General features: G+C 47.7%; 51 protein-coding genes and 1 pseudogene (1 of these 52 running past the window's edge). 30 read left to right on the top strand and 22 right to left on the bottom strand.

Features of this window, described 5'->3' with window-relative positions:
* Positions 1–76, top strand: partial view of a DNA-3-methyladenine glycosylase I gene (locus GMA8713_RS10785; protein ID WP_062709163.1) — the 3' end only. It extends 491 nt beyond the left edge of the window; the window shows 76 of its 567 coding nt (coding positions 492–567); its start codon lies off the left edge, out of view; its stop codon occupies positions 74–76.
* A gap of 50 nt (positions 77–126) precedes the next feature.
* On the opposite strand, the gene GMA8713_RS10780 is transcribed toward GMA8713_RS10785, so the two are convergent.
* On the bottom strand, positions 127–1,038 hold the full coding sequence (locus tag GMA8713_RS10780; RefSeq protein ID WP_062709160.1) for a DMT family transporter: 912 nt from the start codon (positions 1,036–1,038) through the stop codon (positions 127–129).
* A gap of 511 nt (positions 1,039–1,549) precedes the next feature.
* Here GMA8713_RS10780 and GMA8713_RS10775 point away from each other — a divergent pair.
* The gene (locus tag GMA8713_RS10775; RefSeq protein ID WP_062709157.1) at positions 1,550–4,294 is read left to right on the top strand and encodes an SMI1/KNR4 family protein; all 2,745 of its coding nucleotides are present in this window, start codon (positions 1,550–1,552) and stop codon (positions 4,292–4,294) included.
* Between the two features lie 107 nt (positions 4,295–4,401).
* On the opposite strand, the gene GMA8713_RS10770 is transcribed toward GMA8713_RS10775, so the two are convergent.
* The 3 genes from GMA8713_RS10770 to GMA8713_RS10760 form a co-directional block, all read right to left on the bottom strand.
* Positions 4,402–5,301: a patatin-like phospholipase family protein gene (locus tag GMA8713_RS10770; RefSeq protein WP_062709153.1), complete on the bottom strand. Its 900-nt coding sequence runs from the start codon at positions 5,299–5,301 to the stop codon at positions 4,402–4,404.
* Positions 5,302–5,490: 189 nt separating this feature from the next.
* Positions 5,491–5,961, bottom strand: a complete 471-nt coding sequence (locus GMA8713_RS10765) for a DM13 domain-containing protein (RefSeq protein ID WP_062709253.1) — start codon at positions 5,959–5,961, stop codon at positions 5,491–5,493.
* A gap of 162 nt (positions 5,962–6,123) precedes the next feature.
* Positions 6,124–6,336: a hypothetical protein gene (locus GMA8713_RS10760; protein WP_062709150.1), complete on the bottom strand. Its 213-nt coding sequence runs from the start codon at positions 6,334–6,336 to the stop codon at positions 6,124–6,126.
* Between the two features lie 230 nt (positions 6,337–6,566).
* Between GMA8713_RS10760 and GMA8713_RS10755 the strand changes: the two genes are divergently transcribed.
* The 3 genes from GMA8713_RS10755 to GMA8713_RS10745 are packed head-to-tail and all read left to right on the top strand — an operon-like array spanning position 6,567 to position 10,945.
* On the top strand, positions 6,567–8,510 hold the full coding sequence (locus GMA8713_RS10755; RefSeq protein ID WP_062709147.1) for a bifunctional 5-dehydro-2-deoxygluconokinase/5-dehydro-2-deoxyphosphogluconate aldolase: 1,944 nt from the start codon (positions 6,567–6,569) through the stop codon (positions 8,508–8,510).
* A gap of 10 nt (positions 8,511–8,520) precedes the next feature.
* The gene (gene iolE, locus GMA8713_RS10750) at positions 8,521–9,411 is read left to right on the top strand and encodes a myo-inosose-2 dehydratase (protein WP_062709143.1); all 891 of its coding nucleotides are present in this window, start codon (positions 8,521–8,523) and stop codon (positions 9,409–9,411) included.
* Between the two features lie 22 nt (positions 9,412–9,433).
* Positions 9,434–10,945 (top strand): CoA-acylating methylmalonate-semialdehyde dehydrogenase, encoded by a 1,512-nt coding sequence (locus GMA8713_RS10745; protein WP_062709141.1) that lies wholly within the window; start codon positions 9,434–9,436, stop codon positions 10,943–10,945.
* A 66-nt stretch (positions 10,946–11,011) separates the two neighbouring features.
* Here the strand turns inward: GMA8713_RS10745 and GMA8713_RS10740 are convergent, their stop codons facing one another.
* The 9 genes from GMA8713_RS10740 to miaE all read right to left on the bottom strand — a co-directional run bounded on the left by GMA8713_RS10740 (position 11,012) and on the right by miaE (position 20,878).
* Entirely contained in the window at positions 11,012–12,640 is a 1,629-nt protein-coding gene (locus GMA8713_RS10740) for an acyl-CoA synthetase (RefSeq protein WP_062709138.1), read from the bottom strand.
* 9 nt (positions 12,641–12,649) lie between these two features.
* A complete protein-coding gene (locus GMA8713_RS10735; RefSeq protein WP_062709136.1) occupies positions 12,650–13,444 on the bottom strand; it encodes an enoyl-CoA hydratase in 795 nt (264 codons plus the stop codon).
* Between the two features lie 148 nt (positions 13,445–13,592).
* Complete coding sequence (locus GMA8713_RS10730) at positions 13,593–14,231, bottom strand: response regulator transcription factor (protein ID WP_002540135.1); 639 nt, start codon at positions 14,229–14,231, stop codon at positions 13,593–13,595.
* The gene (locus GMA8713_RS10725) at positions 14,224–15,600 is read right to left on the bottom strand and encodes a cache domain-containing protein (protein WP_062709133.1); all 1,377 of its coding nucleotides are present in this window, start codon (positions 15,598–15,600) and stop codon (positions 14,224–14,226) included. Before GMA8713_RS10725 ends, GMA8713_RS10730 begins: the two co-directional genes overlap by 8 nt.
* A 338-nt stretch (positions 15,601–15,938) precedes the next feature.
* Positions 15,939–17,231, bottom strand: coding sequence for a TRAP transporter large permease (locus tag GMA8713_RS10720; protein ID WP_062709130.1), 1,293 nt, complete (start codon positions 17,229–17,231; stop codon positions 15,939–15,941).
* 4 nt (positions 17,232–17,235) lie between these two features.
* Positions 17,236–17,757, bottom strand: a complete 522-nt coding sequence (locus GMA8713_RS10715; RefSeq protein WP_062709127.1) for a TRAP transporter small permease subunit — start codon at positions 17,755–17,757, stop codon at positions 17,236–17,238.
* 63 nt (positions 17,758–17,820) lie between these two features.
* Positions 17,821–18,903, bottom strand: coding sequence for a TRAP transporter substrate-binding protein (locus tag GMA8713_RS10710; protein WP_002540130.1), 1,083 nt, complete (start codon positions 18,901–18,903; stop codon positions 17,821–17,823).
* Between the two features lie 342 nt (positions 18,904–19,245).
* A complete protein-coding gene (locus GMA8713_RS10705; protein ID WP_062709123.1) occupies positions 19,246–19,986 on the bottom strand; it encodes a sporulation protein in 741 nt (246 codons plus the stop codon).
* Positions 19,987–20,098: 112 nt separating this feature from the next.
* Positions 20,099–20,878 (bottom strand): tRNA isopentenyl-2-thiomethyl-A-37 hydroxylase MiaE, encoded by a 780-nt coding sequence (gene miaE, locus GMA8713_RS10700; protein ID WP_002540127.1) that lies wholly within the window; start codon positions 20,876–20,878, stop codon positions 20,099–20,101.
* 233 nt (positions 20,879–21,111) lie between these two features.
* Between miaE and GMA8713_RS10695 the strand changes: the two genes are divergently transcribed.
* From GMA8713_RS10695 to GMA8713_RS10685, 3 genes are all read left to right on the top strand, one after another.
* Entirely contained in the window at positions 21,112–21,807 is a 696-nt protein-coding gene (locus GMA8713_RS10695) for a pirin family protein (RefSeq protein WP_062709119.1), read from the top strand.
* Positions 21,808–21,939: 132 nt separating this feature from the next.
* Complete coding sequence (locus GMA8713_RS10690; RefSeq protein WP_002540125.1) at positions 21,940–22,260, top strand: antibiotic biosynthesis monooxygenase family protein; 321 nt, start codon at positions 21,940–21,942, stop codon at positions 22,258–22,260.
* A 9-nt stretch (positions 22,261–22,269) separates the two neighbouring features.
* Positions 22,270–22,959: a helix-turn-helix transcriptional regulator gene (locus tag GMA8713_RS10685; protein WP_002540124.1), complete on the top strand. Its 690-nt coding sequence runs from the start codon at positions 22,270–22,272 to the stop codon at positions 22,957–22,959.
* Positions 22,960–23,004: 45 nt separating this feature from the next.
* Here GMA8713_RS10685 and GMA8713_RS10680 read toward each other — a convergent pair whose 3' ends face one another.
* The gene (locus GMA8713_RS10680) at positions 23,005–24,561 is read right to left on the bottom strand and encodes a SulP family inorganic anion transporter (protein WP_062709114.1); all 1,557 of its coding nucleotides are present in this window, start codon (positions 24,559–24,561) and stop codon (positions 23,005–23,007) included.
* A 538-nt stretch (positions 24,562–25,099) separates the two neighbouring features.
* Positions 25,100–28,138: a ribonuclease E gene (rne, locus tag GMA8713_RS10675; protein ID WP_062709111.1), complete on the bottom strand. Its 3,039-nt coding sequence runs from the start codon at positions 28,136–28,138 to the stop codon at positions 25,100–25,102.
* Between the two features lie 522 nt (positions 28,139–28,660).
* Between rne and rluC the strand changes: the two genes are divergently transcribed.
* Positions 28,661–29,617: a 23S rRNA pseudouridine(955/2504/2580) synthase RluC gene (rluC, locus tag GMA8713_RS10670; protein ID WP_062709108.1), complete on the top strand. Its 957-nt coding sequence runs from the start codon at positions 28,661–28,663 to the stop codon at positions 29,615–29,617.
* Positions 29,607–30,248 carry an HAD family hydrolase gene (locus GMA8713_RS10665; protein WP_084387704.1) on the top strand — a complete coding sequence of 214 codons (642 nt, stop codon included), beginning with the start codon at positions 29,607–29,609 and terminating at the stop codon, positions 30,246–30,248. The genes rluC and GMA8713_RS10665 overlap by 11 nt, the downstream gene beginning before the upstream one ends.
* A 56-nt stretch (positions 30,249–30,304) precedes the next feature.
* Here the strand turns inward: GMA8713_RS10665 and GMA8713_RS10660 are convergent, their stop codons facing one another.
* Positions 30,305–30,889: a Maf family protein gene (locus GMA8713_RS10660; protein ID WP_062709105.1), complete on the bottom strand. Its 585-nt coding sequence runs from the start codon at positions 30,887–30,889 to the stop codon at positions 30,305–30,307.
* Between the two features lie 246 nt (positions 30,890–31,135).
* Between GMA8713_RS10660 and yceD the strand changes: the two genes are divergently transcribed.
* From yceD to GMA8713_RS10590, 14 genes are all read left to right on the top strand, one after another.
* Entirely contained in the window at positions 31,136–31,666 is a 531-nt protein-coding gene (yceD, locus tag GMA8713_RS10655; protein ID WP_002541719.1) for a 23S rRNA accumulation protein YceD, read from the top strand.
* 5 nt (positions 31,667–31,671) lie between these two features.
* Complete coding sequence (gene rpmF / locus GMA8713_RS10650) at positions 31,672–31,842, top strand: 50S ribosomal protein L32 (RefSeq protein ID WP_002541721.1); 171 nt, start codon at positions 31,672–31,674, stop codon at positions 31,840–31,842.
* Between the two features lie 9 nt (positions 31,843–31,851).
* On the top strand, positions 31,852–32,877 hold the full coding sequence (plsX, locus tag GMA8713_RS10645) for a phosphate acyltransferase PlsX (RefSeq protein WP_084387703.1): 1,026 nt from the start codon (positions 31,852–31,854) through the stop codon (positions 32,875–32,877).
* A 5-nt stretch (positions 32,878–32,882) separates the two neighbouring features.
* The gene (locus GMA8713_RS10640; RefSeq protein WP_062709102.1) at positions 32,883–33,848 is read left to right on the top strand and encodes a beta-ketoacyl-ACP synthase III; all 966 of its coding nucleotides are present in this window, start codon (positions 32,883–32,885) and stop codon (positions 33,846–33,848) included.
* A 13-nt stretch (positions 33,849–33,861) separates the two neighbouring features.
* Positions 33,862–34,785: an ACP S-malonyltransferase gene (fabD, locus tag GMA8713_RS10635; RefSeq protein WP_062709099.1), complete on the top strand. Its 924-nt coding sequence runs from the start codon at positions 33,862–33,864 to the stop codon at positions 34,783–34,785.
* A gap of 60 nt (positions 34,786–34,845) precedes the next feature.
* The gene (fabG, locus tag GMA8713_RS10630) at positions 34,846–35,580 is read left to right on the top strand and encodes a 3-oxoacyl-ACP reductase FabG (RefSeq protein WP_062709096.1); all 735 of its coding nucleotides are present in this window, start codon (positions 34,846–34,848) and stop codon (positions 35,578–35,580) included.
* 157 nt (positions 35,581–35,737) lie between these two features.
* Complete coding sequence (acpP, locus tag GMA8713_RS10625; protein ID WP_007467184.1) at positions 35,738–35,974, top strand: acyl carrier protein; 237 nt, start codon at positions 35,738–35,740, stop codon at positions 35,972–35,974.
* Positions 35,975–36,072: 98 nt separating this feature from the next.
* Positions 36,073–37,311: a beta-ketoacyl-ACP synthase II gene (fabF, locus tag GMA8713_RS10620; protein ID WP_062709093.1), complete on the top strand. Its 1,239-nt coding sequence runs from the start codon at positions 36,073–36,075 to the stop codon at positions 37,309–37,311.
* Between the two features lie 105 nt (positions 37,312–37,416).
* Complete coding sequence (gene pabC / locus GMA8713_RS10615; RefSeq protein WP_062709091.1) at positions 37,417–38,226, top strand: aminodeoxychorismate lyase; 810 nt, start codon at positions 37,417–37,419, stop codon at positions 38,224–38,226.
* Complete coding sequence (mltG, locus tag GMA8713_RS10610) at positions 38,223–39,236, top strand: endolytic transglycosylase MltG (protein WP_062709088.1); 1,014 nt, start codon at positions 38,223–38,225, stop codon at positions 39,234–39,236. The genes pabC and mltG overlap by 4 nt, the downstream gene beginning before the upstream one ends.
* Complete coding sequence (tmk, locus tag GMA8713_RS10605; RefSeq protein ID WP_062709085.1) at positions 39,233–39,868, top strand: dTMP kinase; 636 nt, start codon at positions 39,233–39,235, stop codon at positions 39,866–39,868. Before mltG ends, tmk begins: the two co-directional genes overlap by 4 nt.
* Complete coding sequence (gene holB / locus GMA8713_RS10600; RefSeq protein ID WP_062709082.1) at positions 39,858–40,826, top strand: DNA polymerase III subunit delta'; 969 nt, start codon at positions 39,858–39,860, stop codon at positions 40,824–40,826. Before tmk ends, holB begins: the two co-directional genes overlap by 11 nt.
* Positions 40,827–40,907: 81 nt before the next feature.
* Positions 40,908–41,681 (top strand): TatD family hydrolase, encoded by a 774-nt coding sequence (locus GMA8713_RS10595; RefSeq protein ID WP_062709079.1) that lies wholly within the window; start codon positions 40,908–40,910, stop codon positions 41,679–41,681.
* Between the two features lie 208 nt (positions 41,682–41,889).
* Positions 41,890–42,672: an IclR family transcriptional regulator gene (locus GMA8713_RS10590; RefSeq protein ID WP_062709077.1), complete on the top strand. Its 783-nt coding sequence runs from the start codon at positions 41,890–41,892 to the stop codon at positions 42,670–42,672.
* Positions 42,673–42,801: 129 nt separating this feature from the next.
* On the opposite strand, the gene GMA8713_RS10585 is transcribed toward GMA8713_RS10590, so the two are convergent.
* A complete protein-coding gene (locus GMA8713_RS10585; RefSeq protein ID WP_062709075.1) occupies positions 42,802–44,418 on the bottom strand; it encodes a GMC family oxidoreductase in 1,617 nt (538 codons plus the stop codon).
* A 435-nt stretch (positions 44,419–44,853) separates the two neighbouring features.
* Between GMA8713_RS10585 and GMA8713_RS10580 the strand changes: the two genes are divergently transcribed.
* Genes GMA8713_RS10580 through GMA8713_RS10570 form a run of 3 tightly spaced genes read left to right on the top strand, consistent with a single transcriptional unit; the run spans position 44,854 to position 47,930 of the window.
* On the top strand, positions 44,854–46,017 hold the full coding sequence (locus GMA8713_RS10580; protein ID WP_062709244.1) for a TRAP transporter substrate-binding protein: 1,164 nt from the start codon (positions 44,854–44,856) through the stop codon (positions 46,015–46,017).
* A 48-nt stretch (positions 46,018–46,065) separates the two neighbouring features.
* Complete coding sequence (locus GMA8713_RS10575) at positions 46,066–46,632, top strand: TRAP transporter small permease (protein ID WP_232314412.1); 567 nt, start codon at positions 46,066–46,068, stop codon at positions 46,630–46,632.
* Between the two features lie 8 nt (positions 46,633–46,640).
* Complete coding sequence (locus GMA8713_RS10570) at positions 46,641–47,930, top strand: TRAP transporter large permease (RefSeq protein ID WP_062709068.1); 1,290 nt, start codon at positions 46,641–46,643, stop codon at positions 47,928–47,930.
* Positions 47,931–48,253: 323 nt separating this feature from the next.
* Here the strand turns inward: GMA8713_RS10570 and GMA8713_RS10565 are convergent, their stop codons facing one another.
* Together GMA8713_RS10565 and GMA8713_RS10560 are read right to left on the bottom strand one after the other, a co-directional pair.
* On the bottom strand, positions 48,254–50,653 hold the full coding sequence (locus GMA8713_RS10565; RefSeq protein WP_084387702.1) for a M16 family metallopeptidase: 2,400 nt from the start codon (positions 50,651–50,653) through the stop codon (positions 48,254–48,256).
* Entirely contained in the window at positions 50,574–51,035 is a 462-nt protein-coding gene (locus tag GMA8713_RS10560; RefSeq protein WP_062709062.1) for a M16 family metallopeptidase, read from the bottom strand. The genes GMA8713_RS10565 and GMA8713_RS10560 overlap by 80 nt, the downstream gene beginning before the upstream one ends.
* Before the next feature lie 478 nt (positions 51,036–51,513).
* On the opposite strand from GMA8713_RS10560, the gene ptsG reads away from it, so the two are divergent.
* Positions 51,514–52,944, top strand: a complete 1,431-nt coding sequence (ptsG, locus tag GMA8713_RS10555) for a PTS glucose transporter subunit IIBC (protein WP_062709059.1) — start codon at positions 51,514–51,516, stop codon at positions 52,942–52,944.
* Positions 52,945–53,025: 81 nt separating this feature from the next.
* On the opposite strand, the gene GMA8713_RS10550 is transcribed toward ptsG, so the two are convergent.
* Both GMA8713_RS10550 and GMA8713_RS10545 read right to left on the bottom strand, forming a co-directional pair.
* The gene (locus tag GMA8713_RS10550) at positions 53,026–53,925 is read right to left on the bottom strand and encodes a LysO family transporter (RefSeq protein ID WP_062709055.1); all 900 of its coding nucleotides are present in this window, start codon (positions 53,923–53,925) and stop codon (positions 53,026–53,028) included.
* A 119-nt stretch (positions 53,926–54,044) separates the two neighbouring features.
* Entirely contained in the window at positions 54,045–54,965 is a 921-nt protein-coding gene (locus GMA8713_RS10545; protein ID WP_062709052.1) for an HDOD domain-containing protein, read from the bottom strand.
* Positions 54,966–55,420: 455 nt separating this feature from the next.
* Between GMA8713_RS10545 and GMA8713_RS10540 the strand changes: the two genes are divergently transcribed.
* Both GMA8713_RS10540 and dsdC read left to right on the top strand, forming a co-directional pair.
* Entirely contained in the window at positions 55,421–56,005 is a 585-nt protein-coding gene (locus tag GMA8713_RS10540) for a TfoX/Sxy family DNA transformation protein (protein WP_062709049.1), read from the top strand.
* A 409-nt stretch (positions 56,006–56,414) separates the two neighbouring features.
* Complete coding sequence (dsdC, locus tag GMA8713_RS10535; protein WP_269747446.1) at positions 56,415–57,377, top strand: DNA-binding transcriptional regulator DsdC; 963 nt, start codon at positions 56,415–56,417, stop codon at positions 57,375–57,377.
* 11 nt (positions 57,378–57,388) lie between these two features.
* Here the strand turns inward: dsdC and GMA8713_RS27690 are convergent.
* Positions 57,389–57,671, bottom strand: a pseudogene (locus GMA8713_RS27690) (IS630 family transposase); the annotation flags it as partial.

Below are 57,671 nucleotides of genomic sequence, written 5' to 3'. Positions count from 1 at the left end.
GTATATGCAAGCGACGGGCATGGTGAACGATCACCTGACCGGCTGCTTCCGCTATGGGGTTGATGTCGGCGAATAAGACCCGATAAAAACAAGTGAAAAGCTGGCATCTCCGCCAGCTTTTCTGTTTTAGCTCTTCTTGTTGATTCTCACCACGGCATAAACCACCAGAATCATCCCTAGGCCGTGCCAGATGGTGAAGGCTTCATCAAGCAGGGTAATAGCAAAAAGTGCGGTCACTGCTGGACCAATATTGCTGGTTAGACTCAGCACAGATGGGGTTAACCTTGCCATAGCCGCAGCGACAAAGTACGAAGGCAATACCGTACAGAAAAAACCCAGCACGACGCCCAGTGCAATAAGCTCATTCGACATATCACTAAATTGCGCGCCTTTTACTTGATACTGAGCCATGATCACCAATCCTGCACTGCCCATACCAATACTGGTGAAAAGTTGGGAACCCATCTGGCCAATCACTTTCTTACTCAACACCAAATAAACGGCAAAGGTCAAAGCCGCACCAATGGCCATCACACTACCAAGCCAAACCTGTGAACCAAATGAGCTGAAATCATGCAGCACAATCATGGCAACGCCGACATAACCAATAGCGATAGAAAGAAACGTCCCTTTGCGCGGTGCCTCTTTCATAAAGACCCAACTGATGATCACCACAAACGATGGAAACAGGAAGATCAACAAGCGTTCCAGTTGAGCTGAAATAAACTCCAGCGCCATGATGTCCAGCAGTGCTGCGAAGTAGTAGCCAAGGACACCGACGAGTGCTGCTTGCCAGCCAAACTGCCGCACTTTGCTGCGTTCACTGGCATTACGACATAGCCAGAGTAGGATGAGGAAGTAAATTGGAAGGGAAGACGCAGCGCGAAGACTCATGATTGCAGTGGCATCACCACCCATTGTGTACGCGAGCTTAATAAGCACAGGCTTGATAGAGAAAAGCACCGTACCGATTAAGGCGTAAATGATACCGGTTCGGTAGTCGGAGGAGTCTTGCGTACTGACAGACGCGTCATTCATTGTTCACTTCCTTGATATGGGTTCGTTGTTTTAGTCAAGGCTGTGAGAAGAAGACATCCGGCTGTTCTACTCACAGCCGGAAACGAGTCACTCTACCGACTGAAGGGCATAAGAAGAAGTAGCCAGAGTGGTAGAGACTGGAAAATCATAAGTGACTCTTTTTTGGTGATGAATATTTAAACTACAGAAATAGAGACGGGTGGGCAAGGGAATTTTGGGGGCATAAAGCTGGTAGGGGTACTTAGTTGTGTTTATTCCCAGTTTTCATTCTACGTCGTTCGCTACATAACAACGGTTCTCTGTTTGCCAGCATTCATTCCTTTTGTTGGTTGGTTTCGGTTTGACGATTGAATAGGAGGTACAAAACAGACTGAGTTTCCTTCTTACTTTTGAAACCTGTACTTCTCACGTTACTGTGTACTATCGCGATGGCATATCTTTCAAATTTTTTGTGAGGCTGAAATCCAACCATGTACAGGGAAGAAAGGGCAAGTAGCAAGGAGATGAAGTTGTGAAAGGCCTCTTTGGGAGATTGTTGCAGGCTCTGGCTAAAACTAGAGCCGGTTCTTACGTCAAAGAAATTGAAATAGCTCCTGAAAAAAAGATGGCTAGTATGGGCGAATTTACAGACAGCGAACGCGCTGAATTGGCCGCTCAAGGCGTGGTTTTCTATCGAAATAAAGCTATATTCAGAGCGCGTGAACCTATCACCGTAGCAGAAATAGACGCTGTTGAGTCTGCATGCGGCCAGCCAATTCCTCGAAGTGTTTTAAAACTCTGGCAACAATGCTTTGGTGGAGAACATGAATATAATCTCCTCGCTGATTTTTCCGGTTTTGTAGAGACTTTAGGGCTCAATAATATCTGCGCGCCCAAAGACAATGGATATAAAGATCTTTACGGTTGGATTGAAAATGAGTGGCAAAACAGTGATGGAGACTCTATTCCCTCACTGCCCGTAATGGCAGGACAAGACTATATTGAAAGACTTTTTGTTGACTTTAAAAACAATGAAACGGCTTCAGCTTTTCATTGCGGAATCGCTGGATGGGAATATCGGGTTCCTAACGCCGACTTCTTCGATTTTAAAGATGGGTTGAGCTCAGTCTTCGATCATCTCTTTTTATACCCTAGCTATTCTCCGGACGAGTCAAATAGATTGGTGTACGAAATACCTAGCACCTTGATTGAATACCGACGCAAAAATGGATGGACAGACAGTGATCCACCTGATGGTCTTGATGACGCAGTATTAAAAACTGAAAACCCTGAGATTATCGCGAAGTTTAAAATGCTACAAATCGCCAATATGCTTGATTGGAGAGGAGCTCTCGAGCAAGGCACGATAATAAAAGATTGGCGGTTGCCAATTCTTTCTATTGAGGCAGCAATACTTGCAGAAGATATTCACCTTTTGAATCAGCTTGAAGCAGCCGGGTGTGATTTATCTCGCCCATTACAGAGAAATATCCTGCCAGTTGAATTTGCGCTTTTGAACGATAAAGGCACGGTGTTCCAAGTGCTAAGGCAGAGATCATTCAGTTCTCCAAGGTTGGCACGTATTGCCCTTGCGAAGAAATCTGACGCAATCATCATCGAAGATATAATAAAAACTTCTCCAAGTTTTGACTACAAAACGTTACTTGAATTTTTGAGCATGCCAGTGACAGATATTACTCTGCTCAACCTCCTATTTGACAACCTCAACAAAGATTGGGCTGATAGTTCTGACTTGAGCATTCAGCAAATCGAACACCTTATTCAGGTGGCAGAGAGAAAGATAAAGTTGTATCAGTCGGATTACGACTCTGTCATGTCTTATAAGTCAGTGGGAGGACCAGGTAACCCGCAGCTAGAAAGGTTTATGGCAGGTCTCAAGGAGGTTATAACTTCCGCAAAGCCGAACTGGCAGGCCGATTTGAAAAACAAGCGTATTCGAGATCGCCCTACGAGCGGATACTTCGCGCTGCTTGAAGCGTTGGTTACGGACAATGTCGAAATCATCGAAGCACTCACTGCCCAAAGCGTTGACTGTCATAAGTACCGGTTCGTCTCAAGCTGGGCGCATAACACAACCCCTCTTCTTTATTGCGCGTTGAACGACAAGCCTAACGCCTTTAAAGCACTGCTCATAGGCTCACATGATCTTTTCGATGTGCTAAGTTCAATGATTTCATGCGGTTGCAATAAATACTACATCGAAACTTTAGTTAATCATTTATGCTCAGTCGGGAAAGAGATCCCCATAGATTCGGTTGTGCATGCGGCTAGCACAGGTAACCTCGATATCGTACAGTACCTTTTGACAGTATTCGGACAGTCGCGAGTTAATGATGAGTTGCTAGACCTCGCGGCGATATTCAATTTACACAGATATGCGTTGGCAAATGAAGAACAAAACCCAGAACTTTCCACCAGAATTACGGACTGGGTTACCAATTGGAAGGGGCGCCTCACCTACAACTCTTGCTTTGGCACTTCCGCACCAGCGTGGACAATGCTCTCTGGGGCAATTTGCTATGACGACAATATTGAATCACCTAGAGAAATTTGGCCACTTTGCTGGGCTAACCTATACTCCGGCCCATTACTTCTGGGTCTGTACGGTGAACTCGGTTTTGAGTACATCACTCGGACTCAAGGGTTCCGGTCTCAATTCAGCTTTGAAAACCCTCCAGAAGAAGCGGTGAAGTTTAGAGGTTTATTATCAGGGTTTCTTGTCCAAGAGCTTGATTTCCCAGATACCTCTTCATTTCTGAATTCGTTTCTTGAGGTGGTTATAAATTGCTATTGGGCGCATCAGAAATTGGCGCTGGCTAGACTCGATGATGCAGATAGAATTGCTATCGATTTGCAATTTTCACCAGAATTTCGCCGTACTCTTAATTCTCTTGCATCGACAAATTTCGATTATGCTCTGGAGCGTGAGCAACTGGCTGATCATACACTCACAGACTCTATGATTGACCTAGCGCATGCGCGCATGGCGTATCTGGCAAATCGACTAACACACAGAGAATACTTGCTGCTTTGCGCGCTCTGGCAACCTCTGGTCTATATACACTTCAATACATGGATAGATATCTATGAAAGCCTCAAGAAAAGCGATCTTGATACTAATTATGTGGATTCGATTTTAAAGGTCATCGAAACGCACTGTTTATCCAATCCACCTCTTAATCGAACAGAAGATGGTGAGGAAGCAGGTCTCTGGAGAGATATAGAATTCAAATTGCCGACGCGTATGCCAAAGTAACTTTTTATCCATGCGCCAGAAAGACTTCTCGAAACGAACGCCTAAGGTGATAATTGCGAATTCGCTTTTGTCTAAACCGATACAGGTTAGTTGCTAATGAATGTTGCTCAAACCACCAAATCCCGAACCTTTCTGGTCGACCCTTCTTCCAGCACTTGCTGCTTTAACACGTCTTTGTACATATTGAACATGTATGCCTGACCCGCTTGAATACCCATGCCATAGCCTTCATCTAATTTGGATTTTTTCATGGTAAAGCGACCAACAGGGAAGGTGTCTGGTGGCGCAATCACATTCACCACGCAATCCTTTGGCGGATTCTTAATAAACGCCAGCGAGGCATTATAACGCTCTGCACGTTTACGCATCGCATCCGCAACGTGAGGGTACTTCTTTAGCAGTTGATCCATTAGCTTTGGCATTTTCATTGGAGACATTTCATAGTCGCCAGGCTGCGAAAGGATAACGGTGATTTCCCGTGCGCCGCGTCGGTAGGCTTCCGCAACAGGAATGGAATCCGCTACGCCGCCATCGGTGTAACAGCCGCCAGAGAAACACGGCGTTGGGCGGTAGGCGATCGGTAAAGCTGTGGTCGCTTCAATCACCTTAGACATATTATCTGGGTTAACCCAGTAATAGTCTGCATCGCCAGTATCCACATTGGTGACGGCTGCCAGCAAAGGAATGTTGTTGAACAGAGTGTCTGTGTCGAGAGGGAAGCGGCGCAGAGATTCTTGCTCCAACCACTGAACATCAACCAGATTACCGCCGCGGACAAAACGCGTAGGGTTAAAGAAAGCACTGTCAGTCGCCAACCCAGTGATCACCTGATAGCTGCGGTTTGGCTGCTGGGCAAGATAACCCAATAAATTGGAAGCTCCTGCGGATACGCCAATGGCGAAATCAAAAGGATTATAATTAACCTCCAAAAAAGCATCCAACACACCGGCCGCGAAAATACCGCGCATTGCTCCACCTTCAACGACCAGTGCTTTCTTACCTGACATCTTTCTAATCTCTTGTGCTCCGTTGGTATTGGTGTCAGGTTAAGGTTTTTGAACTGCTATCTGAAATCGTTAATAACTATTTTATCGATAGCGGCTGCTTATTATCAGAGGTATAGCAAAAAGGAAAGGCTTTGGGATTATCAGAAGGGAATACAGGCGAAGCATTTTGTCTCGCCTAATACCGGTCAGTTATTCATAGCGTGCTGCAGTAATGAACTCGCCGAAAGATTCACACCAAACAATCACGGTATTGAACTGTGAAGGGTCAATATCACCGGGGACTTCTACCAAGAAGTTGTCGAAGGTTTTTACATCACCAACTTGCTGCATCTGCGGTTTCAGGCGGTTAAAATCGGCTTCTGTTTCGACAAATTCAGGGGAAAGATAGAGCTTGTAATCAGGGCCGGGTGCTAGTTCACCCATCAGTGAAATGGCTTCTGGGCTAATAGAGACTTTTCCTTCACCCCAGTGGAAAGTATCGCTGTCTTTCAGGTCTTTACGGAACTCTCCGGTATAACTCGCATTAGATGCAGTGGATTCGATCACTTCGACAGAAGGGCCTTCCGGTGCAACAAGAATGGGTAGTGCGTAAAGACCAGCAGCAAAACCGATAGCGATGGCAAAGCCATGAGTGAAAAGTAAAACGATCCCGTTTTTCATTGCATCCCCTGCGTGAGATTGATTCTTAACTACATTGTAACCTAACACGTTGCTTTCGCTGGTGAAGTGATAAAAAGCCCGTGTAGAGATCATCATGGGGGCTTTTTCAGGTTCTTCTCAATTGTGGAGCGAAGAATTAGTCATCTGTTTTCTCGGCAATTTTTACCACGAACTTGTGGAGTTCTTGCCCTCCAACTGACCTATAAAGGCGTCCGGCAAAGCAACCAAGCCGTCAGCAATTTGTTCTTTGTACTGTATTTTGCCTTCCATCAGCCACTTGCTCATTTCATCCGCGCAGTCTTCGCAATGGTGACAGTAATCACCAAAGATGATGAAGCCATGCATCCAGGTGCGTCTGCTCAGCAGGGTCGCCATCACCAGAGAAATAAGGTCTGGCCCCTCTGATAGTGCAGTCGTCTAGAGGGTGATCTTAAGGATGATCCAACCAGTGAAAAAACGCATGAAATGTTTGTTTCATTAGTTGCGATCTGGTCGTTTCGATCTTAGTATAAAATGAAACGTACATTTCATTGTGTGGTTTAATGAAGTGTATTTTTTAGGTTCAGCCACACTGAACAGGATGGGAAATCTGACAGGAGTCGGGAATGACGACGGTAGAAAAAACATTGGACGTGATTTGCCTTGGGCGTGTCGCCGTTGATTTGTATGGAGAGCAGGTCGGTTCGCGTCTTGAAGATATGCGAACCTTTGCCAAGTATCTGGGTGGCTCATCGGGCAATGTTGCTCACGGTACTGCAAGGCAGGGTCTTAAATCCGGTATGTTGGCTCGTGTGGGCGACGAGCACATGGGACGCTTTGTGACCGAAGAACTAGAACGGGTTGGCGTCGATACCAGCAACATCATCATCGACAAAGAAAGGCTGACAGCACTTGTGTTGCTAGGCATCAAAGATGAAGAAACCTTCCCGCTGATTTTCTACCGAGACAACTGTGCTGACAAAGCCATTACGCCCGAAGACATCAACGAAGATTACATTGCTTCGGCTAAGTGTTTGGCGATTACCGGCACACACCTTTCCAACCCTAGCTCCCGTGACGCCGTGATCACAGCGCTGAACTATGCCCGTAAGCATGGCGTTCGTACCGCATTGGATGTGGACTACCGACCTGTGCTTTGGGGGCTGACTTCGCTGGGAGATGGCGAAACCCGCTACATCGAATCGGACGAAGTGACACGCCAGCTTCAGGAAGTACTTGGCCTGTTTGACCTTATTGTTGGTACCGAAGAAGAGTTCCATATTGCTGGGGGAGCCGAAGACTCCGTCGAAGCACTCAAGTCTGTGCGAGCTTTCACTGATGCTGCCTTGGTGTGTAAACGAGGACCACTGGGCTGCAGCGTATTCACTGACGAAATTGGCAGTGTGCTTGATGATGGTATAACGGTGCAGGGCGTGCGTGTAGAAGTACTAAATGTACTTGGGGCGGGTGATGCCTTTATGTCTGGGCTGCTTCGCGGCTACCTGAATGATGAATCCTGGGAGCAGTGCTGCCGCTATGCTAACGCCTGCGGGGCGTTAGTGGTTTCACGCCATGGATGCTCTCCTGCGATGCCTACCAAAGAAGAGCTGGACTACTACCTTCAACACGAGCATGAGATCCCACGTCCGGATAAAGATGGCATGCTTAATCACCTCCATCGCGTAACTACCCGGGAGCTGGCTTGGAGTGATTTGTGTGTGCTGGCCTTCGACCATCGCTCCCAGTTTGTCGAAATGGCTCAGGAAGCAGGGGTAGATGTCGCACATATCCCTTATCTCAAAACTCTAATTTGGCAGGCCGCGCAGGAAGTCGCGCAGGAATCTGGCTTGAAAGGGAAAGCGGGTATCCTTTGCGATTCCACTTTCGGCATGGAAGTACTGAATGCCGCAACAGGGTTTGGTGACCATGTCGATGAACGTTGGTGGGTCGGTCGACCTATCGAACTGCCGGGCTCGCGCCCTCTGCGCCTCGAGCACGGGAACATCGGAACCCAACTCGCGAGTTGGCCAAAAGAACAAGTCGTTAAATGCCTTGTTTTCTACCACCCTGATGACACCAGAGGGTTGCAATTGGAGCAGGAAAACATGCTCCATGAAGTCTATAAAGCCTGTTGCGCTGCGGGTAACGAGCTGTTGGTGGAAGTGATTCTGCCAAGGGATTTCGAGGTGAGCTCTGCGACAGAAGCTGATTTTCTTTACTTGCGTGCGATGACCCGTTTCTACAACTTGGACATTAAACCGGATTGGTGGAAATTGCCCCCCCTGACTAAGCAAGGCTGGCGAGCAGTTGATGAACTGATTGAACAGCGTGACGCGCATTGTCGTGGTGTTGTGCTGTTGGGCTTGGATGCACCAGCCGAAGAGTTAAAGGAAGGATTTGCAGCCTCTTCAGTATCGAAAACCGTAAGGGGATTTGCAGTCGGCCGTACCATCTTTGGAGAGCCAAGCCGTCAATGGATGCGCGGCGAGTTGGATAACCAAGGGTTAGTTGCTGCCGTGAAGGCGAATTATCTCGGGTTGATTGAAACCTGGCGTCAACGCGGAGAGTAAGGAGACAATCATGGCTGTTGAATTAGGGATTAACCCACTGACCTGGACCAATGATGATTTGCCTTCTCTGGGGGCTGAAACGCCTTTAGAGATATGCCTTTCTGAGGGCAGACAGGCCGGCTTTACAGGGTTTGAGCTTGGAAACAAATTTCCACGTAACCCCGACGTGTTAGGGCCGATTCTGGCAAAACACGACCTGAAGCTGGTTTCCGGCTGGCATTCCGGTGAGCTGCTGAGCCGCAGTGTCGAGCAGGAAATTGAAACGATGCAACCGCACCTGAATCTACTGAAAACACTCGGGGCGAAAGTCATGGTGTTTGCAGAAGTGACGGGTTGTGTCCACGGGAAACAAAACATGCCCGTCGTAATACGCCCGGCTTTCCCCGAGAAACGCTGGCAGGAATACGGACAAAAGCTCACGGAATTGGCGAAGTTCACTCTATCCCAGGGTGTACAGATTGCCTATCACCACCATATGGGCACGGTTATAGAGAGCGAGGCGGATGTGGATCGTCTAATGGCGGAAACAGGACCAGAAGTAGGTTTGTTGCTCGATACGGGTCATCTGCATTTTGCAGGCGGCGATCCTCTTGCGGTAGCGAAACGTCACGCCGGCAGAATCAATCATGTGCACTGCAAAGATATTCGCCAATCAATGTTGGACGATGCCAAAAACCGTCGCCTGAGCTTTTTGGACGCTGTGTTGAATGGCGTGTTTACCGTACCGGGCGATGGTTGTATTGACTATGCGGCGGTGATGGATGTGCTGAAACAGGCAGATTACTCAGGTTGGCTGGTGGTGGAAGCAGAGCAGGACCCTTCGATTGCGCACCCACTGACATACGCAACACTTGGATATAACAATTTGGCGTCCTTTGCGCGAAATGCCGGATTGATGTGATTGAGACATGGAGACCCAAGACATGGAAACAGTTCATAACTTTATTAACGGACAAATCGCAGAAAGCAGTACTGAACGATTTGGCGCAGTATTCAACCCGGCGACTGGCGAGCAGACCCGTAAGGTGGTATTGAGCAAAGCAGAAGAAGTAGAGGCGGCCGTGGCTGCTGCGCATGCGGCTTTTCCTGCATGGAAGAAAACACCACCATTACGCCGTGCCCGTGTGATGTTCAAATTCAAAGCGCTGCTTGAAGCGAATCAGGACAAACTGGCTCGCCTTATCAGCAACGAACACGGTAAAGTCTACTCTGATGCCGTCGGCGAGTTGACCCGCGGATTGGAAGTCGTTGAATTTGCTTGCGGCATTCCTCATCTACAAAAAGGGGAGAGCTCGGCGAATGTGGGCTCTGGGGTTGATAGTCACTCCATCATGCAGCCGCTTGGCGTGTGTGCCGGGATAACCCCATTTAACTTCCCCGCGATGGTACCAATGTGGATGTTCCCGATTGCCCTTGCTACCGGTAATTCCTTTGTTCTGAAGCCTTCCGAGAAGGATCCATCACTGGGTTTGATGCTGGCGGAATTACTTAAAGAAGCCGGATTGCCAGACGGTGTTTTCAACGTGGTCAATGGTGACAAAGAAGCGGTAGATGTATTGCTGACAGACCCTCGCGTTCAAGCGGTGAGCTTTGTCGGTTCAACACCTATTGCGGAATACATCTACTCCACGGCATCCGCGCATGGAAAACGCTGTCAGGCGCTCGGCGGTGCGAAAAATCATTGTATTTTGATGCCTGACGCTGACCTTGAAATGGCAAGCGGTGCCATCATGGGGGCAGGCTTTGGTGCCGCGGGTGAGCGCTGCATGGCGCTGTCTGTTGTCGTCGCTGTAGGCGATGAAACCGCAGATAAGTTGTTAGCCTCACTGTCAGAAAGCATCAATAAAATGCGCGTTGGCCCGGGTATTGTTGACGGCCCGGAAAACGACATGGGACCAGTTATTTCCGCACAACATCGCGACAAAATTGTCGGCTACATTGACGCGGGTGTCGAGCAGGGTGCGAAATTGGTGGTTGATGGCCGTGGTTGTCAGGTGGAAGGGCATGACAATGGCTACTTTGTGGGTCCTACACTGTTTGATGACGTGACACCTGATATGACTATCTATCAGGATGAAATCTTTGGGCCAGTGCTGTCTTTGGTGCGTGTGCCGGATTATCAAACGGCATTAGAACTGATTAACCGCCATGAGTATGGCAATGGCTCTGCTATCTTCACCCGGGATGGTGAGACTGCCCGCCAGTTCAGTGAAGATGTGTTGGCAGGCATGGTAGGTGTCAATGTACCCATTCCTGTCCCAATGGCGTTCCACAGCTTTGGCGGCTGGAAACGTTCTATCTTCGGGCCACTGAATGTGCATGGTAACGATGGCGTTCGCTTCTACACCCGAATGAAAACGGTCACTACCCGCTGGCCAGCCAGTGTGCGACTCGAAACCCACGATAGTCACTTCACCATGCCAACCATGGGGTAAACAATGTAAACGGAAAAGGTCGCAATTTGCGGCTTTTTTATTGCTCACAGGTATAACCAGTGCACGTTATTTCTGCGCTTTCACCTGCTCTCGCAATTGGAACTTCTGGATTTTTCCCGTGGGTGTTCTCGGAATCGTGGTGAAGGCAAAATGCTTTGGAACTTTGAACGCAGCCATATGTTTACTGCACCAGGCTTTTAGTTCTAGCTCTGAAGCTTCCTGGCCTTCTCTACACTCAATAAATGCATAGGGGACTTCCCCCCATTTTTCATTAGGGCAGGCAACCACAGCAGCAACTGCAACGGCAGGATGTTTGTAGAGAACATCTTCAATTTCGATGGATGAGATGTTTTCTCCACCTGAGATAATGATGTCTTTGGAGCGGTCCTTAAGCTGAATGTAGCCATCTGGGTATTTCACCGCTAAGTCACCGGAGTGGAACCATCCCCCTGCAAATGCAGACTCAGTGGCGGTCAGGTTCTTGAAATATCCCTTCATCACCACATTGCCGCGGAACATGACTTCACCAATGGTCTTTCCGTCTGCAGGGACGGGCTCCATGGTCTCTGGATTCATCACATCCAAGGCCTCGAGCGGTAGATATCGAACCCCTTGCCGTGCTTTGAGTTTGGCTTGATCCTGAATCGGCAGGTCATCCCACTCATCATGCCATTCATTCACGACAGCAGGGCCATACACTTCTGCCAAACCATAGAGATGAGTGACTTCAAAACCTGCCTGCTGCATCTTCGCGAGTGTGCTCTCCGGGGGAGGCGCGGCAGCGGTGAAAAACGCCACTTTGTCAGAGAGTGGCTGGGTTTGGTCAGACAGAATAATATCCATGACGATCGGCGCGCCAGAAAGGTGAGTGACTTTATGCTCGGTTAGTGCATGCCAGATTGGCTCTGCGCGAACCTGTCTAAGACAAACGTGTGTGCCGCAGATGGCAGACATCGTCCAAGGGAAGCACCAGCCATTGCAGTGAAACATCGGAAGTGTCCAGAGATACGTCGAATACTTGGGCATCTCCGCAGTGAACACATTCCCTAGAGCCAGAAGGTAAGCGCCGCGGTGATGACACACCACACCCTTCGGGTTGCCCGTTGTACCGGACGTGTAGTTCATGGAAATGGCATCCCATTCATCTTCTGGCATCAACCAGCGAAAGGATTTGTCGCCCTGACTGATAAAGGTTTCGTAGTCCTGATAGGTTGAGTTGGGTGTTTCTTTAGTCTCCTCAATCCATACGGGGTCACAGTAAACAATGACGATTGGCGAACGCTCTGCCAGTTCGAGCGCATCCTCTGCAACGGGTAAAAACCCCTGATCAACGATCAGCACTTTGGCCTCTGCATGATCAAGTTGATAGGCGATGGTGGCAGCTTCTAAGCGGGTATTGATGGAATGTAAAACTGAGCCCGCCATAGGCACGCCATAATGGCATTCCAGCATGGCGGGCGTGTTGGCTAACATAGCAGAAACTGTGTCACCCCGACCAAGGCCGAGATTGGCCAGCTGCGACGCTAACTGACGGCTTCGGTCATAGAAGGTTTGATATGTAATTCTCAGGTCGCCATGAACAATGGCAAGCGAGTCTGGATAGTTTGATGCTGTGCGCTCGAGAAAGCCAAGGGGCGTCAGTGGTTGGTAGTTTGCAGGGTTACGGTCCAGTCCAATGTTATAAAGATTCGACATCGCTGAACCTCACTGATTTCGCCAGACAGGAGGACGTTTTTCAACGAAGGCGCTGATCCCTTCTTCACCGTCTTCCGTCAGCATATTGTTTACCATGACTTCGCTGGCGTAGGCATAAGCTTCTTTTAGATTCATTTCCTGCTGGCGGTAAAACGCTTCTTTTCCGATAGCCAGTGTCAGAGAGGATTTGGCTGCGATCTTATCCGCCACTTCCTGTGTCAGTGCTTTTAAAGAAGCGCTTTCAGTGACGCGATTAATCAGCCCCATTCGCTCTGCATCAGCGGCAGAAAGCATGTCCCCGGTGAGCAGCATTTCCATGGCATGCTTGCTCGAAACGTTTCTGGAAAGAGCAACCATCGGGGTAGAACAGAAAAGACCAATATTCACGCCCGGTGTGGCAAAACGAGACGTGTCAGAGGCATAGGCGAGGTCACAACTGGCCACCAACTGACAACCCGCTGCGGTGGCAATGCCGTCGATTTCTGCGATCACAGGTTTAGGGCAGTTCACAATGGCAGTCATCATCGCGGCACATTGGCTCATGAGAGAGGTGAAAAAGGCACGGCCTTTATCGTCACTATTTCGGGCAGCAGTTATCTCTTTGAGATCATGTCCAGCGCTGAATGCAGGGCCATTACCAGATAGAACAACCACTTTTACATCGGATGAAATAGAAGCGTCAGTGATGGCTTGGTGAAGCGCTCCAATCATAGCCTCAGAGAGAGCGTTGCGCCGCTGGGGGTTATTCAAGGTTAATCGCAATACGCCATTGCTACTGAGCTCTTTTTCTATCTGCGATGTCATTGGTGGTTCCTATCCTTGGCTATTAGCTAAAAGGTCAGTACAGAACACAACGTCAGGTGATGAAAGGTTAGAAGTAAGACTTGTCGGAAACTCAATATTGAAAGACGCATAACGTTGATAAGAGCCGACAACAAAGAGAGTTGGGTGACTAAGTAAGATTGTTCCTTAGTGCATAGTCGACCATTTCAGCGGTAGAGGAGACGTTCAGCTTATGCTTGATGTTCTGGCGATGGGTTTCCACGGTGCGCACGCTGATATCTAATTGCTGTGCGATTTTCTTGCTGCTCAAGCCCTTTGCAACAAGAGCAAGCACGGTTGTTTCGCGTTGGCTGAGTATGTTCTTTTTGTTCTCGGATTTTCGGGACTCTTTGACCATATCAAAAAGCGCCTTACTAGAGCTTTGGCAAAAGTAACTGGCGCCGTCATTAACGGTTTTAATCGCATTGATCATTTCTTCCAGCGAGACATCTTTGAGGATGTAGCCAGAAGCGCCGGACTCCATCACTTTCTGAATGTACTCACGGTTATCATGCATGGTCAAAATGAGTATTTTGGTCTCGGGGTGGTTTTGACTGAATAGTTTGGTGGTTTCGATACCGTTGAGCACTGGCATACTGATGTCCATCAATACCACGTCAGGTTTTAAAACTTTGGCTTTCTCAAGCGCCTCTACACCGTTTACCGCTGTACCTGCGACAGCAACGCCAGGTTCATTTTCGATGCGGGCAACAAACCCTTCCAGAACGGCACGGTGATCATCGACCAGCAATACACGAATGTCATCCATGATTTCTCTCCATGATTATGGTGCTGAGTTCCAACAGAATACTCACTTCCGTTCCCCGCTCTTTCTCTGCGCTGATTTCAAAGTCACCACCGATAAATTCGATGCGCTCCCGCATATTTCTTAACCCGATCCCCCGACCTTTGAGCGCTTCGGAAACGTTAAAGCCTTTGCCATCATCGCGAATGATTAACTGCAATCTTTCCCCCAACTTTGACAAGATTATGTCGACGTTTCTGCATTGGCTGTGCTTTTCAATATTCACCAAGGACTCCTGCACCACCCGGTACAAGGTGGTGGTGACTTCCGGAAGCAGTTTGTCATCAAAATCATCCAAATGGGTGTCGATTTGAATGTTCTGTGAAGTAGCAAAGTCTGATGCTAGCAATTCAAGCGCAGCATTAAGGCCAATATCGTCTAACGCGGAAGGGCGAAGGTTACGCGAAATGTTTCGTACCTCTTTAATCGCCTTTACCAGAGAGGATTCACCTTTCTGAAGGTGTTCTCCGGCAGTGGTACTTCCGTTCTGGCGTAGCTCTTTTGACAGCAACTCAATATGGCATTTTGCGGAGACCAGTAACTGGTTCACACAGTCATGTAGTTCACGGGAAATGTACTTTTTCTCGTCTTCTTGCAGCATCACATTGCGAAACGCCAACTCACGTAGCCTTTCATCAGCGATTCGGTGCTCGTGTAAATTAACTGCCAGCGCAATCACCACCATGATGAGCACACTGGAAACCAGAATAACCAATATGGCAATGTAGGTATGATTAATGCTGGTTTGAACATCCTGTTTGACCCCTTCGATCTGCTCGCCAATATCTTCAATGTAAAGCCCAGTACCTACCATCCATTTCCACTTGGGTAGCCATATGGCATAGCTCAGCTTTGGGACGACTTCATTGGTAGAGGGTTTATGCCATAAATATTGATGAAAGCCGTCTCCCGCCTTGGCTGAAGCAAGCAGATTCTGGATCAGGAAATTGCCATTAGAATCTTTTAGATTGATAAGATTCTGGCCTTCCAACTCTGGCATGATGGGGTGAGCGAGGTTAAAGCCCGCTTCGTCATAAACAAAGAAATAGCCATCATTGCCGTAGCGAAGCTGACGGAGTACTTCCAAGGCCTGGTGTTTAAGCTCGGACTCGTTTCTTGATGTGTCATCGTACAGATAATCGATGCTCTGGATAGCAAGGTGAACGTAGTCTTCCAGTGCTTGCTCTTTGGTCGTGAGCATACTCTCGCGGAAGGTGGAGATTTCCTTTACGCCGAGGGATTGGGACTGGTTAATGGTTATCCAGCCGATGACGTAGCTGATAACCACGAGAGGGATCACTGTCATCAAAATGATCTTCAATTTAAGTGACATGTCCCTCTCTCCTATAAAATGCAAAGGTCTTTGTAATATTAATCGCTTAACGCGTTTTTGCCGAAAATGGTCTTAGGGTCTATTGACCTTTGGTGGTTAAATTTTGTTCTAGCTATAAGCGTTTTAGGCGCGGCGAGGTGTGTGCCGCCTAGTCATTCTAAGCAAATACACCTCAACAAAGCATAAAACGCTTAGGGCAGAACCCTTCGGGCAGCGTTTGTGGAGAATTTCTGCTGCGTTATCAGCTTCTCATGTAGGCTAGCTACACATCGAAGCCTCTGCCTTGCATAAAATCCCCACAAACTGCTGCAAAAATCATCACCAAAGGTCAACAGACCCTAATTTCCGCCAAGGCCATAGAAAGCCGGGAAGATCAGAATACTGAGCAGCACCGCAACCTGAATGGCGATAAACGGCAAAACACCCCGGTAAATGTCTCCAGTGGTGATAGAGGGTGGGGCGACGCCTTTGAGGTAAAACAGACTGAAACCAAACGGCGGCGTTAAGAAAGAGGACTGTAAATTCATCGCAATCAGGATGGCGAACCAAACCATATCAATACCAATCAGTTGAGCGACTGGCGCTAATATCGGCACAATGATGAAGCAGATCTCCACAAAGTCGATAAAAAAGCCCAGCAGTAGCACAACGAGCATGGTCAGGATCAGAAAGCCCCATTTATCGCCCGGCAATGCTGTCAGCCATTCTTCAACCAGATAATCGCCACCTGTATAGGTAAATGCCATTGAGAAGGCGGTCGCGCCAACCAAAATACCAAACACCATCGCGGTAACTTTGACGGTTTCTACCGCACTTTCAAACATCAGGCGGACTGAAAACTGCCCGTAAACCAATGCCAATACGATAGCGCCAACACCACCTAAAACGGCAGATTCTGTAGGGGTTGCAATACCCGCGAAAATGGAACCCAACACCACAATGATGAGCGCGAGGGGCGGGATAATGGCTTTCAGTGCATCGATGATTTCTGCGGTTCTATCCTGATCGGGCAGGCGTGTCATTGCCCTGGCGGCTTGTGGATTAAGAAAGGCATAAATCAGGATGTAAGCGATATAGGCACCAACCAATATCAGCCCCGGTAAAACAGCAGCTTGAAACAGATCGCCCACGGGAATGCCGAGTACATCACCGAGTAAAATCAGGATGATGGAAGGAGGAATGATTTGTCCCAGCGTACCTGACGCGCAAATGGTGCCGCAGGCCAGTGACTTTGCATATTGATACTTCAGCATCACTGGCAGGGAAATCAGCCCCATTGCCACGACAGAGGCGCCCACAACACCAGTGGAGGCCGCCAGCAGACAGCCAACCAATACAGTTGAAATGGCCAATCCGCCTCTGACACCGCCAAACAGGCGAGCCATCGCTTCTAACAACTGCTCTGCCAATCGGGTCTTTTGTAACACCAGCCCCATGAATACAAATAAGGGCACAGCCATCAACACAGTGTTTTCCATCACACTCATAATGCGAAACGGCATGAAGGCAAACATCTCGACGCCTTCGGCCCAAATACCGAATATCAGCGCAATACCACCAAACGTGAATGCGACAGGAAAGCCAAGTAGCAGCGCAAAGAGAGCAACCACGAACATTACGATACCAATCATGGTGTTACTCCTTTATTTGGTCGTTGGACATCAAGCGTTGAATGGCATTTAAAGACTTTGATATGCCAATCAAAAACAGAAAAAGGAAAGAGACAGGGATCATCCCTTTGATGACCCACCGATGCGGTAAGCCACCGGGGTCGCCACTGCTTTCACCTAATTGGTAGGCTTCTTGGGTAAAGTCGAGACCAAAATAAAAAATCAGAAAGCTGAAAGGTAACAGCAAGATAAGGCAACCAAGCAAGTCGATGACCGCCTGAATTTTCTGTGGCCAGCGCTCGTAAAATACGTCAATACGGACATGTCCTCCCGTTTTCAGGGCGTAGGGGATACCCAGTAAAAACACAGCGGAAAACAGATGCCATTCAAGTTCTTGGGAACCAATTGATACTTGATTGAAGACGTACCTCATCACCACGTTGTAAAACACGTTGATTACGAGCAGCAGGAAAAGGGTACTGGCTATCCAGCCCAGTACATCAGCGATTCTATTTATGGATCGCTCAAGTAATAACAGCGTATACATGTTCACTCCATGAACAAAAAAGCGCCGGGTGGGATATCCCGGCGAAAAACAACTTCATGCCTTCTATTGGCCTTGAAGATAAGCTTCCTCAGAAATGGAGGTCCAACGGCGTATTTTGTCCAGGTAGGCCTGTTGGGAGTCGAGGATCTTTTTCGCTTGCGCATCTTTGTCGGCGTAGTTCGCCAGTAATTTGGTGTTGGCAGAGCGCAGGGCATTAATCACATCATCAGGAAACTGTTTAACCTGAATATCTGGATATTCGGCGGTCATTTCTTCCCACGCTTCTGCGCTGGCATGCGCGTTTTGGATATACATGTCGTAAGCCGCAGTGCGCATGGCTACGCGAAGGATTTCCTGCAGATCTTCAGGAAGGCGCTCCCAGGTGCGCTTGTTGACGAGAAATTGCAGTTCAGTCGCGGGCTCATGCCAGCCTGTGTAGTAGTAAGGAGCAATTTTGTGAAAGCCCATACGTAAATCCAGCCCTGGGCCTACCCATTCCAACGCATCAATAGTGCGTCTTTCCAGAGCGGTATAAAGCTCACCGGGGGCGATGTTTGTCGGGCTAGCACCTAACTCAGCCAATACTTCACCAGCAAAGCCGGGAATACGCATCTTAAGGCCTTCCAGGTCATCCACTGAGTTGATTTCTTTTTGGAACCAGCCACCCATTTGAACGCCGGTATTACCGCCGGGGAAGGAAAGAAGATTGTGTGGGGCATAGACTTCTTCCATCAGTGCCATGCCGTCTCCATGATAGAACCAACCATACTGTTCAGAAGCGACCATACCGAATGGCATGGTGGTGAAGAACAGCGTGTTTGGCACTTTGCCTTTCCAGTAATACGAGGCTGAGTGTCCCATGTCATATTGGCCTGACTTCACCATGTCGAAGACACCGAATGGAGATTTGTGCTTATTAGATGAGTCGATGCGGATCTTAAGACGTCCATTGGACATTTTCTCCGCCATGGCAGCCATATTCTTTGTAGCATCACCGAAAATGGGGAAGTTAGGTCCCCAGGTTTCGGCTAATGTCAGTCGGTAGGTTTTCTCCGCGGCAAAGGCAGAAAAACTGAGGACGGCAGAGAGGCAAATACATGCAAATGCTGCCAGTACTTTTTCAGTTTTTGAATGTAGAGGTTTCATGTCGCATTTCCTTATTGCTATAGAAATTCCAACGACACGATGAATAACAACTCGATAACAAAAAATTCGTATTACCGCGCAAGTACTCGTAAAAGCCGACAAGATCACTACCTAGTTACTTACTACGTACTTCTTCTTATGAGGTGCTCGTTAACTTATTGAATAAAAAGGAACGCAAGTTGAATGTTGTTCAAAGGGGGAGCAAAAAGTTTTACGTATTTCTGACCAAAGGATGATGCAAGAGATGTTGTTGCCAATTTGTGACCACGGTAAGGTTTGGCCGCAGGAAGGGAGAAAGAGAACCTGTTTGTCAGGTTCTCTTGGTTTGTTCAAAGTGACGTTTTAAACATTTAAAACGGATGCCAACGCTTGTGATACTTCACCTTCTGACGCATCACGGGAAATGGTGAACGAGCGATAGGTATCACCGCGGCCGAATGAACGGTCAATCTCGGCAAGGCAGTGGATAACCGAACCATCCAAGATGAAAGAAAGCTCGATTTCCTTCTTGTTGAACATGCCGCTGTTTTTGAATTCAAGCTCTTGATAACAGCCAGAAACAGAGGCAAAGCCATTGCCACGCAAATGTCCTTTCTCTACATCTGCCTTCACCAAGGCAAAGCCTTCACGTTCAATGGCGGAAAGCACACGTTGTACTGCAGGCAGTGGGCGAACTTCCAGATAATCTCGGTCAGTTGGGTCGATGGCGAAATCGATGTCCAGAACAGTCTCTACCCAGACATGGCTCTGGTTGAGTTTTGCATTAACCGACGTAATTGGCGTTTCGGCATGCAGCTTCAGTTCGAACGGCACTTCTTTTTCTTCACCCGGTTGAATGGTGAAAGGATCATTTGCCTGAATATGACCAAGGACAAAGACCTGATAACCCACACCAGAGTCAGACTCAACTTTGACTTCAGTGCAGAGTTTCAGTGTGATGGAGTCAATCTCTTGCTCGACATCTCCGCCCTTGATATGAACGGTTCCGCGCAGGGTTTCGCCTTGGTAAACAGATTCATTGTGAAGGATGGTATCGACTTTGGTTGCGCCAATACCTAAAGAAGCTTTAAGTTTCTTGAACATAGTAATCCTTGATTGTTCAGTGTCATTCCCTGTTTACCGAACATTGGCTGTCGGTGCAAGTCACAGACAGTATAAAGAAAAAGTCAGGGGAGAAGGCCCTGACTTTGTCGAGTTATGCGGCGAGTGACGGCACGCCACTGTGGAAACGGAACATATCATCTGGTGTTTGGATGAGTTCGGCTTCTTTCTCACCAATCGCTTTGACGCGGTCGGAAATATCTCCGCCGGCAATGGCTGCCGCCAGTTTCAAATAATCCTGATAGTGGCGTGCTTCTGACCGCAGCAGAGAGATATAAAACTTACGCAGTTCTTCATCCAAGTACGGTGCGACTTTGGCAAAGCGCTCACATGAGCGAGCTTCGATGTAAGCGCCAATAATCAGCTTGTCGATAAGCATCGCTGGCTCATGCGTACGGACAATTGACATCAATCCTCGTGCGTAGCGGCCGGCATTGAGCGGGCTGTATGGCATATCACGTTTTTCCATGATTTCGATGACCTGCTCGAAATGATGGAATTCTTCTTTAATCAGTCGAACCATTTTGTCGATTAAATCTGGGCCGTGTTCGAAACCTTCCTTGGGTTTTAGTGGAGCGCTCAGCCCATTCTTTTTAGCGTGGAAAATCCCATCACGCATGCCACGGTAAACGAAATCTTCATAGGGTTTTGCCCACTCCAAAAGTAGCTCGCCGCTGGACGCGTCAATGGCGTACTTGCGGATAAGCCACATTGCGGTTTGGCTGGCTTTTAATTCGCAGTTAGCGTGATCACGCAGAAGTATGGTTTCGTTTTCAGGCTTAATGGCTTCATCAATCCACGTCTGTGGCGTTTCGCAGTGCAGAAACCCGCGCACTGGCTCGAGCAAACTTTCTAATTCTGGGCTTAGCGACATCGATTTTCTTTGGTCTTTTTAGTGCTTTGAAGACGGCAATTATATACCCAAACGACCTGAATATGCTCGCATTGAGGGTCTACTTTCAGGCGAGTTGACTGGCGCCATGCCCTTTGTTGTTCCTTTTTGATGTTCGAAAAAGTTGAACATCAAACTCAAATCTCTCTGGTTTTATTCAAGATTGGGATTGCTTAACCTTTAAAGCAATAAGTTAAGCGCAAAAGGAGGTCGAAATGATTGATATCCGTAAATCTGAGAAACGTGGCCGTGCAAGCTTTGGTTGGCTGGACAGTCGCCACACCTTCTCTTTTGGTCATTATCATGACCCAGAGCAAATGGGTTTCTCGGCGCTTCGTGTGATTAACGATGATGTGGTGAAACCATCGGCTGGGTTTGATACTCACGGTCACCGTGATATGGAGATCATAAGTTATGTTCTGGACGGTGTGATTGAGCATAAAGACAGTGAAGGGAATATCAAGTCTCTGCCAGCGGGCGAATTTCAATTGATGTCTGCAGGGAAGGGGATTTACCACAGCGAGTATAATGGCTCTTCCGACAGTGACCTTCGCTTCCTGCAAATTTGGATTCAGCCTAATGAGAAGGGTGGAGCACCAGGTTATCAGCAGAAGGACTTTGGTAAAGCATTGGGCTTCACTGAAATAGCAACGCCTGATGGCCGCGATGGCACATTGCACATTAAACAAGATGCCCGATTACTACAGTTAATCTTGGAAAACGGTAGTTCGGAAACTTTCACCCCGGAAATGGGCAGCAATGTGTATTTGCATGTCGTAGCAGGTGAGTTGTCAGTGAATGACGATACTCTCACAGGTGGCGACGGTGCAAAAGTTAGCGGGCTCTCCCAACTCTTGCTGAAAAATAACGGCTCAGAAAGCGTCACTGCTTTGGTCTTCGATTTGACGTAATGTGTTTAAGCTCTTGAAATAGAAGGTCAGCCAAAAGCTGACCTTTTTTTGTTTCTGGGAAACGCTCCTGACACGATCTGTCAGTAGGTGTCAGTAATCTCTTCTCAACCCCACACGAAAGGAGATAACACCATGGATAACATTGTAGAAACCGTAAGATTCAAACTGAAAGACGGCGCGGATATGAAGGCATTTGTTGAGGCAGCAGAAGGCACTATTCCCTTTATTAAAGGATGTGAAGGCTATCTTTACCGTTCGCTGAGTCTTAATGAGCAGACACAAGAATGGACAGACATTGTTTACTGGGCGACACTCGCTGATGCTAAGGCAGCGTCAGACAACTTCATGAAGGATGAAGGTGCTCAGAAGATGGTGTCTTATATTGATGCTTCAACGCTAGTGATGGCCCACGAGCAAATTAAAATGAGTCCTTGTATGACTGAAACAGCTTAGGAAGAGTGAATGAGTAAATCGGAGCGCTTGTTTGAGCTTTTAACACTGCTGCGTAGTAAACGTTACGCGGTGACGGCCAAGTCGTTGTCGGAAGAGCTGAAGGTCAGTGAGCGCACGATTTACCGTGATATCCAATCCCTGCAATTGTCCGGTGTTCCCATTGAAGGCGAAGCAGGGATTGGTTACCTGTTAGGCAAAGGCTCTCACCTTCCACCGCTAATGTTTACTGAAGAAGAAATCGTCGCATTGGAACTTGGCATGCAAATGGTACGAGCATGGTCAGATAAGAGTTTGGCGGCTGCTTCTGAATCTGCCTCAAGAAAAATCCAGTCCATACTGCCAGAACACCTTAAAGCCCAGATTGACGCTTTGCCTCTTGCGGTGCCTGACTTTTACATTGAATCAGAATGCACCGTATGGCGAGAAAGCTTGCGCGCAGCGACGACAGAAAAACAAAAAGTCCGCATCAAATATAAAACTGGCGAAGGAATATACTCCGAGCGGATTGTTCACCCTCTAGGTCAGGTATTTTGGGGCAAAGTCTGGACGCTGGTGGCATGGTGTGAGCTACGGGATGATTATCGAAGCTTTCGCGTTGATCGTATTGAGCGTATGGAAGCCCTCAAAGAGCATTTTGAAGCCGGTGAGTTAAAGTCTTTCCAACATTATCTATCGCTCTGCGAAGAAGAGAATAGGTAATAAAAAAGCGGGCCATTCAGCCCGCTTCTTCATCATTGAAATTCATCACGCCAGAACGTCGGTTGCAACCTTGTAGCTTGGGTCTTCGATGTGGTTAATTTCAACCAGGCTGCCCGCTTTAGTCAGCAGCGCCAAACAGTCTTGTGACAGATGACGAAGGTGGAGCGTCTTACCCGCTTTGCTGTATCGCTCAGCCAGCGTTTCAATCGCTTCGATGGCTGAGTGGTCAGCCACACGGGATTTACCAAAATCGACAATCACGTCTTGTGGGTCGTTCTGAGCATCAAATAGTTCAAGGAAGTTAGCCACTGAGCCAAAGAACAATGGACCATTCACTTCGTAGACTTTTGAGCCTTCCTCGTTGATATGGCTTGATGCGTAAATGTGTTTAGCATGTTCCCATGCAAACATCAGCGCCGACACAATCACACCAACGATAACCGCAATCGCCAGGTCAGTCATAACGGTAACAACAGTCACCAGCACGATAACGAAAAAGTCGCGTTTTGGTACACGGCTGGCCAGCTTGAACGTTGCCCATTCAAATGTGCCGATAACCACCATGAACATCACACCAACCAGCGCTGCCAGTGGGATCATCTCAATCAGCGAAGAGGTGAACAGGATGAAACAGAGCAGGGCCAGTGCGGCAACGATGCCAGACAGACGGCCACGGCCACCAGAGTTAACGTTGATCATCGACTGACCAATCATCGCACAGCCGCCCATCGCACCGAATACGGAACAGGTTACGTTCGCGACACCCTGGCCTACACATTCGCGGTTACCGCGGCCGCGGGTGCCGGTCATCTCGTCAACGACGGTTAGGGTCAACAGAGATTCAATCAGACCAACAGCTGCCAGAATCAAAGAGTATGGCAGGATGATGTATAGCGTTTCCAGATTGAATGGAACAGTTGGGAAAGCGAAAGTCGGCAGTGAGCCAGCAAGCGTTGCGTTCTCGTCACCACTCATTGAGCGCAGGAAGTCGACAACAGTGCGGGTATCCAGATCCAGCAGGACAACCGCCGCTGTCACAGACACAATCGCAACCAGAGAAGAAGGTACTGCGGTGGTGATCTTGGGCAGGAAATGGATGATAGCCATGGTAATCGCCACCAAGCCAAGCATCAGATACAGTTGCTCGCCTTGCAGCCATTCCATTTCACCGTTCAGGCCAGGCACTTGGAATTGACCAAGTTGAGCAAGGAAGATGACGATAGCCAGACCGTTAACGAAACCAATCATTACCGGGTGTGGCACCATGCGGATAAATTTACCGAGCTTAAATACACCCGCCAGAATTTGAAGCGTACCCGCCAGCATGATTGCCGCAAAAAGATATTGAATACCGTGTTCTGCGACCAGGCTGACCATGACCACAGCCATTGCGCCAGTCGCACCAGAAATCATACCAGGGCGACCGCCAAGGATAGAAGTCAGTAGACCCATGATGAACGCAGCATACAGGCCAACCATTGGGTCAACGCCTGCAACGAAAGCAAACGCAACGGCTTCTGGTACCAGAGCGAGTGCAACAGTCAGACCCGACAGAATGTCGTTCTTGGCCGAGTGTTTAGGAAACTTGGGGAATTCAAACATCTTGTTCGGTTACTTCTCTAAAAGTGGGTTGTTGGCAATTCGACAAAGACGGCGATACTACCTAAAAGTGTGATTTTGTTCAATCTTGGTAACGTATTTGTGAAACTTAAAAGCAGGTTACGTCTAGGCAGAACAGCGGGTTATAACAAAAAAGACGTGCTGCAATTAGCCAAACTGATTAAACATCAAAGCGATGGCAGTTTGATGAATAAGACCTAGGGGCTGTTGACCTTTGGTGGTTGGATTTTGTTCTAGCCCTAAGCGTTTTAGGCGCGGCGAGGTGTGTGCCGCCTAGTCATTCTAAGCAAATACACCTCAACAAAGCATAAAACGCTTAGGGCAGAACCCTTCGGGCAGCGTTTGTGGGGAATTTCTGCTGCGTTATCGGCTTCTCATGTAGGCTAGCTACACATCGAAGCCTCTGCCTTGCATAAAACCCCCACAAACTGCTGCAAAAACCATCACCAAAGATCAACAGCCCCTAGTGGCACATAAAAAAAGAGCCATGCTAGGCATGGCTCTTTTTATACCGGACTTCTTATTGGAAGTTAGGCTTGGTCGCTGGCGCTGCGGCGCTGTTGGTTGCCGTTTGGCTACCTGCTTGGCGCGTTTCAGCTCGCTCACTGCGGAACTCAGCAATCGCCACTTCAATGGCTGACTCTGCACTTTCCGGTGCTGGTGCTTTTGTCATTGGAGACGTTGCACGACCTATGCGAATAGCAGGTTTAGCGGGTTTCTCTGCTTCTACAGCAGGGATTTCGCTAGATTCCATCACGCTCTTCACATTGGTTTCTTCAGCTTTTGGCGCTTCTACCTGTTCAGCTACAGCTTCGACAACTGGCTCTGCGGCAGGTGCTTCTACTTCTTCCGGTGCATTAACAGCAACTGGCAGTTCTTCGTTTAGGGCGTCAGCACCTTCGTATTTCGCTTTTTCTTCCAGCACAGTGGATGCTGAACGACGAACAATGACTTTACCCATTGCCATTTCAGGGAAGGCTACGCCACCAACAGCAACTGTCTTAGGTGCTGGAGCTTCGTCAGTAACAGGTGCTTCTGTTACTGCTTCTGCCACAACAGGGGCTTTCAGTGCAGCTTTCGAAGGCCATACTTTACCCATTGCCATTTCTGGAGAAGCAACACCAGACTTCAGAACGACCTTGTTGCGCTTTTCAACGATAGAAACAGCCGTTTCCATCATGTCCAGTTGGTCAAGGCCTTGCTCAGCGTTTGCTGATTCGTCTTCGCGGTTGCTACGACGACGGCGTTGGCCACTTGCACGCAGGTGACGAGGTGAACGGCGGTTACGACGCTTCTCTTCACGTTGCTCACCATTATCGTTCGTCTCGGCGGTCTGAGGTGCGTCAGTAGTGGTCGCTTCTGCTTTCGCTTCTTCCGCTACAGCTTTGCCCATTTCGTGAAGTGGGTTTACTGCGGCGATTTCAACTTCTTCAGTATCACCAACACGGACTTTCTTGTTCAGTTTACGGCGTTGACGGCGCTGTTTTACTTTCTCCGTCTTTTCCGCTTTCTCTTGCTTGTCAGCTTGAGACTCTTCTTTTACTGGCTTAGCCGCTTTCGCTTGCTGTTGACGTTGGTCAGCTTTTTCTGCCTTGTCAGTCTGCTTGCGGTTTTGCTTCTTAGCTTGTTTTTCCGGACGCTCATTTGAACGTTCGTTATTTTCAGCGCGCTCTTTGCCACGACGTGGTTTCTTATCTCCACGCTCGCTTCGTTCATTGCGCTCGCCATTCTTGCTGTTTTCGTCGCGCTGACCATTGCGCTCGCCACGACGGGTGCGATCTTGAGAACGCTTGTGGTCACGACGGTTACGAGACTCGCGTTTTGGTTCTTCTTTCTTCTCTTCTTCAGCCGGCGCACTTGCGAACAGGCCAGAGATGAAAGATACCAGACGAGAGATCAGGCCAGGTTTAGCTTCAACTGCTGCTTTTGCTGCTGGCTTGGCAACCGGTGCCGGAGAAGCAGGGGCAGCGAAACTTTGCAATGCTGGCTCTTCGCGTTTCTTAACAACGCGCTCAGCTGGTGCGTCGTCTTTGCCTTCAGTCTCACGCATTGCTTCCAGTTGTTCTGGAAGGCGGTAAGACAGTGAAGTCACTTCGTCACCACCGCGGATACGAACCACTTCAAAGTGTGGGGTTTCCATGTTGGCGTTAGGTACAACGATAACGCGGACGTTGTGATACTTCTCAACGTGCTGCACTGAGCGGCGTTTTTCGTTGAGCAGGTAAGAAGCAACCGGAACGGGTACTACAGCCATTACTTGGGCGGTGTTTTCCTTCAGCGCTTCTTCTTCGATCAGACGCAAGATAGACAGAGACAAAGATTCGTTATCACGAATCACACCAGTACCTGTACAGCGAGGACAGATGTGGTGGCTGGCTTCTGCCAGAGAAGGGCTCAGACGCTGACGAGACATTTCCAGCAGACCAAAGCGTGAAATACGACCGATTTGAACGCGTGCACGGTCCATACGGACAGCTTCACGCAAACGGTTTTCTACTTCACGTTGGTGGCGAACTGGGGTCATATCGATGAAGTCGATAACAACCAGACCACCAAGGTCACGCAGGCGCAATTGACGTGCAATTTCGTCCGCTGCTTCAAGGTTTGTCTGGAGTGCGGTTTCTTCGATATCAGAACCCTTGGTCGCACGAGCGGAGTTGATGTCGATAGAAGTCAGTGCTTCGGTTGGGTCGATAACAATCGAACCACCGGAAGGCAGACGCACTTCGCGCTGGAAGGCAGATTCAATCTGGCTTTCGATTTGGTAGTGGCTGAAAAGTGGAACTTCACCTTCGTAGCGTTTAACGCGACTCAGGAAGTCAGGACGGGTAGCCTGAATACGCTCACGAGCCTGATTGTAAACTTTCTCACTGTCGATCAGCACTTCGCCGATGTCACGACGCAGGTAATCACGGAATGCACGCGCAATCACATCGCTTTCCTGATAGATCAGGAATGGCGCTGGTTTAGAATCAGCGGCGCCTTGGATGCGTTCCCAGTTGTTCAGCAGGTAGTTTAAATCCCATTCCAGCTCTTCAGCAGATTTGCCAACGCCAGCGGTACGAACGATCAGACCCATGCCCTGAGGTAGTTTCAGACCAGACATCGCTTCTTTCAGTTGGCTACGCTCTTCACCTTCGATACGACGGGAAATACCGCCAGCACGAGGGTTGTTTGGCATCAGAACAAGGTAACTACCAGCGAGAGAGATGAAAGTGGTCAAGGCAGCGCCTTTGTTACCACGTTCTTCTTTATCAACCTGAACAATCACTTCCTGGCCTTCTTTCAACACCTCTTTGATGTTTGGACGACCTTGGTAGCTGTAATTGTCTGGGAAGTATTCGCGGGCAATTTCTTTAAGAGGAAGGAAACCGTGACGCTCAGAACCATAGTCTACGAATGCTGCTTCAAGACTTGGCTCAATACGTGTAATACGGCCTTTATAGATGTTTGCTTTCTTCGATTCATGGCCAGGGCTTTCGATATCCAGATCGTATAAGCGCTGACCGTCAACCAATGCGACGCGCAACTCTTCCTTTTGAGTTGCGTTAATCAACATTCTTTTCATATCAAATTGTTCTCGATTATTTGTTGTTATTAGTTGTCGGATACGAGAGAAAGAACGCAATGCTGCCAGGTCCCAAGTCTGATGTTAATGCAGCCTCACGGCTGGGGAATCAGGGACGCTCTAGGGCACTACTTATCCACCCACTGATACGGAATTAAGATATTCACTCCGGTTTATTCAGTCGGCTATTCGCCACAAATGGCGACAGTCTCTTTGACACTGGTTATTTATCCCGTCGTGCCAACAAACTAACGGGTGCTTTATTCCTCATGTCTTACGCCGAGTGCTGCATGATTAAGACACCGTTAACTGCCAGCTGATCAAGATACTACTCAGAAATAGTGCTAGTGGCGGTTAGGGGTCTGAGATAAAGCGGTAAAGATTTACTCTATTTGTCGACTTTTTAGTCGTGGCGAGCAAAAAAGCTTCAAACTTTTCTGCTTTACGGCGCAACTATAGCAGGGACACTTTTTTGCAGCAAACTACTTTGATGCAATGTAGAATCTACGCCCTATGAATACTGAAAAACCTAAAGTGCAATTCATCGAAATTTCAGATGACATTGCAGGCCAGCGGATCGATAACTTTCTCCGAAATAGGCTTAAAAACGTACCTAAAAGTATGATTTATCGCGTTCTTCGTAAAGGAGAGGTGCGAGTTAATAAAAAACGCATAAAACCTGAATATAAGCTTCAGGCGGGTGATGTTATTCGCGTACCACCTATCAAGATCCCAGAGACAGCGCAGGCTGAGGCACCCAATACCAAACTGAATCGTGTCGCAGAGTTGGAAAAATGTGTGATTTATGAAGACGATCACATGTTAGTGCTCAACAAACCGTCAGGCACTGCAGTTCACGGCGGAAGTGGTCTGCACTTTGGCGCCATTGAAGCGATGCGCGCATTGCGTCCAGACGCACGTTTTCTAGAACTGGTGCACCGTATCGACCGCGATACCTCGGGCATCTTGCTGATTGCTAAGAAGCGTTCAGCATTGCGTCATTTGCAGGCGCAATTCCGTGAGAAGACGGTGCAGAAATACTACTTTGCTTTAGCCATGGGTAACTGGAAGCCTTCTATGAAGAAGGTAACAGCGCCACTTCTTAAAAACGAAGTGAACAGCATTGTTCGTGTAAACCCCAATGGTAAGCCGTCTGAAACCCGCTTTAAAGTGATAGAACAGTTCGAGCAAGCGACTTTGGTGCAAGCTAGCCCAATAACTGGCCGTACTCACCAAATCCGTGTGCATACGCAATATGTGGGACATCCGCTGGCGTGGGACGACCGCTATGGCGATCCAAGGTTTGATGCTTACACCAAGAAGTTTGGTTTGAGCCGTCTGTTCCTGCATGCAGCCAATATCAAGTTTACCCATCCGGGCACAGAAGAACTGATGGATATCTCTGCCCCGATGGATAAACAACTAGAAAGAGCACTGGAAGGTTTAAGGAAAGCGCCACGTGTTAGCTAACTATAAGTTGGTGATTTTTGATTGGGACGGCACCGTGATGGATTCGGTCGCGCGTATTGTTTCCAGTCTAGAAGCTGCTGCCCTTCTGACGGGTGGTTTGCCAGAGTTGTCTGGTGATGAGCTCAAACAAATGATTGGTCTGAGCCTGGACAAAGGGTATGAATTTCTCTATCCCGGTGCGCCTTTAGAAAAACTGGATGAATGGAAGCGCCATTACGGGCAACAGTTTCGTGTCGATAACGATACGCCGATTGACTTGTATCCCTCTGCTTTAGGCTTTTTGGAATTGTTGAAGCAAAGAGGGCATTTGCTAGCAGTTGCGACAGGTAAATCCCGCTCAGGCTTGGATAAGGCCATTGCGGATACCGGCACGTCAGCATTTTTTGTGGCGACTCGCACTGCGGATGAAACGGCTTCAAAACCTGATCCATTGATGATCAATGAGCTTTTGGCTCAGCTTGGTGTTGAGGCAAAAGATGCTGTGATGGTGGGGGACACAACGCACGACATGTATTTAGCGCAAAATGCTGGGGTAGATGCGATCGGTATTACATGGGGTGTCCACGACAGGACGACGCTGGCGGAATACCATCCTGTCGCGATTGTAGATTCTCTGGAAGCACTTCTTTAATCGCCGACGAAAGATAAGAAGAAAGTGGGGCTATAGCCCCATTTTTCGTTTAAGGGCTAAAGGACTTCGATTCCTTCCTCTCGGAGCATTTCGCATAGGCGAATCAAAGGCAGGCCAATCAGGGTGTTTGGGTCTCGCCCTTCTAGCTTATCGAATAATGCAATGCCTAGGCTCTCGCATTTAAAGCTACCCGCGCAATCAAGAGGTTGCTCACGCTTCACGTAACGCGTGATCTCTTTTTCGCTCAATTCTCTGAAGTAAACATGAAAGGGCTCTAGGTCTGTTTGTGTTTTTCCAGAGTTAGCATTCAATAAAGTTAACCCCGTATAAAAAGTGACATGTTTGCCTGATGCTGCGTTTAACTGCTTAATGGCCTTTGCTTCTGTTTGGGGTTTTCCCAAAATCTTTCCATCGATCACACAAACCTGATCGGATCCTATGATGATCGACCTAGGGTGAGCGTCTCGACATGCCTGTGCTTTTTCCAATGAGAGTCGCTTCACTAAATCAGCCGGAGACTCATTTTCTTTAGCAGATTCATCAATATCCGGTGAGTGGGCAACGAAAGGTAAGCCAAGTTTCTGAAGTAATGCCTGGCGGTACTTGGATCCTGAAGCCAGCACAATTGTTTGTTTATTCATCTAACGATGATCCTTTACCAGAATATTCGTATACGCAGGCAAGTGTAATGTTTTAAACTTGCCGAGGCGAGTGGGCTTCCGACGAGCTTTAGGTATGGGTGGCCCATTCAAGTTCAATAATGCTAAGTACCTGTTGAACGGAAAGTAACCTTTTTTCTTTTTCTTGGGCTTTTGAAGCGCTTGAATAGAAGTAAAGGCATAAATTTCTTTGACTCAGGCCACATTGGAGGCTAGAATTCGCGCCCTATGCAAAAGGTAAAGCTACCACTAACGGTTGACCCGTTTAGAAGTGCGCAAAAGCGACTTGACTACGATGGCATCATCGCTGTGAAGCAACTGGAGCGTATAGCTGAGGCAACTGAAGGTGTAATCAGTGATGCTGAAGTGAAGCTTTCATTTGACATTGATGCTCAAGGGCTGAAGATTGTACGCGGAAACGCCAAGGTCGACGTCAATTTAGAGTGTCAGCGTTGTTGGAAAGCCTTCCCGCATCATTGTGAAGTCGAATTTATTTACAGCCCGGTTTTCAATGAAGATCAGGTTGGCAATTTACCGGATGCTTATGAGCCGGCATTAGTCGACGAAAATGGTGAGATTAACCTGCTTCAACTTATCGAAGATGAGTTGATTGTGGCTTTGCCACAGGTTGCCATGCACGACGAAGTCGACTGCGAAGTCGATTCTGATGGTATGGTATTCGGGGAAATCCCGCTTGCTGATGAGCGTCCGAATCCATTTGCCGTTTTGAAAAACTTAAAGCAAAGTAACGAGGAGTAGGGTCAATGGCCGTACAACAGAACCGTAAAACCCGTTCTAAGCGTGGTATGCGTCGTTCACACGATGCGCTGGGCACTTCAGCTCTGTCTGTAGATGCAACTTCTGGTGAAACTCACCTGCGTCACAACGTGACTGCTGACGGTTTCTACCGTGGCCGCAAGGTAATCAACAAGTAAGGTTGAGCCTTGACAGGTCTAACCATTGCACTTGATGCGATGGGCGGGGATTTCGGTCCTCAAGTAACAGTGCCTGCCTCCGTGCAGGCATTGTTGCATTTCCCCTCGTTAAAAGTGGTACTCGTCGGTGATCAATCCGAGATCACCCGCCAGCTCGTATCGCTGGATCAAAAAAATAATCCCCGCATTTCAATTGTTCATGCGGAATCTTCTATCGCCAATGACACACGTCCTTCGCAAGCCTTGCGTTCAAGCAAAGGCAGCTCTATGCGTATCGCACTCGAACTGGTTGCGGAAGGAAAGGCTGATGCTTGTGTCAGCGCGGGTAATACCGGCGCTTTAATGGCACTTTCCCGCGCTCTTCTTAAATTGCTTCCAGGCATTGATCGTCCTGCACTGATTTCTGAGTTGCCAACCATGGGTAACCAGCAAAGCTGGCTATTAGATTTAGGGGCAAACGTCTCGGTTGATGCCGACACCTTGTTTCAGTTCGCAGTGATGGGGTCGGTACTCGCTGAAGAACAACTGGGCTATCAGCCATCAGTTGGACTGCTTAACATCGGTGAAGAAGAGATCAAAGGGAATGACTTAGTTAAGCGCTGCGCGGAAATGTTGCAGCAGTGCTCGGCGGTCAATTACATTGGCTATGTAGAGGGCGACCAGCTTTATACTGGAAAAGCCGATGTCATTGTCTGCGATGGATTTGTCGGCAATGTAAGCCTGAAAACCAGTGAGGGTGTCGCAAGACTGTTTTTAGAAAGCTTAAAAATGCATGTTTTGGCGAATCCATTTAAGAAACTGGTAGCTAAATGGTTATTTGGTGGGCTGTTTAATCGCCTGAAACACCTGAACCCCGACCAGTACAATGGCGCAAGTCTGTTAGGATTGCGCGGCATTGTAGTTAAAAGCCACGGACGTGCTGATAGATCCGCTTTCCAACATGCTATCGGAGAAGCGGTACACGAAGTCGAACGGCAACTACCTAATAAAATATGTAACCGTTTGGAAGCCGTATTACTCGAGAGGCATTATTAGTCTTCATGTTCAGTAAGATTCTAGGCACAGGCAGCTATCTGCCTGCGCAAATCCGCACCAATGCGGATCTCGAAAAAATGGTAGATACCAGCGACGAGTGGATCATCGCGCGTACTGGTATTAAAGAACGTCGTATCGCCAGTGAGCAAGAAACTGTTGCCACAATGGGCTATCTCGCTGCGTGTCAAGCTATTGATATGGCAGGGATTGATAAGCAAGACATCGACCTTATTATTGTAGCTACTACCAGTGGCGAGAGCGCTTTCCCCGCTGCGGCATGTGATGTTCAGGCAATGCTGGAAATCAGCGGTTGTCCAGCATTTGACGTATCAGCAGCGTGTTCAGGTTTTGTTTATGCGCTGAGCGTGGCGGATCAATATGTGAAGTCGGACATGGCGCGGAATGCACTGGTGATCGGCTCCGATCGTCTTTCGCACATGTGTGATCCAGAAGACCGCTCAACCATCATCCTTTTTGGTGATGGCGCGGGGGCGGCTGTGATTGGTGCTACCGAAGAACCTGGCATTATCTCAACCCACCTACGCGCAGACGGTAAGTTTGGCGAGCTGTTGAAAGCTAAATTCCCTCAACGCACAAAAGCAGGAAACCCGGCAGAGTCTGACTCTTGGCTTCATATGGCGGGTAATGATGTATTTAAGGTGGCGGTGACACAACTGGCAAACATTGTTGCTGAAACGCTGGACGAGAATCGAATGGACAAGTCAGAAATTGACTGGCTGGTCCCTCACCAAGCTAACTACCGCATTATCAAGGCGACGGCGAAGAAACTCGCCATGTCGATGGATCAGGTAGTCATTACGCTTGATAAGCATGGTAATACCTCGGCCGCTTCCGTCCCAACTGCGCTTGATGAGGCAGTTCGTGACGGGCGTATTCAACGCGGCCAAACGATTTTGCTTGAAGCCTTCGGCGGTGGTTTCGCCTGGGGTTCAGCTCTGATCAAATTTTGATAAGGAATACACAATGTCTAACTTTGCTGTGGTTTTCCCTGGCCAGGGTTCGCAAGCCGTGGGCATGTTGGCGGAACTGGGTGAACAGTTTGCCATCGTTAAAGAAACGTTTGCGGAAGCTTCTGAAGCTCTGGGTTATGACCTTTGGGCACTGGTTCAAAATGGTCCAGCAGAAGATCTGAATCAAACAAATCGCACCCAACCTGCATTGCTGACTGCATCTGTCGCTATCTGGCGAGTATGGCAGCAAGAAGGTGGAGCAATGCCTTCAGTTATGGCCGGTCACAGCCTAGGTGAATACTCTGCACTGGTTTGTGCGGGTGTTATCGATTTTAAAGAAGCCGTAAAGTTGGTCGAACTGCGTGGTGAGTTGATGCAAGAAGCTGTTCCTGCCGGTGTTGGTGCAATGTCAGCGATTATTGGCTTGGACAATGACGCTATCGCGAAAGCCTGTGAAGACGCGGCAGAAGGCCAAGTGGTTTCTCCGGTTAATTTTAACTCTCCAGGGCAGGTTGTTATTGCGGGTAACAAAGAAGCGGTCGAGCGAGCAAACGTGCTGTGTAAAGCAGCGGGCGCAAAACGCGCACTGCCGCTGCCTGTTTCTGTCCCTTCGCACTGCGCACTGATGAAGCCTGCTGCTGACAAGCTGGCAATTGCACTCAATGATCTGACGTTCTCCGCGCCTTCAATTCCCGTCATTAACAATGCAGACGTAGCAACTGAGACAGGCGCAGCAGCCATTAAAGATGCGCTGGTTCGTCAGCTTTACGGTCCAGTTCGTTGGACGGAAGGTTGCGAAAAAATGGCGAATGAAGGCGTTGATTTGCTGCTAGAAATGGGCCCAGGCAAGGTATTGACTGGCTTGGCGAAGCGCATCGACAAACGTTTGAGCGCAGCAGCAGTTAACGACTCAGCTTCTTTAGAAGCTGCTAAGTAACAAATTCTGGGATTCACAGCTGGTGTTTTAGCTGGCTGTTTAATAAAGGAACGAAAACTGATGAACCTGAACGGTAAAATTGCCCTTGTAACAGGTGCGAGCCGCGGTATCGGCCGTGCAATTGCTGAACTTTTGGTTGAGCGCGGTGCAACTGTTGTAGGTACTGCAACTTCTGAGAGCGGTGCCTCAGCAATTAGTGAATATCTGGGTGAAAATGGCAGAGGTTACGCACTAAACGTAACCTCTGCCGAGTCCATTGAGGCAGTACTGAAAGCGATTAAAGAAGAGTTTGGTGACATTGATATTCTGGTAAATAACGCAGGTATCACTCGTGACAACCTTCTTATGCGAATGAAAGACGACGAGTGGCAGGACATTATGGACACCAACCTGACGTCTATTTTCCGCATGTCTAAAGCAGTATTGCGTGCGATGATGAAAAAGCGTAACGGTCGTATCATCAACGTAGGTTCAGTGGTTGGCACCATGGGTAACGCTGGTCAGGCAAACTACTCTGCGGCAAAAGCCGGAGTTGTGGGCTTCACCAAATCTATGGCACGTGAAGTTGCATCACGTGGAATTACTGTAAATACTGTTGCCCCAGGTTTCATCGAAACCGATATGACAAAAGCGCTGAACGATGATCAGCGTGCAGCGACATTGGCTCAGGTACCTGCGGGTCGTCTGGGTGAACCACGTGAAATTGCGGCAACAGTCGCATTCCTTGCATCAGAAGATGCAGCTTATATCACGGGTGAAACACTGCATGTCAACGGCGGCATGTACATGATTTAAACAATAAAGTTGCACCTCAAAATGATTCAGGTCAAAATCCGATGGTTTATCATCCAAATCGTGGTTTGACCAGCATTTCGGGTGTTGCAACTTCCACGTTATTGAATAAACTACTGCACATATCGCATCTGCGAATCTTGTAAGGAATAGTATTAATATGAGCAACATCGAAGAACGCGTAAAAAAAATCATCGTTGAGCAACTGGGCGTAGACGAAGCAGAAGTTAAAAACGAAGCATCTTTCGTTGACGATCTGGGCGCAGACTCACTGGATACCGTTGAGCTGGTAATGGCTCTGGAAGAAGAATTCGATACCGAGATTCCAGACGAGGAAGCAGAGAAGATTACTACCGTTCAGGCAGCGATTGATTACGTTGTTGGCGCGTCTGAGTAATCAGAACAAGATCCTCCCAGGCGGTCACCTTGACCGCCTGAGTTTTTTCTACCACCCCCGAAATTTCGTAATAACACCTTTCTCCGGAGAATATCATCGTGTCTAAGCGTCGTGTTGTTGTCACTGGCATGGGGATGTTATCGCCTGTAGGTAACACCGTTGAATCATCTTGGAAAGCGCTGCTGGCTGGTCAGAGTGGCATCCAGAGTATCACTCACTTCGATACCACCGACTTTGCAACCAAGTTTGCTGGTCTGGTTAATGATTTCAACAGTGAAGATTACATCTCTAAGAAAGATGCCAAGAAAATGGACCTGTTCATCCAGTATGGCATCGCAGCAAGTGTGCAAGCACTTAAAGATTCTGGTCTGGAGATCACAGAACAAAATGCAGACCGTATTGGCGTAGCCATCGGTTCTGGTATTGGTGGTCTTGGTCTGATTGAGACAAACCACCGCGCGTATGTCGAAAAAGGCCCACGCAAAATCAGCCCATTTTTTGTACCGTCGACCATTGTAAATATGATCGCCGGTCACGTTTCTATTAATTTCGGTCTTCGCGGTCCAAATATCGCGATCTCGACTGCATGTACTACTGGACTGCACAACATTGGTCACGCTGCTCGTATGATTGCATACTGTGATGCTGATGCAATGGTTGCAGGTGGTGCAGAGAAAGCTTCTACTGAGCTGGGCATTGGCGGATTCGCGGCAGCGAAAGCGCTGTCTACCCGCAATGATGATCCACAAGCAGCATCACGTCCTTGGGACAAAGACCGTGACGGTTTTGTTCTGGGTGACGGTGCAGGCATGATGATTCTCGAAGAGTACGAGCACGCCAAAGCGCGTGGTGCGAAAATCTACTGTGAGCTGGTTGGCTTCGGTATGAGCGGCGACGCCTATCACATGACTTCGCCAAGTGCAGACGGTTCAGGTGGCGCACTGGCGATGACAGCGGCTATCCGTGATGCAGGTATCTCCCCAGATGTAATCGGTTACGTTAACGCACATGGCACGTCAACGCCTGCCGGCGATGTGGCTGAAACCAAGGGTATCCGTCTGGCGCTGGGTACAGCAGCGGATAAGGCGCTGGTGTCTTCTACCAAGTCTATGACGGGTCACCTACTGGGTGCTGCAGGTTCTGTTGAAGCGATCATCACTGCGATGTCACTGGTTGACCAAGCAGTACCACCAACAATCAACCTGGACCACGTAGACGAAGGCTGTGACCTTGACTACGTTCCGCATGAAGCACGTCAAGTGAAGATGGATTACGCACTGTGTAACTCATTCGGCTTCGGTGGCACCAACGGTTCACTTATCTTCAAGAAAATCTAAGTCTTTTTGTTCGCCTGACTTTTTTGGCGAAGAAGGTTTTTTTGATAGAATGCAACGGCTCGGGACTTGTGACCGAGCCGTTTTTTTATTGTGCAGGGAATACGGATGATCCTCGTAAATGGACAGCAAGTAGATACCGTAGCTTTCAGTGACCGAGCATTTCAGTACGGTGATGGTGTGTTCACCACCGTATTGGTGAAAAACGGTCAGGCTTGTGACTGGGGGCGACATAGAGCACGTCTTGAGCAAAACGTTTCCGCGTTGCACATTGAAGGTGTAGATTGGTCATCTTTATATCAGTGGGTCGACACTGTTGCTGATTCACTTAAAGACACTGAGAGGGCAATACTGAAAGTCATTGTGTCCAGAGGCTCTGGCGGTCGTGGCTATAGCGCGGCGGGTTGCAACAAGCCAACAGTGACGGTTTCATCTCATCCGTTTCCAACACAGTATCTGTCCTGGCGGGAAACGGGCATTTCACTGTCTCTATTGGAACAGCGTATTGGCCAATCTCCTTTAGCAGGCCTCAAACACCTTAACCGTCTAGAGCAAGTCCTGCTAAAGCGAGAGGTCGAAAACTGTTGTACAGAGGATGGTGTTGCCTGTGACATGAACGGACATGTCATTGAAACCTCTGCCTCAAATATTTTTTGGCGAATTGACCAAACCTTGTACACACCTTTACTTACTGCTTCAGGGGTTGCTGGTACTATGCGGGCTCAGGTTATGGCTCTGGCCCAAGCGCTGAGTTACCCCATCAAGGAAGTGTTGGAAACGCCTGATAGTTTGCTGAACGCAGACGAGATATTCATAACAAACGCAGTAATGGGTGTCGTGCCTGTTCACTGTCTTGAAGGGAAAAACTACCGCGACTTCGATGCTTCTAGCGCGATCGCCTTAAGGTTGGATGTGTGATTAAGAAACTTGCGCTGATTGTATTGTTTTTAGCGCTGGCGGCTGCCGGCGGCGCGTACTGGGCTTATACCCAAATTGAAAGTTACGTTAACAGTGATATCAAACCGACAGAAACCTTGTTGGTGAACGTACCTGAAGGGTCAAACTATCACTCATTCACTCGCAAACTGGTTTCAGATGGCGTTATTGATGCCTCTCAATGGTCGCGTTGGGCAGCGAAAACCCATCCGGAGTTGACCAAACTAAAAGCGGGCACTTTTCAGGTTCAGCCAGGTATCAGTCTTGCTGAGCTTTTTGCTTTAGTGCGTTCTGGTAAAGAACACCAGTTCACCATTACCTTTGTTGAGGGCAGCACCTTCAAAGAGTGGCGCGAGCAACTCGCAGAAACAGATTACCTGACCCATGACACTGCCGAGCTGACTGAAGCACAAATTGCAGAAAAACTAGGGTTGGAAGGTGAGAAAGTAGAAGGTCTGCTTTTACCTGAGACCTATCATTATGTGGCCGGTCAAAGTGAGCTTTCCATCCTGAAACGTGCCGCGACCCAGTTACAAGCTGCACTGGATGAAGCTTGGGGATCGCGTCAGGAAGCATTACCCATCAAGTCGGCTTACGATTTGTTGACGCTTGCTTCTATTATCGAGAAAGAAACCGCAGTTGATAAAGAGCGTGGAAAAGTCGCTTCTGTTTTTGTTAACCGCCTAAACAATAGAATGCGTCTGCAAACTGACCCAACGGTCATTTACGGCATGGGTGACAGCTATGACGGCAACATTCGTAAGAAAGATTTGCGCACGCCAACGCCATACAATACCTACGTAATTTTCGGCTTACCACCAACGCCAATTGCGATGCCGGGTAAAGCGTCTATCATTGCTGCAGCAAACCCTGCTGATACCCCATATTTCTATTTTGTGGCCGACGGTTATGGTGGCCATACGTTTTCCAAAACACTCGCACAGCATAACCGTGCAGTGAGAGAGTATTTAAAAGTATTAAGAAGCCAATGAGTAACGGAAAATTTATCGTCGTTGAAGGTCTGGAAGGCGCGGGTAAAACAACAGCAATCCGCAACGTTATCGAAACACTGAAAGCCCAAGGTATTTCAGACATTGAAACCACCCGCGAGCCTGGTGGAACGCCGCTCGCAGAGCAAATGCGTGCGTTGGTGAAAGAGGGGCACCCTGATGAACCTTTAACAGACATGGCGGAGCTGTTGCTGCTTTACGCGGCACGCATTCAATTGGTCGATAACGTCATCAAGCCTGCACTTGCTAAAGGCGCTTACGTGGTGGGCGATCGCCATGACATGTCATCACAAGCTTATCAAGGCGGTGGTCGCGGCTTCGATCAGGATCTGATGCAGAACTTGCGCGACACCGTATTGGGCGACTTTCGTCCTGACTTTACGCTGTATCTTGACCTTGACCCTGAAATTGGCCTTCAGCGCGCGAAAGCACGTGGCGAATTGGACCGAATTGAAAAGATGAAGCTGGACTTCTTCCACCGTACCCGTGCTCGTTACCTTGAGCTGGCTGAGTCTGATGACAGCGTTGTGATTATCGATGCTTCGCAGGACATTGACTCGGTATCGGCAGATATTCGTAAGGCACTGGAGAACTGGCTGAATCATGCAGGCTAAGCTCTATCCTTGGCATCAGGAAATCTGGCAAAACTGGCAGCAATTGCTCGGTCAGGATCGCCTGCATCACGCTGTACTTCTTAGCGCACCAAAAGGAAGCGGCAAGATAGAACTTGCTGCCATCCTGGCGAAAACCATTCTTTGTAAGAACGGTGTCACTGAGCCTTGCGGCATGTGCCATAGCTGCCAATTGTTTGATGCTGATACGCACCCAGACTTCCACTTGTTGAAACCAGAATCTGAAGGCAAGCAACTGGGAGTCGATGCGGTTCGTGCAGGCAATCAATACGCGTGGGAAACCTCTCAACTAGGAGGCCAACGCGTTATTTTGATTCAAAACGCTGATCGAATGGGTGAAGCGGCCGCCAACGCACTGCTGAAAACACTGGAAGAGCCACCATCACACTGTCACTTCATTCTCCTATCACAATCGATGGACGCCATGTTACCGACGGTTGTCAGCCGTTGTAACAAATGGAAGCCCAAACTGCCGGAAGAAACAGTGGTGAAGCGTTGGGTTGAAGGCGAGTTGTTTGAGTCTGTTCCTCTGCAAGTGCTGCGTATTAACCGCGGCGCACCGCTGGCGGCTAAGGCATTTATTGAAGATGGCAGTGTCAGTAAGCACAAAGCATTAGTCGATGCGTTTTCTGAGTTTGTAAGTAAGAGGCAGGGGCTTTTTTCTGTTGCTGACCTCATCGTTAAGGCACAACAGGAAGGACTGCAATGGCTGAGCTTCTTGATGCTGGATATCATCAAGGTTCAGCAAGGCTCAGATGAAGCGATTGTCCACTGTGACGATATGAAAACCGTCCAGAACTTGGCGTCGGCCTTACCTCAGGCAAAAGTCATGTCGCAACTGATGGCGTTGAACCGAATGAAAGCTGAACTTACAATGCACACTGGCCTCAACAGCGAACTCCTTATCAGCCGATGGCTAACAGAGTTTGTTGTGTCTTAAATAGGGCGGGATGATGAGCCATCCCCCTTCAAATATCGTATAATCGTCCGCTTTAGTCAGAAACCTATCGGAGAAAAAGACGTGCTAGTCGACTCGCATTGTCACCTCGACAAACTCAATTACGAAGATTTACACGCTGATGTAGGCGCAGTGGTGGAAAACGCCAAGCAGCGTGGCGTTGATTATCTGCTGTCTGTGGGTGTGACGCTGAAAAGTTTCCCAAAAATGATGGAGTTGATTCGCCCGTTCGATAACGTGTTTGCGTCATGTGGTGTTCACCCGCTGGATATCGAAGAAGGCTTTGACTACGACATACTGAAAGCGCTGGCTTCTGATGATCGTGTGGTAGCAATTGGTGAAACAGGTCTGGACTATCACTACCAGCCGGAACTGGCTGAAAAGCAGAAAGACGCTTTCCGTCAGCACGTTCGTTTGGCGGTGGAACTGAACAAACCTCTGATCATCCATACCCGTATGGCACGAGAAGACACTTTGCAAATTCTCCGTGAAGAAAATGCGCAGGAAGTCGGTGGTGTTCTCCATTGCTTTACCGAAAGCTATGAAATGGCAGAAACAGCGATTGAATTGGGTTTCTACATTTCTATTTCAGGCATTGTAACCTTCAACAAAGCGTCTGAACTGAAAGATGTCGTGCGACGCTTACCACTGGAGAAATTGCTGGTTGAAACAGACTCGCCATATCTGGCTCCTGTGCCTTTTCGTGGTAAGGAAAATCAGCCTGCGTATGTGCGCGAAGTCGCTGAGTACATTGGACTACTGAAAGGGGTTTCCTTTGAAGAAGTTGCGCGAGTCACGACCGAGAACTTCTTCCGTCTCTTCAAGCCTTCTGCGTAAATCTAAACCATGTCCGAGTCCATTGGACATGGCTTATTTTAATAAATGTCACTCCACACTCTGTTGTTATTCTTAATGTGAAAATTCAGGACTCAATATCCCATTTAATTAAGGTTATTTGGCAAAGTTGTCTGTTGGCTTATAAAATCAAGATTGAAGAAACACCAATTGTGCATTTTTCATGTCAACATTTTAGCTCGAGGGCAGAATGAAGGAAACACAGTCAACGCTTATTCGGGGTTTTGTCATCCTTGAAAAAATCGTGAAAGCAGATAAACCTTTGTCCAGCGTTTACTTAGCTGAAGAGCTGGATTTGCCCAAACAAACTGTCCATCGCATTGCGCAGCAACTTGAAGAAGAAGGGTTGCTTCAAAGGGAGCCGGACGGTAAACGCTTTACTGCAGGAAATAGGTTACGCGCACTTGCTCGGGATACGCTGAAAAACTCAGCGATTAATGTTCATCGGCTTTCTATTCTGAAAGAGCTCTCTGAGCAGGTGGGTGAAACTTGCAACCTCACCATACTCGATGGTAATGAAATTCTGTATCTTGAGCGTGTAGAAACAAACTGGCCTTATCGAATACATTTGCCTGTAGGCAAACATTACCCACTTCATTGCACGGCATCAGGGAAGCTCTTTCTTGCTGATATGAAAGCTTCTACCCGCAAACGCCTTTTTAAGAGCATACCGCTAACGAGAGAAACATCACAAACGATGACTGATGTTAGCGAGCTTGAAAAACATCTAGAAAAAATCGCAGTAGATGGGGTTGGTGTTGATACCGGTGAGTTTCTAGATGACATGGTGGCAATAGCTGTTCCAGTCATTGATAATGACAACCGCGTAGCATTCACGGTAGCAGTTCATGCCCCTTCAGCCCGCAAGTCTTTAGAAGAGCTCAGACAATTCTTACCTCTACTTCGCCGAGCAGCACAGCGGTTGGCAGTTGCTGAATTTGGTATCACTGACGATTTATTGCAAGTGAATTAACAGAAATGGCCCTATAACTCAGAGCCGATATCGGGGTATCTTGAACTCACTTTGGAACACGCTCACTTAGCACTTAGCACTTAGCACTTAGCACTTAGCACTTAGCACTTAGCACTTAGCACTTAGCACTTAGCACTTAGCGTGGGCGTGATCTTCCAAAATCATATCTGACGCTTTTTCTGCAATCATAATCGTCGGGGCGTTCGTGTTGCCAGATGCGATTTCAGGCATGATGGAAGCATCCACAACTCTCAGGTTTTCAACACCATAGACTTGTAGCCTAGGGTTAACGACGGCCATTTCATCTACCCCCATTTTGCAGGTACTGGTTGGATGGTAAATGGTTTGACTGAATTGTCTCGCTGCGGACAACAACTCTTCATCCGTTTGATAGTTCGTGCCTGGGACATATTCACCCAAGATAAATTCAGACAATGGAGAGGTATTTGCAATCCTTCTTGCCAGCTTGATTGCATTAACAATGATCTTTTGGTCCCTTTTGTCAGAAAGATAGCAAGGTTGGATGATGGGATGCGCAAAAGGATCCCTAGAGATGATTTTAATGCTGCCACGGCTATATGGTCTAAGTTGACATACCGAGGAAGTGAAGGCAGAAAATGGATGAACACCATCGCCAGGTTTGTCAGCACTTAGTGGTTGCATATGAAACTGAATATCTGGACGTTCAAGCTCCGGGCTGGATTTTGTAAAAATAGCAACTTGACTGGCTGCAAGTGTCAAAGGTCCGGTTCTTTTAAGAAGGTACTCAAGCCCAACGAGCGCTCGCTTCATTAGACTGTTAAGTTCATCATTCAAGGTGCGCTCACTAGTTTTAAAAACAAGCCTTACCTGAAGATGGTCTTGTAAATTCTCACCTACCCCAGGCAGGTCTTGTATGACAGGAATATCCAGCGAATTGAGCAAGGCAGCGGGGCCTACTCCAGACAGTTGTAACAATTGAGGTGACCCAATTGCTCCGGAAGAGAGAATGACTTCTTTTGAAGCGTAGATAGGATGCTCTGTCCCTTTTTTATATATGCTAACACCAATGGCAGTTTTGTTTTCAAAAAGTATTTTGGTAACGTGACTATCTGTCAGCACGTCGAGGTTTGACCGGTGTTTTGCAGGACGCAGAAAAGACTTTGACGTACTGCAACGAAAACCTTTGTAAGCCGTTTGCTGAAAATAGCCTACACCTTCCTGGGACTTGCCATTGCAGTCTGGGTTGTAAGGGATTCCAAGATTGATAGCGGCATTAATAAAATGATCAGCAATAGGTCGGCGTAATCGTAAGTCACTGACTTTCTGTAACCCATTTACACCATGGTAATCGTCTGCTCCACGCTCCTGATCTTCAGATTTTTTAAAGTAGGGTAAAACATCTTTATATGACCACCCCTGATTACCTAACGCTTCCCAACGATCATAATCTTCAGCTTGCCCTCTGACATACAGCAGCCCGTTTAGTGCGCTTGAACCTCCCAGCACTTTTCCCCTAGGCCATTGAAGTTGACGGGAATTGATTCCTGGGTCTGGCTGCGTCAAATAACACCAATCTGTTTTTGGGTTGTGCATCGTCTTGAAATAACCAACAGGAATATGCAACCAAGGATTATTATCTCTTCCGCCAGCCTCAATTAAAAGGACGCGATTGGCAGGATCTTTGGACAATCTGTTGGCGAGCACGCAACCCGCTGAACCGGCCCCTACGACAACAAAATCATAGCGATTAGAAGAATCTCCCATCTAACTTACTCTCCCTGCATGTTAGTTCGGTGCAATGAAATCAAGACGAATTCCATGGCAAGCCATCCAAATCTAGAAATTCTCAAACATTGAAATATGAGACTAGTTATCTCGATTTTTTAAGTCAAGGGTTGAATTTTATTTTTTCTATGCCATTAATGAACTGTTCGAGGTTAAAAATTAACCATTCGTTAACATTTTTAATGTAAGAGCGAGTATGGGTTGATGTGAGCTTGAATGTAACGAAGAGCGCGTTGAATTGCTGGAATTTTGGGTTGTTGTTTCTTCAAACAGCCGACACCCATCAGATAGAGAGACTTTCGGCATGTCAGCGTAATGTTTGAGCGATAGCCAATACAAAGGAGTGCGAGCATGAAAAGAAATCGGGAGATATTAACTCGTCGTGACTTTATGAAAGTGTCGGCCCGTTTTGGGATGACGTCGACGTTGATAGCGGCAGGGACTTTGGGAGCTGGCGCTTCCATATCGTCTCTGGCAAAAGCGGCAGAGAATACGCAGAAGGAAAGATACTCTGCACCGCCAAAATTTCAGCTCAAATTTGGCGCATCAGGATTTAACGAGAAAAACCTCGATATTCAGAAGTCGGGGCAGCTTTTTTTCGCAAGAGACTTAGAACAGCGCACGAATGGTGCTATTCGGGTTGAGTTCATTGGTAGTAATCAGATATGCGGACAAACCAACTGTGTGAAAAAAACACAGCAAGGTATCGTGGATATTTACTCTGCTTCCACCCAGAACTCGGCTGGAGGCGCGCCTTATCTTAATGTGCTTGATTACGCATACATGTTTCCATCCCGTGCTTCTCAATACCACTTTTTCTACAGCCCTAAAAGTGAAGCCCTGTTTAGGGAGCCATTGAGAAAGCGCCATAAACTGCAGTTCCTTTTTACCCACTGTGAGCTTCGCGGTATTCAGTTGGGGTTAAAGTGGAAGGATAAGCCTTTAGTGACATCCGTAGACCAGCTTGCGGGCACCAAGAACCGGGTAACCGGGACGCAACTTGGCCGTATTGCGATGCAACTGATGAATCTAAACCCCGTCCCAATCGCGTGGGAGGAAACTCTTGATGGGCTCAAGCAAGGGCTTATTGACGGTGCTGAAACCTGGATGGGGGCCGTCGCTTATGCAGGGATGGCCCCCGTTGTTTCACAATGTGTTGATCTCAAGTTCTTCTGCGGCACCGAGCATACAGCAATGAGCTTACCTGTATTTGATAAGTTGGGCTCCGATCTACAAGATGATGTCATGGAGTCGGCATATGTCGCTCAGATCTTTACTCAAGGTATGAATGAGGCTGCACTCACCGACATTGTTGGGGCGACAAATCCACCCAAACCAGGGACCATTTTCGCGGAAAATAATACCCGCGTAGCGACACTTTCTGATGCTGAGCTACGTAAAGCTGAAGAAATGTGTTCACCAGAATTCAATCCCGAGCCATGGGAACAGTGGAGAGATAGGCTGAATAAGTGGTCTGGTGGTCATGATACTTATCAAGAAATTTATGACATCGCCCGTGAAATACCAAAAGACACATCGGCAGTGAATGTGCCACCGCAGCGGTGGTGGATGAGCTAAGAAACCATAGCGCAGAGTGGACTGTTAGCGTGTCTAAATGCTAGCGATTTGCCTGCGCTCTTTTTATTTTTGCTTTCCGAGGTGGGTATGAGACCGCTATATGCGTTATTGAAATGGCTAGATGAAAATACGGAAAAGGTCATCATCCTGATTACCTATTCCAGTATGGCCGGGATTATTTTTGTTGAGGTTGTCAGACGGTTTCTGTTTAACCAGCAAGTTGCCTGGAGCACGACGATTCCGGTGCTTCTCTTTTTATGGGTGACTTGGTTTGGGGCTTCTTACAACATCCGAAAAAGAACGCATCTAGCGTTGACTGAAATCCGTGCCCGGATGTCTTACAGACTCCAGTTTCTTTGTTTGATTCTCGATGCCGTTCTTTGGATTGTTTTTGCGGGTATTGTGATCTTCCATGCCTCAAATCAGGTTTGGATTGCCTACGACAATTTCGCGATTGTTGGTGGAACAGATGACATCATGGAGTGGTGGTTCTACTTGGCAACACCTTTAGCATGGGGGCTGATAGTTATTAGGGTTATTCAAAACCTTATAAAGGACATTAATACGTTCAAGCGCAAAGAACCTTTTGTGCTTCAGGCATCTTTGGTCGATTAGGAGGCGTTATGGAAGACGGCACATTAATCGCGTTGATATCTGCGGGAGTGACCTTACTGTTCGTAATTGGCGTTCCAATCTTTTTAGTCATTGGTTTTTGGATTGTTGGTTGCAGCCTTGTTGTCGACTTTACCCTTGCCAACATTGGTGTCACTCTGTTTGAAGGGCTGAACTTCTTTGGCCTGCTCGCGCTGCCCTTATTTATTATGACAGGTGACTTAATCAATGCTGCAGGCATTGCAAAACGAATGTCGGATTTTGCCTATGCCATCTTAGGATGGGTAAGGGGAGGGTTGGGGATGGCAACGATTGGGGCTTGTGGTATGTTTGCCGCTATTTCGGGCTCCAATGCCGGTACGACTGCAACCATTGGCTCTATTATGCAACCGGAAATGGCAAAGAATAACTACGATGAACGCTTTGCCGCTGCGACAGCAGCAGCAGGTGGTACAGTCGGAATTATTATCCCGCCAAGTATTATTTTCATTGTGTATGGCTTTCTACTCGACCTCTCCATCAGCGACCTGTTTATAGGCGGAATGTTACCAGGGCTTTTGATGGTGATTGCCATGCAATTGGCATGCTATTTCGTATGTAAGAAAAATAAGTGGGGGAATATCATTTCGTTTAACCCCACAAACATACTCAAAACTGGCTTAAAAGCTTACCTTGGTCTCATTGCAATCGGCATCGTGATTTATGGCATTTATTCCGGAGCATTTTCACCGACAGAAGCGGCAGGTGTGACAGTCGGTTTTTGCTTGATTGCCGGCGTACTGGTCACTCGCCAGATAAAGATCAGTATGCTGCCGACAATTTTACTGCGCTCTGGACAAATAACGGGAATGCTTGCCCCCCTCATTGCGGTATCTGTAGTTATGCAGCAATTGCTGTCTCTGCTGGGAGCGGGTGATGTCGTCAGGGGTTGGATGTCGCTGATTGGTGATCCTACTTTTGTGCTTTTGGCTTGTATGCTTTTGGTTTTGGCTGCAGGTACGGTTTTAGAAAGCTTACCGAATACCATAATCCTTGCACCAATTCTTGCTCCGATTGCCTACAGTGCAGGAGTTGACCCGATTCATTTTGCCGTCATCTTTTTGGTCGGTGATGCTATCGGATTTATTACTCCTCCCTACGGGTTAAATCTTTACGTAGCAAGTGGGATTACTGGCATTCCTTATTTCACAATTGTCCGTTTCGTTTTGCCCTATTTGATTGCGCTGAGTATTGCCTGGGCAATTATCGCGTTTTACCCGCCACTATCGACCTATCTTTTGCAATTTACCGGTGCAGGCTAATTGAATTGGTAGGTGATATACCCAAACGACCTGAAGATGCTTGCATTCAGAGGCCATCAATGCGTTCAATTCGAGGCAAATTCCACGATGAATAGTCGTTCTATTTCCGTGGTATTTAACAAAGAAGTGGGCGCATGAAGGCCTCCCTTCGGGCGAGTTGACTGACGCCTTGCTCTTTGTTGTTCCTTTTTGATGGAGAAGGCTACACCTACAAAGGAACGCCGCGATCACAACGCCAGTCAAACTCGCTGAATCCTGCATTTTCAGGTTGTTTGGGCATAATGGAATGAGAAAAGCCGGGAGCAGAGCTCCCGGCTTTTGCATTAGTTTCCTGACGGTAAGTTGGTCACGTCTATCCGAGTGGCAGATTTTGATGTAAACGCCTTTAGATACTCGTCGATATCCTCTTGCGTCAATGTGTTGATCACCCTATCAGGGTTAACCACTGCCAGAGGATCCGCATCTGCGAGCACATAATTGAACATCATCCGCGCCTGCTCTTGTGGTTGTGATAATCCATCTTGTAGTGCATGAGATAACTGCTTCGAAGTACTGCTGAATTCCTCTGGTGTCGCTCCATGTCCAATAGAGTCCGCTATCTCATCCAGCGCAGCTCGTGCCTCTTTTCGTTTTATGACTGAAGAGCTCATGACAATAAGCAATTGTTGAGTATCTGCGCCTTCAGGCCACATCACAAACGAGTAGGGAGAATAATCTAAGCTCCCCGTCTCTCGGACTTGCTCTGTCAAACGGGATGTTAGAATACGTCCTGCGATATCTGCCAGGAAATAATCTTTGGTCGTTTTCTTCTCCGCATCCCGGGCGAACATGGTAACCAGCTCCACATTGTTACCAGCGGGACCAAAAGCAATGGTGAGTTCGTCCTTTTTCGGTTCTAACTTCACTGCGTAAAGGCTCTCCGTCGGCAAGTCATTGAATGTCATGCCAGCGAGGTAAGTTCGTGCGAGTGGTTTGAATTCATCGACAGGGATATCTCCAGCGATGACATAAACAAGACCTCGATTTGTCCTCATCAGGTTGTTGTAAGCCATCCTAACGTCATTAGCACTGACTTTTTCATAATCCTCAGGCGTTAGGGTGTAGCGAACTGAATTCTCATCATAGATTTCATTTGAAACAGCCATTAGTGCTTTACCGTCAACGGAATCTAGATACTGGCGTTTATTCTTGATGAATTGCGTTTTATGGCGTTCGAACATCTCTTCATCCAGCGTCGCGTGCTGGAAGCCTTGGTACATTGAAGCAAGCACTAAAGGTAAAGAGGCTTTGGTAGAACTACCATAAAATCCATGCAGGTGTTCCCACACCATGGGCTCCAGATAGGCATTTTCTCTGACCATCAGGCGGTTGTAATCATTGAATGAAAATCCACCAAGACCACTTTCAGAATAAGCGCCCGGCATCAACAGAGCCGCTGGGCGTAAAGAGGCTGGAAGCGCCGCCAGACCGCCTTTAGAACCCGCGTAAACATGAACGCTATCGCCTGAGTTTGGCATGTGTCTCAGGTAAATGGTGACTCCGTTACTGAGTTGCCATTTGGTGGTGTTGGCATCGAGATCTTGTATCGCCAGGATCTCACCGTTTTTGTCAGGCATGGGGAAGTCCGAAACCACGTCTGGTAGCACTAACACATTACCGGTTTGTTTGAACGCCTTTTGCATATCAGCAACAAAAGCCAGTTGTTCCTGCTTTACTTGCTCAGTAGGGTAGATGTGATGTTCTAATGCAACGAGGGATTGTACATTCTTGGTCGTGAGCAACGATTTGAGTTCTTTATTGAACCAGGCTTTATCTGCACGGTTGACGAAGACGGTCGACAATGACTTGTAGGTCTCCGGTGACAAAGTCTGCCTGCCTATCATGCGGAAAAAGACATGGTCCTCGGCATAGTTACGTGCGGTATAGTTGTCCGCGAATGTTGACTCAAGCTTCAGGAAGTCACTGGTTTGAGCCTCAATTTCAGGCGTACTCAGCCCCTGATCACGCAAGGTGGCAAGTTCCTCGCCCAGAAACAGCATTGCTTCCTGTTGATTCGGCGTTTCGTAAGAAACCTGAATGCTAAGAACCATTCGCTCAAACCACTGAATCAATTGTGCATGAGTGCTTTGTACAGGAGCATTGAGATCTCTGGCACGGTCATTCAAGCGTGTGCTGATAGCATTCGACAAAATACTAGCGGCAGCAAAGTTTTCAAAGTCAGTTGCTGTCTCCATTGGGTTTGCGCCCAAATCAAAGAGCAAGGTCGTGGAGGGGAATGAAACATCATTCACTCGGACAATACTAGTTTCGCCTCGGCTGAGTGGAGAGACCTTTTGTGTTGGGGCATCTTTATCTTTCGTTGTCCAGGTGTGAAAAAGTTCGCTGATCTCTTCGATGGTTGATGCGGCATCGACATCACCTGCAATGAAAATCTCAATACGGTTGGGTGTGTAGTGTGTTTGATAGAAATCTCTTAATCGATTTTCCGAGATATTTCGGATGCTATCTTCGGTACCAATGACATCCTCGTCGACTTCATATAGCTGTTCGGCAATCAATCGGTAGATTTCAAAATCGGTACTGTTAGCGTCGCTGTGACCCTGAAAAGAAAAGCGAAACTCCCCTAATACTACACCTTGTTCCTTAGTGATCTCTTCGGGTTCCAGAGTCAATGAAGTGGCGATTTCCCCGATACCAAGCCAAAGTATCAGAGAGCTTCTCATTTGAAGGAAGGTCTACCTGATAGACGGTATGAGTGTATGAGGTAAACGCGTTGAGATGTTGACCAAATGCCACACCTTCGTCGCCAAACAGCGAGACAATTTCATTCTTAGGGAAGGCTTCGCTGCCATTAAACGCCATATGTTCCAGGAAGTGGGCGTAACCTTTCTGATCTTCAGCCTCGTCTCTTGAACCTGTGCGAACCATGAAGCGTGTGGATACGGCTTGGTTGGGCAACTCCTTAATGTGAACAATCAATCCATTCTCTAATGTCTGGGTCTGCCAACTGCTATCGGCACTGAATGGCTGATCAATCAAAGTGCTTTGACAGCCGATGACAAGAGCCACCACAATCAAGCAAGCAAAGCGTTTTATTAATTTCATCTTTTTTCCTGTCTAGCCAGAACTGAACTGAAAATATACGGCAAAGCAGAGGTGGGACTGAAAGTAACCGACTGGGTTTGCGAGCTATACATTGTGTAAATGTATAGCCATGAAATATTAACAAATACATAGGATTAAGTTATATATCGCACTGTAACTGAGAAAGGTTACTTGGTGCTAATTTCGTTACATAAAATAACTTTCAGGGATGAAAAATTTTATTGAACGAAGATCAATCATTAATTGTGCTGATTTGGGTTAAATATATATAAATCATAAGGATAGAAAGTATCAAAACTGCTATCGTGACCGTTTTGTGTGTGATCTATATTTACTTTCTGAACAACCAAATCGCGTTACGTAGTCTCCGTAACTGAGCAGTCTTATATTACCCAGCGAATTACATAGTTACTGGGTTGTCGAGAACTCGCATCGGTTTGAGTTTAAAAGCAACTCAATATTAATCAGGAGCGTTTTTATGTTTAAAAACCTGTTTGCGAACATGCAAAAAGTCGGTAAGGCGCTAATGCTGCCTGTATCGGTTTTGCCGGTTGCAGGTATCTTGCTGGGTGTTGGTGCTGCCGACTTTAGCTGGCTGCCTTCTGTTGTTTCACAAATCATGGAAAGTGCCGGTGGTTCGGTATTCGGTCAAATGCCATTGCTGTTCGCAGTAGGTGTTGCACTTGGCTTTACCAATAACGATGGTGTTGCCGGTCTGGCCGCTATCGTTGGCTACGGCATCATGGCTGCAACGATGGGCGTTATGGCGCAAGTAATGGGTGTGGAAAAAATCGATACGGGCGTACTGGGTGGCATTCTGGTGGGTGGTGTGGCTGCTTGGGCATTTAACCGCTTCTTCCGTATTCAGCTACCTGACTACTTGGGCTTCTTCGCAGGTAAGCGTTTCGTTCCAATCATGACCGGCTTCTGTGCCATCGGTCTGGCACTGCTGCTTTCTGTTATCTGGCCACCAATCGGCGCCGCAATCGGTGCATTCTCACACTGGGCAGCTAACCAGAACCCTGTAGCGGCATTCGGTATCTACGGTATCGTTGAACGTTCTCTTATCCCATTTGGTCTGCACCACGTTTGGAACGTACCTTTCTTCTTCGAAGCAGGATCATGTGTGAACGCTGCAGGCGAAGCGCGTACAGGTGTACTGACTTGTTACCTGGAAGCAGATGCGGCGTCTCGCGCAGCGGGTAATGGCTTCGGTCAGCTGGCTGGTGGCTTCATGTTCAAGATGTATGGCCTGCCAGCAGCAGCGATTGCAATGTGGCACACCGCGAAACCAGAAAACCGCGCGAAAGTGGGTGGTATCATGGTTTCAGCAGCGCTGACTTCATTCCTGACAGGTATCACCGAACCCATTGAGTTTGCATTCCTGTTCGTTGCACCAGTTCTGTACGTTATCCACGCAATTCTGGCAGGTACTGCATTCGTACTGACCAACATGCTGGGTATGGTTCACGGTACGTCATTCTCACACGGTCTGATTGACTTTGTGGTGCTGTCTGCGAACTCTCAGAAAATGTGGCTATTCCCAATCCTGGGTCTGTGCTACGCCGTGTTCTACTACATCGTATTCCGTATTGCTATCGTGAAGTTGGACCTGAAAACTCCAGGTCGTGAAGACGAAGACGAGGCTGTTGCAGCTGTTGGTTCTGAGTCTGAAATGGCTAAAGAATTGGTAATGGCTTTCGGTGGTAAAGACAATATCACTGGTCTGGATGCATGTATCACTCGTCTGCGTGTAGCAGTAGGAAGTGTTGATAAAGTTGACCAAGACCAACTGAAGAAACTGGGTGCGGCTGGTGTAGTGATGGCTGGTGGCGGTGTTCAGGCAATCTTCGGCACCAAGTCTGACAACCTGAAATCAGACATGGACGAGTGGATCCGTAACAACTAATTGATAATAGCGTTCCCCCTCGCTATTCAAAAGGAGAGCCTTGGCTCTCCTTTTTCTTTTCCTGACCTCAATGCCACTCTCTTACAAAGCGACAAAGAACAACATCAGGATAGGGACCAGCAAACTTAGTATGAACCCACTTACAATAGCGATAGGCACACACTTTACACCGCCCGTGGTTTGGATGATTGGCAGGGTAAAGTCCATTGAGGTCGCGCCACCATAGCCAATAGCGGTGAGAGGATAACGGGCGATAAGCAGTGGGATAAGTATGATCGCGATAAGCTCGCGAGACAGTTCCAGCATAAATGAAGCGCCACCATATACTGGCCCAAGCGCGTCACCCATCAAAATTCCCGCTAGGGAGTACCAACCAAAACCGGACGCCATGGCCAAACCATAGTTGAAAGGCAAATCAAGTAGCCATGCAGCCATCAGGCCACCCAGCCATGACGTAATAATAACGATGATTGCAACACTCAATCCTTTCTTGTTCAGAATGATTTGTTTGAGCGTCATACCGCTGTTTCGAAGCTGAATACCAATCAGAAACAGCAGAATTAGGAGAATCCCTTCACTGGCCGGGTCAACCCAATCAAGTGGGAGGGGCAGAAGTAAACCGAGAACAAGACCTCCGCCTACCACAAAGACCAACTTAATGGATTCCATCGCCATGGCCGAAACCGGTACTTCACGTTTGTGCTGTTCAGTTTTCGTTTTCAGTACCTTATCCAAAAGTGGTAGAGCCAATAGATTGCAGACGCCAATACAAAAGAAGAATGTCAAGGCGAGCAGAAGGATTTGGCTGAGGTTACTGGAAAGGTTATCAAGGCCAGCGAGGCTTAGCCCCATAAGTCCTAGGATGACGAACACCAGCCTAGACGTAGAGCGGTTTATGGTATCGAGCAGAGAGGCACTTTTAATGGTGATGAAGTAGCCGACGACCAGAGGTATAAAGATATAGAGCATGCCGGGAAGCATTAGCGTAAGACCTTATTGATAAGAAAGAAATCACGATGAGATTATCAGTCGCGATCTAATAAGGTCAATCTATGTGCTAAAACTGGCTCAAAGTTTTCGCTGAGAAGCAAAAACTAAATTTAAAAACCGCAGTTATCAATGATATTAAAGAGCTGACTGCGGAAGTCTTTTTCTTCGAGATTGGAAAGCTCATAGAGGGCTTCAGCGCCTGCCAAGGTGATCTCTACTTCATGTTCATTTATGTCTTCATCTTTGGCTCGGAACATTAACAAGTGGTTAGCCATTTTGGCAACATCCAGGTACGAAACGTCCTCACTCCCCTTTCTTATTCGGCGGTTGACTGACACTTCGACGAAGTCCAAATCAAATCCCCAGGCTTTCAGGATAAAACGACTGGCTTCGCGACTCACCGTGAAGAAAACATGGCTGGCGATCTCAAAGTCCAAATAGTGACCTTCTTCCGTGTAGTCATGAAACGCCTTTACTGCACTATAGATACCAATATCAGCGAGCAATCCAATTAATAAAGACTTTTCAACTTCCAGATGAAGGTTCTCATCATCATAGCTACGCACTTTCTGGCATAGCAAGGCCATCGTAGAACCAAACTCTCTTGATGCTGTAGCACTTTTCTTAAGCAGGACATTACATTCCTTGCTGAATGGTGAGTTTGTTTTCAGGGTTTGAATTGCATGGGCGGTGGCAAGACCCAAAACACGTTGGATACCCAAGCGGGATACCGCCATGTTGATGTCATGACAAGGTCGGTTATTACGTGGACTGAACACTGCAGAGTTAGAGGAACGAATGACCGCGGCGGCTAGGGTCGCATCATCCAGGAGCAGTGCGGCTACATCGCGGACTGTTGTGTTTGGCTGATTACAAGCGCGCTGGAGTTTCACTACAACGTCTGGGATCGGCGGTAGTTCAAGGGTTCCGTCTTTTAGTGAACGGTAAATCCGCTGAAAAAAATCAGTTTCTATCGCTTTAAGGTATTTGTCGTGATTGGGGGAGACCCAGAATAACGAAAGGTGATCCATCTTTTTAGACTCAAAAAAACGCTGGGTTAATAGTAATTGCCCAGTGTTTTAATTGAAATACATCCGTTGATAAATTTGAACGAAAGGCACCTTATTCCCTGGATTGTATAGCTATTTATGCACAGTAATGGCTGACAATCTTATTAGTAGGCAAAACGCAAGATTGGATACCTGGGAGTGGCAAATTTTGAAGTAATCTAACGTTTATTTAGAAATCTCGCTGCAAAAAAAGGTAACGATTTGCGAGTCTAACTACGCATTTAACACGGTAGAAACATAAAAGTTACATCCTATAATCGTGACTGCTGTTGCAAAAAAGATACAGTTTTCGAAATTGAGTGATCTTATGCATGGTTTTCTGTGCCCTAATGCGTCATCATTAATTCGCGTTGAGAAATTACGATATTTAAACCAAAACTTTTTGGGTTTATCTCTTGGGGAGAAAGGAGGCACACGTGTTGGAAGTTAAAAGTGGCTTTGTTGAGTACTTGTCGCAGTTTGGCGAGACTGAAAAACGTTCGATGTTTGGCGGAACAGGCTTCTTCGTGAGCGGGGCCATGTTCGCACTGGTCAAGGAAGACCGTATCTATCTGCGTGGTGGTAACGACCTAACGCAAAATCTCATCGATAAAGAGTGCAAGAAATTCGTTCACGTTAAGAAAAGCTCTACCGCTATCGTCAATTACTATGACATTACTGATCTTTATGAAAAGGAGGATCAGGGGTTGGATGTGATGGTAAAAAAGTCCGTAGAGAATTCGGTAGCAGAAAAAGAATACCGCGACTCCAAGCTCAACAAGCGTCTTCGCGATTTACCCAATTTGCGTTTGACCATTGAGCGTATGCTGAAAAAAGCGGGCGTAGAAGATGTCGATACTTTCTTCTCAATGAGCCCAGAAGAACTGTTCCGTAAAGTACAACAAGCGCACGGTTACGATGTCGATGTGAAACTATTGTGGATGTTCGCCGGTGCTCAAAATGGTACTCACTGGACATTGCTGAGCGAAGAAACTAAACAACAACTACTTCGCGCAATCTAAATTAAATTCTATCTCAATGCCCTAAAAGCCGCCTGCAGCGGCTTTTTTAATGCCTATAGCTTAGGGTCTGTTGACCTTTGGTGCTGATATTTGCAGCAGTTTGTGGGGGTTTTATGCAAGGCGGAGGCGTCGATGTGTAGTTAGTCTACATGAGAAGCCGATAACGCAGCAGAAACTCCCCACAAAAGCTGCCTGAAGGGTTCGAGTTCGACTGCGCGTCCCGTACCTTAAACGTTTTAAGCTTTGTTGAGGTGTACTTGCTTAGAATGACTAGGCGGCACACACCTCTCCGCGCCTAAAACGCTTAGGGCTAGAAATTTAACCACCAAAGGTCAACAGACCCTAGCCAATTCTATTTTTTCAGGCGACGAATATTGCGCTTCGACGGGCTGAGTGTACCCACAAAGCGATTATTGCTAAAGTCTCCTTATCACCCAAAAAACAAAATAAAACAATGAAATTGCCTCAGCTTTCTTCTTCTTTACTGGCCGGATTACATTGCTTCTCTGTGGTGGCTGAGACCATGAGTTTTACCCGAGCAGCAGAAGAGCTCCACCTGACACAGAGTGCAGTGAGTCACCGTATAAAGAAGCTTGAGCAGCGTTTGGAGGTGTCTTTGTTTGTCAGAAGGCCCCGGCACTTATCCCTTACTAATGAAGGGGAGCAGCTAAAGTTGGTTGTCACTGAGCAGTTCTCAGCGATCAGCTTTAAGTTGCTGGAGCTCAACCGCGCTAAGCCTGTTGGTGATTTCATCATTTCAGCACCTCCCACTTTTTCACAGAAGTGGTTAGTGCCAAAACTCGCCCAGTTCGCCGAAGCGTTTCCGGATGTCACTTTGCATCTCCGAACCCGAAACGACTTGATTGATTTCAAAGCGGAAGCTTTTGATTGTGCGATTTATTTTGGTCACGGACGTTACAACGGTCTTACCAGCCATCATTTGATGGATGATGCGATAGTTCCTGTTTGCAGCCCAGAATATGCGGAGCGTCATTCGCTTTTTAATAACCCAGACAAATTGGCCCAGTGTCAGCTTTTGCATGATGCAGCGCCCTGGGCAAGTGCCAGTCTAAGCGACGAGTGGTTGTATTGGGCTAATGCTAACGGTATTGAACTCAACGGCACCAACCACAGTTTTGACAGGGCAGATCTGGCGCTGGATGCGGCCACTTGTGGAATGGGTGTCGCCATAGGCAGGATAGCGTATATTCAGGATTATTTGATGTCCGGTAGGCTGGTCGCTCCCGTCGATAGACCTGTTAAGTCTCCCTACAGTTTTTTTCTGGTATATAGAGAACAACATCAAGGCAATGCAAAGATATTGGCATTTAAGAAATGGTTAGAAAGCCAGCTTAACTCGCTAAATTACTGATCCGAATAGTGCTACATTTTCGCCGTGCCGTGGCAACCTCCCGGGTACGGCGATACGTTATCCATAAAGTGCTTCACCTTCCTGAGCAATTGCCACATATGTTTACACCTGTGATTCCGAGTAATTGTCTCATGGAGAGCATTCCACAATCGTTCTATGACGTTGACCCAAGCCTTCGTTTTTTTACTTTTGTGGATGATGTAGTTATCCAGTATCAAGGTGACACTTTTGGCTCGGCGGTAGTGCCACTTTAGCTTCTCCAGCATGGCAATGAATAGGTCTGAGTCTTTCTTT

This window comes from Grimontia marina, from assembly GCF_900060185.1.
Taxonomy (GTDB): Bacteria; Pseudomonadota; Gammaproteobacteria; order Enterobacterales; family Vibrionaceae; genus Enterovibrio; species Enterovibrio marinus.
This window is presented reverse-complemented; position numbering and strand designations above follow the sequence as displayed.

What these genes read in the sequence shown, in the direction of transcription:
- GMA8713_RS10780 (WP_062709160.1), bottom strand. Translation starts at nt 1,038, where the DNA reads ATGAATGACGCGTCTGTCAGTACGCAAGACTCCTCCGACTACCGAACC.
- GMA8713_RS10770 (WP_062709153.1), bottom strand. Translation starts at nt 5,301, where the DNA reads ATGTCAGGTAAGAAAGCACTGGTCGTTGAAGGTGGAGCAATGCGCGGT.
- GMA8713_RS10765 (WP_062709253.1), bottom strand. Translation starts at nt 5,961, where the DNA reads ATGAAAAACGGGATCGTTTTACTTTTCACTCATGGCTTTGCCATCGCT.
- GMA8713_RS10760 (WP_062709150.1), bottom strand. Translation starts at nt 6,336, where the DNA reads ATGGCGACCCTGCTGAGCAGACGCACCTGGATGCATGGCTTCATCATC.
- GMA8713_RS10755 (WP_062709147.1), top strand. Translation starts at nt 6,567, where the DNA reads ATGACGACGGTAGAAAAAACATTGGACGTGATTTGCCTTGGGCGTGTC.
- iolE (WP_062709143.1), top strand. Translation starts at nt 8,521, where the DNA reads ATGGCTGTTGAATTAGGGATTAACCCACTGACCTGGACCAATGATGAT.
- GMA8713_RS10745 (WP_062709141.1), top strand. Translation starts at nt 9,434, where the DNA reads ATGGAAACAGTTCATAACTTTATTAACGGACAAATCGCAGAAAGCAGT.
- GMA8713_RS10740 (WP_062709138.1), bottom strand. Translation starts at nt 12,640, where the DNA reads ATGTCGAATCTTTATAACATTGGACTGGACCGTAACCCTGCAAACTAC.
- GMA8713_RS10735 (WP_062709136.1), bottom strand. Translation starts at nt 13,444, where the DNA reads ATGACATCGCAGATAGAAAAAGAGCTCAGTAGCAATGGCGTATTGCGA.
- GMA8713_RS10730 (WP_002540135.1), bottom strand. Translation starts at nt 14,231, where the DNA reads ATGGATGACATTCGTGTATTGCTGGTCGATGATCACCGTGCCGTTCTG.
- GMA8713_RS10725 (WP_062709133.1), bottom strand. Translation starts at nt 15,600, where the DNA reads ATGTCACTTAAATTGAAGATCATTTTGATGACAGTGATCCCTCTCGTG.
- GMA8713_RS10720 (WP_062709130.1), bottom strand. Translation starts at nt 17,231, where the DNA reads ATGATTGGTATCGTAATGTTCGTGGTTGCTCTCTTTGCGCTGCTACTT.
- GMA8713_RS10715 (WP_062709127.1), bottom strand. Translation starts at nt 17,757, where the DNA reads ATGTATACGCTGTTATTACTTGAGCGATCCATAAATAGAATCGCTGAT.
- GMA8713_RS10710 (WP_002540130.1), bottom strand. Translation starts at nt 18,903, where the DNA reads ATGAAACCTCTACATTCAAAAACTGAAAAAGTACTGGCAGCATTTGCA.
- GMA8713_RS10705 (WP_062709123.1), bottom strand. Translation starts at nt 19,986, where the DNA reads ATGTTCAAGAAACTTAAAGCTTCTTTAGGTATTGGCGCAACCAAAGTC.
- miaE (WP_002540127.1), bottom strand. Translation starts at nt 20,878, where the DNA reads ATGTCGCTAAGCCCAGAATTAGAAAGTTTGCTCGAGCCAGTGCGCGGG.
- GMA8713_RS10695 (WP_062709119.1), top strand. Translation starts at nt 21,112, where the DNA reads ATGATTGATATCCGTAAATCTGAGAAACGTGGCCGTGCAAGCTTTGGT.
- GMA8713_RS10690 (WP_002540125.1), top strand. Translation starts at nt 21,940, where the DNA reads ATGGATAACATTGTAGAAACCGTAAGATTCAAACTGAAAGACGGCGCG.
- GMA8713_RS10685 (WP_002540124.1), top strand. Translation starts at nt 22,270, where the DNA reads ATGAGTAAATCGGAGCGCTTGTTTGAGCTTTTAACACTGCTGCGTAGT.
- GMA8713_RS10680 (WP_062709114.1), bottom strand. Translation starts at nt 24,561, where the DNA reads ATGTTTGAATTCCCCAAGTTTCCTAAACACTCGGCCAAGAACGACATT.
- rne (WP_062709111.1), bottom strand. Translation starts at nt 28,138, where the DNA reads ATGTTGATTAACGCAACTCAAAAGGAAGAGTTGCGCGTCGCATTGGTT.
- rluC (WP_062709108.1), top strand. Translation starts at nt 28,661, where the DNA reads ATGAATACTGAAAAACCTAAAGTGCAATTCATCGAAATTTCAGATGAC.
- GMA8713_RS10660 (WP_062709105.1), bottom strand. Translation starts at nt 30,889, where the DNA reads ATGAATAAACAAACAATTGTGCTGGCTTCAGGATCCAAGTACCGCCAG.
- yceD (WP_002541719.1), top strand. Translation starts at nt 31,136, where the DNA reads ATGCAAAAGGTAAAGCTACCACTAACGGTTGACCCGTTTAGAAGTGCG.
- rpmF (WP_002541721.1), top strand. Translation starts at nt 31,672, where the DNA reads ATGGCCGTACAACAGAACCGTAAAACCCGTTCTAAGCGTGGTATGCGT.
- GMA8713_RS10640 (WP_062709102.1), top strand. Translation starts at nt 32,883, where the DNA reads ATGTTCAGTAAGATTCTAGGCACAGGCAGCTATCTGCCTGCGCAAATC.
- fabD (WP_062709099.1), top strand. Translation starts at nt 33,862, where the DNA reads ATGTCTAACTTTGCTGTGGTTTTCCCTGGCCAGGGTTCGCAAGCCGTG.
- fabG (WP_062709096.1), top strand. Translation starts at nt 34,846, where the DNA reads ATGAACCTGAACGGTAAAATTGCCCTTGTAACAGGTGCGAGCCGCGGT.
- acpP (WP_007467184.1), top strand. Translation starts at nt 35,738, where the DNA reads ATGAGCAACATCGAAGAACGCGTAAAAAAAATCATCGTTGAGCAACTG.
- pabC (WP_062709091.1), top strand. Translation starts at nt 37,417, where the DNA reads ATGATCCTCGTAAATGGACAGCAAGTAGATACCGTAGCTTTCAGTGAC.
- tmk (WP_062709085.1), top strand. Translation starts at nt 39,233, where the DNA reads ATGAGTAACGGAAAATTTATCGTCGTTGAAGGTCTGGAAGGCGCGGGT.
- holB (WP_062709082.1), top strand. Translation starts at nt 39,858, where the DNA reads ATGCAGGCTAAGCTCTATCCTTGGCATCAGGAAATCTGGCAAAACTGG.
- GMA8713_RS10590 (WP_062709077.1), top strand. Translation starts at nt 41,890, where the DNA reads ATGAAGGAAACACAGTCAACGCTTATTCGGGGTTTTGTCATCCTTGAA.
- GMA8713_RS10585 (WP_062709075.1), bottom strand. Translation starts at nt 44,418, where the DNA reads ATGGGAGATTCTTCTAATCGCTATGATTTTGTTGTCGTAGGGGCCGGT.
- GMA8713_RS10580 (WP_062709244.1), top strand. Translation starts at nt 44,854, where the DNA reads ATGACGTCGACGTTGATAGCGGCAGGGACTTTGGGAGCTGGCGCTTCC.
- GMA8713_RS10570 (WP_062709068.1), top strand. Translation starts at nt 46,641, where the DNA reads ATGGAAGACGGCACATTAATCGCGTTGATATCTGCGGGAGTGACCTTA.
- GMA8713_RS10565 (WP_084387702.1), bottom strand. Translation starts at nt 50,653, where the DNA reads ATGAGAAGCTCTCTGATACTTTGGCTTGGTATCGGGGAAATCGCCACT.
- GMA8713_RS10560 (WP_062709062.1), bottom strand. Translation starts at nt 51,035, where the DNA reads ATGAAATTAATAAAACGCTTTGCTTGCTTGATTGTGGTGGCTCTTGTC.
- ptsG (WP_062709059.1), top strand. Translation starts at nt 51,514, where the DNA reads ATGTTTAAAAACCTGTTTGCGAACATGCAAAAAGTCGGTAAGGCGCTA.
- GMA8713_RS10550 (WP_062709055.1), bottom strand. Translation starts at nt 53,925, where the DNA reads ATGCTTCCCGGCATGCTCTATATCTTTATACCTCTGGTCGTCGGCTAC.
- GMA8713_RS10545 (WP_062709052.1), bottom strand. Translation starts at nt 54,965, where the DNA reads ATGGATCACCTTTCGTTATTCTGGGTCTCCCCCAATCACGACAAATAC.